We start from the raw sequence: 54,724 nt of genomic DNA on the forward strand, positions 1-54,724 counted from the left end.
CGCGCGCCTCGGTGCTGCGCACGCTGCACACGCTCAAGGGCAGTGCGCGCCTGGCCGGCGCCATGCGCCTGGGCGAACGCGCGCACCGCATGGAGTCCGAGATCGAAGTCCTGGGCTCCCAGGGCGCGGAGCGGGCCGACATCGAAAAGCTGCTGGCCCGCCTGGACGCCCTGCAAGCCACCTTCGACGCGCTGCGCGCGGCCGACGACGCCACGCAGGTCGAAATGGCCCAGTTGGTGGCCGCGGCCACCGCGCCGGTGCCGGCGGTTTCCGTCGCCCAGGTCGCGGCAGCCGATGTCGGCGTGCCCGCGAACGACGAAGAAGCCTTGCCCGTCGAACCGGGCGAAGCTGGTGCGGCCGCCGAATCGGCCGTCACGATGCTGCAGCCGCGCCCGGCGCCCGCCTTGCTCGCGCCACTGCGCGCCGCATCGGGCCAGGCCGTTCGCATCCGCACCCAGCTGCTCGACCGCCTGGTCGCGCAGACCGGCGAGGTCATCATCACGCGCTCGCGCCTGGAAGCCGAGCTCGGCCAGCTGCGCGGCTCGCTCTCCGACCTCACGGGCAACCTGGACCGCCTGCGGCAGCAGCTGCGCGACATCGAGGTGCAGGCCGAAAGCCAGATGCAGTCGCGCCTGGCGCAAGCCAAGGACTCGCAGCAGAGCTTCGACCCGCTCGAATTCGACCGCTTCACCCGCGTGCAGGAACTCACGCGCATGATGGCCGAGTCGGTGAACGACGTGGCCACCGTGCAGCGCACGCTGCAAAAGACGGTGCAGGCGACGGAAGACGATTTGAGCGTGCAGGCACGCCAGACCCGCGAACTGCAGCGCGGCCTGCTGCGCACGCGCATGGTGGAGTTCGAAGGCATCTCCGACCGCCTCTACCGCGTGGTGCGCCAGGCATCGAAGGACACCGGCAAGCAGGTGCGCCTGGACATCGTCGGCGGCTCCATCGAAATGGACCGAGGCGTGCTCGACCGGATGACGCCCGCCTTCGAGCATCTGCTGCGCAATTGCGTGGCGCACGGCATCGAGGATTCGGCGGCGCGCGAGAAGGCCGGCAAGGAAGCCAGCGGCCTCATCGTCATCGACCTGCACCATGAAGGCAACGACGTCTCGGTGAGCTTCCGCGACGACGGCGCCGGCCTCGACCAGAAACGCATCGCCGAGCGCGCCCGCGCACTCGGGCTGCTGGCGGGCGACCAGGAACTCACGCCGGAAGAAGCCACCGAGCTGATCTTCAAGCCCGGCTTCTCGACGGCCGGACAGGTCTCCGAACTGGCAGGCCGCGGCATCGGCATGGACGTGGTGCGCGCGCAGATATCGGCGCTCGGCGGCCGCATCGAAACGCACAGCACGGCCGGCCAGGGCACTACCTTCAAGCTGGTGTTGCCGCTGACCACCGCCGTGACGCACGTGGTGATGCTGCGCGCCGGCGAGGTGTCGATCGGCGTGCCGTCGAACCTGGTGGAACTGGTGCAACGCGTGGCCGGCACCGACCTGGAGGCGGCCTACCTGCACAACAGCCATCCGTTCGGCAGCGAACAGGTGCCGTTCTACTGGGCCGGCGCGTTGCTGCAGGCCTCGACCCGCAGCGAGCATGCCGGTGCCAAGAACAACACCCTTGTGATCGTGCGAAGCGCGGCACAGCGCGTTGCGCTGCACGTGGACGAAGTGCTGGGCAACCAGGAAGTCGTGGTCAAGAACCTCGGCCCTCAACTCGCGCGGCTGCCCGGCCTGGCCGGCATCTCGGTGCTGGCCTCGGGCGCGGTGGCGCTGATCTACAACCCGGTGGCGCTCGCGGCAGTGCACGGCGAACAGGCGCGCCAGCGCCAGGCCGCCGCGCTTGTGGCGTCGGCGCACGCAGCTTCGGCCACGGCCGACCAGGGCGCGCCGCAGGAGCCGATGCCGGTGCTGGCCCCGGTGGCGCCGCAGGTGCCGCTGGTGCTTGTGGTGGACGACTCGATCACTGTGCGCCGCGTCACGCAGCGCTTGCTGCAGCGCGAAGGCTATCGCGTGTCGCTCGCGGCCGATGGCCTGCAGGCACTCGAACGCCTCCAGCAGGAGCGTCCGTCGGTGGTGCTGTCGGACATCGAGATGCCGCGCATGGACGGCTTCGACCTGGCCCGCAACATCCGCGCCGATGCCGCACTGGCCGAGCTGCCGATCATCATGATCACCTCGCGCATCGCCGAGAAGCACCGCGACTACGCGCGCACGCTGGGCGTGAACCACTACCTGGGCAAGCCGTACTCGGAAGAGGAACTGCTGCGCCTGGTGCGTGCGTACACCACCGAGCCGACGCTCGCGGCTGCCGCCTGACGCGCTCCGGCGCGCTCCAAAAAAAGGCCCCTCGGGGCCTTTTTTATTTCTGCAGCGCCTTGGCCCGTGCCACCCCGTAGCGTTGCAGCGTCTTCTCGCGTGCCTCGGCATGGTCCACCACGGGCATCGGATAGGTCTCGCCGAGCTGGATGCCCGCGGCCTCCAGCTCCACCGGCGACGCCATCCACGGCGCATGGATCGCCGCGTTCGACAGCCCCGCCAGCTGCGGCAGGTAGCGGCGGATGAACTTGCCCTCGGGGTCGAAGCGCTCGCTCTGCGTCACCGGGTTGAAGATGCGGAAGTAGGGCTGCGCATCGCAGCCGCTCGAACTCGCCCACTGCCAGCCGCCGTTGTTGGAGGCCAGTTCGAAGTCGTTCAGGTGCAGCGCGAAGTAGCGCTCGCCCCGGCGCCAGTCGAGCCCCAGGTCCTTGCACAGAAAGCTCGCCACCACCATGCGCAGGCGGTTGTGCATGTAGCCGCTCTGGTTGATCTGCAGCATGGCCGCATCGACCAGCGGGTAGCCGGTGCGGCCTTCGCACCAGGCGTCGAAGAGCTGGTCGGCGTGCTTGCCGTGGTGCCACTGGATCTTGTCGTACTCAGGGCGAAAGCTCTTCGATTCGCCGCCTTTGTGCACATGCGGGAAGTGCGTGAGGATCTGGAAGTAGAAGTCGCGCCAGATCAGCTCGCTCAGCCACGTCGCCGCGCCGGCGTTGCCCTGCAGCGAGAGCTGGTGCGCCACGTTCGCCACCTGGCGAATCGACACCGTGCCAAAGCGCAGGTGCACGCCCATGTAGCTGGGGCCGCGCACGGCCGGGAAATTGCGCGCTTCGTCGTAGCGGTCGATGCGCTCGAAGAAATCCTCGAACAGCACGCCGGCGCCGAGCGCGCCGGTCGGTATCTCCAGCGTCCCGAGGTTGGTCTTTTCGAAGCCCAGCTCGCCCAGCGACGGCATCGGCTCCCGGTAGGCCTGCGGCGGCGGCACCAGCGCATCGGCGTGGCCGCGCACCGGGTAGGGCTTCAGGAAGAACGAATCCACCTTCGCGAGCCAGGCGCGCTTGTAGGGCGTGAACACCGTGTAGGGCTGGCCGGTCTTGGTCATCACCTCGTCGCGGTCGAAGACGGTCGAGTCCTTGTAGGTATGGAAGGCGATGCCGGCGTTGGCCAGCGCGCCGAGCACCTTGGCGTCGCGCTCCAGCGCATCGGGCTCGTCGTCGCGGTTGGCGAACACGGCCTGCACGCCGAGGTCGCTCGCGAGCGCGGGGATTTCCTGCACCGCGTGGGAGTGCCGCACGATCAGCCCGCCGCTCAGGGCGCCCAGCTCCGCCTGGAGTTCCAGCAGCGATTCGCGGATGAATTCCAGCCGCCTGTCAGCGGTGGGCAGCCCCTCCAGGATCGCCTTGTCGAACACGAAAACGCAGACCACCTGGCGGCACGCCCGAAGGGCCCGGTAGAGCGCCGCGTTGTCGTCCACCCGGAGGTCGCGGCGGAACCACATGAGCCCCTTGGGGTAGGTCTTGTCGACGGCCAGTAAAATGGGTGGCATATGGCCGCCGATTCTGCCCCGATGAACCTCACGCATCACTTTTTGATAGCGATGCCCGGGATGGAAGACAAAACTTTCAACCGCAGCGTCGTGTACCTCTGCGAACACAGCGAGCGCGGTGCGCTCGGCCTGGTGATCAACAAACCCAGCGACATCAACCTGAAGGTGCTGTTCGAGAAGATCGAACTCCACCTGACCCGCCCCGAACTGGGCGAAGCCCCCGTTTTCCAGGGCGGCCCGGTGCAGACCGAGCGCGGCTTCGTGCTGCACGAACCCGTCTTCGCCCATGCCGAGAAGCCCGAGGAATCGGTCTATGCCTCGACCATGACCATCCCCGGCGGGCTGGAGATGACCACCTCCAAGGACGTGCTGGAGGCCCTGGCCACCGGCGCGGGCCCCCGCAAGGTGCTGGTCTCGCTGGGCTATTCGGCCTGGGGCGAGGGCCAGCTGGAGTCCGAACTGGCCGAGAACAGCTGGCTTACCGTGAGCGCCGACCCGGCCGTGATCTTCGATACGCCGATCGAGCAGCGCTACGACAAGGCGCTGATGCTGCTGGGCCTGGAGGCCTGGAAACTGTCGCCGGAAGCGGGCCACGCGTGAGCGCCGTCATGCCAGACGCTCCAGCCCCAGCTCCCGCCAATTCTTCCGTTCCCGTTCCGGTCCCTTCCCATTTCCAGACCTTCCTGGCCTTCGACTTCGGCCTGAAGCGCACTGGCGTGGCCAGCGGCAACCGGCTGCTTCAAACCGCCACCCCGCAGGCCACCATCAAGGCCGAGGGCGATGCCCGCTTCGCGCAGGTCGAGGCCCGCATCAAGGAATGGCAGCCCGACGCGCTGGTGATCGGCGTGCCGTATCACCCCGATGGGGCACCCCACGAGAACACCCGCCGCGCGCAGAAGTTCGCGCGCCAGCTGCGGGGCCGGTTCAATCTGCAGGTGTTCGAGGTCGACGAGCGCTACAGCACCACCGAGGCGCTGTCGTCCGGCGCAAGAGACGCCGATGCCGCCTCCGCCTGCATCATCCTGGAGCAATTTTTGAGGAGTCTCCCGTGAGTTCAATACCCGATGCCGAAGCGCTCTACACAGGGCTGCTGGCCGGCGTGAAGGCGCTGCTGCGCCCTGAAACGAAACTGGTCGGCATCACCTCCGGCGGCGCCTGGCTGGTCGAGCGGCTGCAGAAAGACCTGGGCCTGGCCGGCGCGCCCGGCGTCATCTCCTCGGCGATGCATCGCGACGACTTCGCGCGCCGCGGCCTTTCGGCCAGCGCGCAGACCGCGCTGCCTTTCGACGTGAACGGCACCGATGTGCTGCTGCTCGACGACGTGCTCTACACCGGCCGCACCATCCGCGCGGTGCTCAACGAGCTGTTCGACTTCGGCCGCCCGGCCTGTGTGCGGCTCGCCGTGCTGGTCGACCGTGGTGGCCGCGAACTGCCGGTAGCGGCCGATTTCGCGGCCGCCAAGCTCACGTTGCCCAACACCCAGCTCCTAGCGCTCGCCCGCGCCGACGACGGCGCCTTCAGCCTCAAGGTGGAGGAAAGCAAGTAATGCTCTACAAGCGAAATCCGCAGCTCAACAAGAACGGCGAGCTCATCCACCTGCTGTCGATCGAGGGCCTGCCCAAGGACATCGTCACGCACATCCTCGACACCGCCGCCAACTTCACGAGCGTGAGCGACCGCGAGGTGAAGAAGGTGCCGCTTCTGCGCGGCAAGAGCGTGTTCAACCTGTTCTTCGAGAACAGCACGCGCACCCGCACCACCTTCGAGATCGCGGCCAAGCGCCTGAGTGCCGACGTCATCAACCTGGACATTGCGCGCTCCTCGGCCACCAAGGGCGAGTCGCTGCTGGACACCATCGCCAACCTGAGCGCCATGGCGGCCGACCTGTTCGTGGTGCGCCACAGCGAGTCGGGTGCGCCCTACCTGATCGCGCAGCACGTGGCACCGCACGTGCATGTGGTGAACGCCGGCGACGGCCGCCATGCGCACCCGACGCAGGGGCTGCTCGACATGTACACGATCCGCCACTACAAGAAAGACTTCTCGAACCTCACGGTCGCGATCGTCGGCGACGTGCTGCACTCGCGCGTGGCGCGCTCCGACATCCATGCGCTCACCACGCTCGGCTGCGCCGAAGTGCGCGTGGTCGGCCCCAAGACCCTGGTGCCCGGCGACATGGCCGGCATGGGCGTGCGTGTGTGCCACACGCTCGAGGAAGGCATCAAGGACTGCGACGTGATCATCATGTTGCGCCTGCAGAACGAGCGCATGAGCGGCGCGCTGCTGCCTTCGTCGCAGGAGTTCTTCAAGACCTACGGCCTCACGCCAGAGAAGCTGCAATTGGCGAAGTCGGATGCCATCGTGATGCACCCGGGGCCGATCAACCGCGGCGTGGAGATCGACTCCGCCGTGGTCGACGGCAAACAGAGCGTGATCCTCCCGCAGGTCACCTTCGGCATCGCAGTACGCATGGCCGTCATGAGCATCGTGGCAGGGAACGAAGCATGAGCAGAACACTGATCACCAACGGACGCGTCATCGACCCCGCCTCGGGCACGGACAAGAAGACCGACATCGCCATCGCCGACGGCAAGATCGCCGGCATCGGCAACACGCCGGCCGGCTTCAAGGCCGACCGCACCATCGACGCCGCGGGCTGCGTCGTCGCACCGGGTCTCGTCGACCTCGCCGCGCGCCTGCGCGAGCCGGGCTACGAGCACGAAGGCATGCTGGAGAGCGAAATGGCCGCGGCCATCGCGGGCGGCGTGACCAGTCTCGTGTGCCCGCCCGACACCGACCCCGTGCTCGACGAGCCCGGCTTGGTCGAGATGCTCAAGTTCCGCGCCGAAAAGCTGCAATGCGCGCGTCTCTTTCCGCTCGGCGCGCTCACGCGCAACCTGGCCGGCGGCGTGCTCACCGAGATGGCCGAGCTCACCGAGGCCGGCTGCATCGGCTTCAGCCAGGCCGACGTGCCGCTCGCCGACACCCAGGTGCTGCAGCGCGCGCTGCTCTACGCGAGCACCTTCGGCTACACCGTGTGGCTGCGCCCGCAGGACCGCGACCTCGGCAAGGGCGTGGCCGCCAGCGGCCCGCTCGCCACGCGCCTGGGCCTCTCGGGCGTGCCCGTGTCGGCCGAGACGATTGCCATCTTCACCATCGTCGAACTCATGAAGAGCACCGGCGCGCGCGTGCACCTGTGCCGCATCTCCAGCGCCGCGGGCGTGGCGCTGGTGCGCGCGGCCAAGGCGCAGGGGCTGCCGCTGACCTGCGACGTCAGCATCAACTCGCTGCACCTGGCGGACACCGACATCGGCTACTTCGACAGCCGCGCGCGCCTGAACCCGCCGCTGCGCCAGCAGGGCGACCGCGATGCGCTCTCGGCCGGCCTGGCCGACGGCACCATCGACGCGCTGGTGTCCGACCACACGCCGGTCGAGGCCGATGCCAAGACGCTGCCCTTCGCCGAAGCCGAGCCCGGCGCCACCGGCCTCGAACTGCTGCTGCCGCTTGCGCTGCAGTGGGGCGAGCGCAGCGGTGCGGGCATCGCGCGGGCCATTGAGGTCATCACTTCCGCGCCGGCGCGACTGCTGGCCACGGCCGACGCGGGCACCGGCATCGGGCGCCTCGTCGAAGGCGGCGTGGCCGATCTGTGCGTGATCGATCCGACGCTCGAATGGCAGGTCGAGCCCGATGCGCTCAAGAGCCAGGGCAAGCACACGCCGTTCGCCGGCTACCCGGTGCAGGGCCGCGCGCGCCACACGCTGGTCGCCGGCCGCGTCGTCCACGGTTAAGAAGAAGGAAACCCGCCCTCCATGGTTCATTCGCTGAAGGCCTGCTGGCGCCTGCTGCACGCGGTGGGGCATGCGCTGGCCGGGTGGTGGACGATCCGCTTCACCTTTCCCGGCCTGTCGCAGGCCGAGCGCAATGCGCGCGTGCAGGAATGGTCGCGCCGCATGCTCGAGATCATGGGCATCACGCTCAAGGTGCAGGGCACGCCGCCGCCCGCAGGGCCGGTGCTGCTCATCAGCAACCACCTCTCGTGGCTCGACATCACCGCCATCCATGCGGCGCGCCACGTGCGCTTCGTGTCGAAGGCGGGCGTCAAGCACTGGCCGCTGATCGGCACGCTCTCCACCGGCGCGGGCTCGCTCTACATCGAGCGCGAACGCCGCCGCGACGCGCTGCGCGTGGTGCACCACATGACCGAGGCGCTGCGTGAGGGCGACCTGATCGGCGTGTTCCCCGAAGGCACCACCAGCGACGGCCGCGGGCTGCTGCCGTTCCACGCCAACCTGCTGCAGGCCGCGATCTCTTCAGGCGCGCCGGTGCTGCCAGCCGCGCTGCGCTTCGCCGATGCCGCCACCGGCGAGACCAGCCAGGCCCCGCGCTACATCGACGACGACAACCTGATCACCTCGCTGTGGAACACGCTGCGCGCGCCACCGCTGCTGGCCATCGTGCGCTTCGGTGAGCCGCAGGATTCGCACGGCCGCGAGCGCCGCGCCTGGGCGCAATCGCTGCATGAAGACGTGCAGCAACTGCGCCGCGAGACGCACTGAGCTGCCTCCCAAAAAAAGCGCCCTTGAAAGGGCGCTTGAACGGCGCACGGATGCGCCGCGAGGAGGAATCGGAAATCCCTGGTGGTCAAAGAATGCCGAAGACCTTCAGTCCGATGATCACGATCAGCGGTACACCGCAGAGCCAAAGAATGATGCTTTTCATGATCGAGGTCTCCGTGAGGTAAGTAGGCCTCTACATTCGCCGTGCATTCGGCCGGCGCTTGCGGGAGAAGGCAAACCGTGCGCGTGGGCGCCTGCCTACAAGCCCTGGACGACGAAGAAGCCGATCGCCACCAGCCAGGAGAGCGCCAGCGCCACGCAGAGCCACAGGCCCCATTCGGTGAGCCTCTGGCGCAGTGGCGAGGCGTCCTCGTGAAGGTCGCGCTTCAACAGGGCGAGAAGCGCCTGCCCGCCGTTCATCGCGGGCAGCGGCAGCAGGTTAAACGCGGCGAGCTTGGCGGCGACCATGCCCACGAGCGGCACGAAGCCCTGCTGCGCAGCGAAGGCACGGGCGCCGTCGATCAGCCCCTGCGCGGTGCCGAGCGGCGAGAGCCCGCCGGCCACGATCTGCACGAAGCCATGGCCGACGCTGGCCAGCGCCGAATCAGGGTGAAGGAGCAGCGCGACCAGCGCGAGCGATGCGGCGCCTGCCAGCGGCAGGAGCACCTGCACCGCGCGCGGCTTGTGGTTGAAGGCGTCATCGACATGGCCGTGCTCGACGGGTGCCTCGTCGGTCGTGTCTTCGGACCGCGTGTCCTTGAAGGTGACAGCGCCGCCGAAGGGCAACACGCGGAGCTGGAAGATGCCGAGAGAAAACAGCACCGGCCCGAAACCCAGCGAAACCCGCCGGACCGCAATGCCCAGCCAGTGGCCGAGGGCCGCCATGACAGAGACATGGAGTGCCGCCAGCAGGGCGATGGCAGCAATGAACTTCAGCGCGACGAGCATGGCCCACGGATGGTAGCGGGCCCTCGCGGCGAAAGATCAATCAGTCGCGATCTTCGTAGTAGCGCCGATGCTGCTCGCGCTCCCACTGCCGGCGGCGCCATTCACGGCGCTCTGCACGGCGTTCTTCCCAGCGTTCGGCGCGACGCTCTTCCCAGCGGGAGCCCGGCTCGTAATAGACAGGCGCGGGCGTGGAATAAACCGGTGCCGGAGGCTGGTAGTAGGTCGGTGCCGGCCGTGAGTAAACGGGTGCGGGCTCGTAGTAGACCGGTGCCGGTTGGCCGACGACCAGGCCGGGCAGGTTGACGCCGACGGACCAGTGGGTCTCCGCGTTGGCTGCTGCACCGGCGAACAAGGCGCCTGCGGCCACGATGCCGGCGGCGGCCAGCTTGAGAACGGTTCGGGGAATGGACATTTCATCTCCTGAAGCGGGCGGAAAACAGCCCGGATGAGACCTCCAACGCCCGTCCGCACGAGCTCGCTCACATCGCCAACGTGAAGTACCGTTCCCAAATGTCACGGGGCTTGGCGAATGAATGAAATCTTCTACCCCCAAAACGCATCCTCCGCCGCCTGGTCTTCGGAAAACAGCCACACCTCGCAGATGCGCCCATCTTCGATGCGCAGCACGTCCACCCCCGACATCGCCATCGACGCCCCCGGCTTCTCCGCGCGAAAGTGCAGCGGCGTTGCAACCTTGTCGCCCTGCGCCATCAGCGGCCCGACGCTGTCGATGCGAAAGCTCCCGCCGCTGCGCTCCATGAAGCGCCCCAGCAGCGCGTAGACGGCCTCCTTGCCCCGGTGCGTGCCCGAGAGGCTGCCGTTGCCCGGCTGGTGCCAGACGATGCCGTCCGCGAAAATCTTGCCGACCGCATCGAAGTCGCCCTTGGCGACGGCGTCGAAGTAGCTGCGGACGAGTTCGATATTTTTCTGTGAAGTGGTGTTCGTGTTCATGGCGCGGACAATAGCCATCGGCATCCCCTCCCGCAAGAACGCACCCCAACGTGCCCAAGGCACTCAAAAGTGACCATGGACGAACAACAAGACCTGCAACGACCCAAGGCGCCTGCGTGGAACCCATACCTCGCCACCTGCCCGACGCGGCAGGTGCTCGACTGCATCGCCGACAAATGGGCCGTGCTGGTGCTCGGGCTGCTGCTGGGCGGAACACACCGCTTCGGCGAACTGCGCCGCGATATCCAGGGCGTGTCGCAGAAGATGCTCACGCAAACGCTGCGCTCGCTGGAACGCGACGGCATCGTGCGCCGCGAGGTCTACGCGACCGTGCCGCCGAAGGTGGAGTACTCGCTGACGACGCTGGGCGAATCGCTCGCGACCACGCTGGACGAGCTGCGCCTCTGGGCGGAGCGGAACATCGAGGACGTGCTCCGGCATCGGGAGACGTTCGATGCGGCAGCGGGGGAAGGTCTCCCGGCGCCAATGAAAAGTCGTTGAGTGGCCGCGGCTTCGTTCATTCATTCATTCATGCCACACCATCTCTGGACCTGCTTCACATGACCATGACTCCTGTCGTCATCTACCCCAGCCGCCTGCGCGTCAGCCTGCTCCTCGTGGCCGCCGCCCTGTTTGTTGCGGGAGGCATCTGGCTGCTGATGTACCCCATCCGAGGTGACGAGGTCATGGGCTGGGTGATCGGCTGGGCAAGCATCGTCTTCTTCGGCGCGGTCGCGCTGTTCGCGTTGAGCCGGCTCGTCTCGAGAAAGCCGGCGCTCACCATCGATCACACGGGCATCACCGACAACGCGTCGGGGCTGTCGGCCGGTTTCATCCCCTGGTCCGACATCGTCGATGCGCAGATCGTGAATTTCCAGCAGCAGAAGTTTCTCGGGGTGTCGTTGCGCAACCCGCAGGACTATCTGGCCAAGGCGTCTCCCTTCAAGCGCATGTTGATGAAGGCCAATTCGTCGCTGGTGGGCTATGTCATCAACATCCCCCGGATCGCGTTGCCCGTGACCCTGGAAGAAGTACTGGGGCACATCGAGGGCTTCAGGCGGGCAGATGCGGATGCACCTCGCGTGTGATGGAGGCCGCGCATCGGGCACAGGCAAGCCTGTGCGCTCTTCTTTTCATCGGCCTGCTTTCGCTGCCGTTGCCGGCTCGGGCAGACCCGCAGGCTTGCCTGGTGGTTGCCGTCAGCGAGGGCGACGTGTTCACCGCGCGCTGTGGCGCGGCAGGAAATCATGAACAGATCAAGGTGCGCATCGCGGCCATCGATGCACCGGAGATGGACCAGCCCTTCGGGCTGCGCGCGCGCAATGCGCTGCGCGATCTTTGTCACGGCGAGACGGCGAAGATCGATCCGATCACCATGGATCGACATGGCCGCACGGTGGCCTATGTCGAATGCCGCGAGCAGGATGCTGCGCGGTACATGATCACCCGAGGCCTCGCCTGGGTGGACCCCCACAGCGACGGGATCGAGGCTGTGCCGCTCTACAAAGCCGAGGCCGTGATGCAAGACGCAAGAGTGGGGCTGTGGCGCGATCCCCATGCGGTAGCGCCGTGGCAATGGCGCAGCCGCAAGGCGCAGCGCGCAGGTAAACCTTAGTTCGGGTATCCCGCGCAGGGACATTCCCGAATTTGCCCCGCGGTGCGCATTGCTGAATGATGGCCGCCATGAAAGAGATCCGCCTGGGCTGGTCGCTCGACGTCAGCCACCTCAAGCATCAGATTCAGGCGGCCGCGAGCTGGAAGCGCGAAACGGCCGCGCTGCGCCGCGATCTGGAGATCATGGTCGAGGTGGGCAACGAGGTCTTCGGCGAAGGCACGCACTGGATCGAGGAGCGGACGGTGCCCGATCCCCGATGAATGGCGATATCAAGCTCGGGTTCAGGCTTGCAGCTCCGAGAGGCTTCCATGCGCCCGCGCTCCCCTGCGCGCGATGATCGCATGCGTCGCCTCCGCCAGCACCAGCGCCGCCAGGATCATGGCCGCGCCGATCAGGCTGAGGTAGTGCCTGTCGATGAACAGCAGCACGAGCCCGCCCAGCATGCTCGAGCAGGCGAGGCCGCCGTAGGTGGCCGTGTTGTTCAAGGCCAGCAGCAGCGGGGCCACCTTGGGTGCGATCTTCACCAGCCGATGCTGCTGCGGCACGATGACGGCCCAGCCGCAGAAGCCCCACAGCACCAGCGAGACGACGGTGCCCGCCATGGACGCCGAAGCCCACGGCAGTGCGCAGAACACGGCGATGGCGATCGCGAGAGACGCATTCATCACGCTGCGGCTCCCGAAGCGGTCCACGAGCCGGCCGGCGAACAGGTTCCCCACGGTGGCCGACACGCCCCAGACCAGCAACACGGTCGCGAGGGTTCGCTCGCTGCCGCCCGTCGCGCGATCCAGCACGAGGCCCGCATAGGTGTAGACCATCAGCAACCCGCCATTCGCGGACACGTTGAGCGCGACGACCAGCATCGGCTTGCGCGGCCATCCGCCGCCCACCGCCGCCGTCACTGGCGCGAGGATGGCGAACGACAGCGCATATACCGCCACCATCTGGCCGGCCAGGCTGACGGAGGTTCCAAGCGAAGAGGCCACGCTGGGCAGGATGCCGGCAACGACGAAGTTGTCGGTGCCCATGGCAAACATGCCGAGGGCGAGAACGATCAATCGAGGATCCGTGATCTTGTTGGGTCAAATTGCGATGTTCGGCGCACGGCGCATGGAAGGGAACTGATGGTTCTTCAAGAGGACAGTGCAGGCCGTGCACTTTCATCGCGTCCAGCTTGATGTCCGTTGCGCATCGAGTGGCCGCTGAACGCCGTGCAATATGGAACTGCAGAACCATCAGTTCCGTTCATTGCACGCCTCGCCCATGATCGCGCCCTGTCATTCAGCAGCAGGAGACGAAACCATGGCGGCCGATACCCTCATCGAAGAACCAGAAGCGGTCCAGGCGACCGCCGAATGGTCCCAGGAGGCGATCGCGCAATGCGTGGCCACCGTCGTGCGCTCGCGCCGCGCGACGCGCGCCTTCAAGGCGCAGCCGCTGCGCCGCGAACTCGTGGAAGAGATCCTGGCGGATGCGGCGCACGCACCGAGCGGCGCCAACATCCAGCCCTGGCGTGTGTACGTGGTCAGCGGCGCGGCCAAAACCGAATTGACCGACGTGCTGGTCGCCGCGTCCCGCGCCGGAACCGCACCGGCGCCCGAGCACTTCCCCGAGCCGCTGCCCGACACGTACCGCGCAAGGCTGATGGACTTCGGCGCGCGCTACTACGCATCGCTCGGCATCGAGCGCCACGACACGCCCGCGCGCACGCGCCAGACCGAGCGCAACTACGCCTTCTTCGGCGCGCCGGTGGGCCTCATCTTCAGCATCGACCGCCGGTTGAAGGCCCACAGCTGGATCGACCTGGGCCTCTTCGCGCAGAGCGTGATGATCGCTGCGAAGGCGCGCGGCATCGACACCTGCCCGCAGGTCGCGTTCGCGCAGTTCCATGAGTCGATTGCGGCGCACCTGCACATGTCGCCCGAAGAGGTGACGGCCTTCGGCATGTCGATGGGCTACGGCGACCCGGAGGCCGAGGTCAACCAGACAAGGATGCCGCGCGAGCGTGTGCAGGACTTCGCGCGGCTCCTGGGCTTTGCAGCCTGAGCGCTTCGACTGTTTCACCAAGGAGATCACCCATGAAGAACACCTCATGGCTTGCCGCCGCTATTGCGGCCGGCGCCATCGGAGTTATCGGCGCCTTCACGCCCACTGCAGCCACCGCGCATGCGGCGGCGGAACGCGTCACGCCCGCCCTCCAGCAGGCGATTCCCAACATCCCCGGCAAGTCGCTGGTCGCCGTGGTGGTCGACTACCCGCCGGGCGGCGCGTCGCCGGCCCACGAGCACGCGAAGTCTGCGTTCATCTATGGCTACGTCGTCTCGGGTGCCATCGAATCCCAGGTGAACGATGGCCCGAGGCAAGTCCTTCGCGCAGGGGAGAGCTTCTACGAGCCGCCCGGCGCGAAGCACCCCGTCAGCCGCAACGCGAGCAAGACCCGGCCCGCGAAGCTGCTCGCCGTGTTCGTGGTGGACACCGACGACACCGCGCTCACGACACCCACGCAATGACCCCTCCCGATCTTCAGTAACACCACCATGAGCCAACGCCTCGACTACAACCAGATCGCCCCGGCCGGCATCAAGGCCATCGGCACCGTGTACGGGTACGTCACGCAGAGCGGCCTCGCGCCCGTGCTGGTCGACCTGGTGTATTTGCGTGTCTCGCAGATCAACAACTGCGCGTACTGCCTGGATATGCATACGCGCGACCTGTTGAAGAAAGGGCAGGCCGTTGAAAAGCTGGCGCTGCTGCAGGCGTGGAGAGAGGCGGGTGCGCTCTTCGACGAGCGGGAGCGTGCTGCGCTGGCGTGGGCGGAATCGGTGTCGCGGGTGGCGGAGACGGGTGTTCCCGATGAGGCGTACGAAACGGCGCGGGCCGTCTTTGACGAGCGTGAGCTGGTGGACCTCACCATCGCGATCGGGTTGATGAATGTGTACAACCGGATGGCGATCAGTTTCCGCAGCACGCCTCAGGCGGTCGTGGCCGGGTAAAGCCGCGTCGTCTGGCCCGGCGTTGGCGCGGGGTCCGATGAAACCTGACTGCTCAATCCGTTGGCTGGTGGTGCCTTCGACAGGAATCGAACCTGTATCTGAGTCTTAGGAGGACCCCGTTCTATCCATTGAACTACGAAGACGACTGGCGCGAAGGGCTTGATACCCGGCCGGCGAGGGGTTGCCGGTGCGCGCCGCGATTTTATAGGGTTCCTGCGGCGGCTTCGCTGCACTGCAAAAAACCGGCCAGCACGGGCTAACCCCCATACGAAATCTCCAAGAAGTTGACCACGGTCAAGTCGGCTTGCCAGCGCCTGCGCGCAACATCCGCCCTGTTCGTATCTCCGCTCAGATCCAAGAATAAAAAAGGGCGAACCCTACACAGATTGGAGACAGACATGACGATGAAGAACATCGCTTCACACGCCCGCAGCTGGCGTGCGAAAGCCATTGGCGCGGCCGTCCTGGCGCTGGCCGCCGCCACCCCCGCCTTCGCCTGGGAACCCACCAAACCCGTGGAGTTCGTGATCCCCGCCGGCACCGGCGGAGGCGCCGACCAGATGGGGCGGCTGCTGCAGGGCATCGTCATCAAGTACAAGCTCATGAAAGAGCCGCTCATCGTGGTCAACAAGTCGGGCGGCGCGGGCGCCGAAGGCTTTCTGGCGGTGAAGGAAGCCAAGGGCGATCCGCACAAGATCATCATCTCGCTGTCGAACCTGTTCACCACGCCCATGGCCACCGGCGTGCCCTTCAACTGGAAGGACATGACGCCCGTCGCGATGCTCGCACTCGACCAGTTCGTGCTGTGGACCAACGTCGACGCGCCCTACAAGACCGCCGGCGAATACATCGCCGCCACCAAGGCTGCGGGCCCGAACAAGTTCAAGATGGCCGGCACCGGCTCCAAGCAGGAAGACCAGATCATCACCGTGGCGCTTGAAAAAGCCACGGGCACCAAGTTCATCTACGTGCCCTTCAAGGGCGGCGGCGAAGTCGCGGTGCAGCTGGTGGGCGGCCACGTGCACTCCACGGTCAACAACCCGATCGAGGCGGTGGCGCAATGGCGTGCCGGCAAGCTGCGCGCGCTGTGCGTGTTCGACGACGAGCGCATGCCGTTCAAGGCGAAGGTGACCGACACGCAATCGTGGAACGACGTGCCCACCTGCAAGGAAGCGGGCGTGCCCACCAAGTACACGATGCTGCGCGGCATCTTCATGCCCGCGGGCGTCACGCCCGAGCAGCTCAAGTTCTACACGGACCTGCTGACCAAGGTGGCCGCCACGCCGGAGTGGAAGGAATACATGGAGAAGGGTGCCTTCAACCCGACCTTCATGACCGGCAAGCCGTTCGCCGACTGGCTCACCACGGCCGAGACGACGCACCGCACGCTGATGTCCGACGCGGGCTTCCTGGCCAGCAACAAGTAAGCCGCCCCGGGCGCAGTGCCAGCCCCGGCCGCGAGACCGCGGCGGGGTGGCGCGCCGGACGGCAGGCGGGCGCACGCAACGAGCGCGCGCGCACCGCCTCATTTCACTCACACATTTGATCGATGGGGGCTCCATGGAGCACGAAGAAATTTCCGATGGGGCGCCGCGTTCGGGCGTCGCCACCTACGTGGTCGAGGCGGTGGTCGCGGCGCTGCTGCTCATCATCGGACTGGTGGTGGTGTTCGAGGCCCGCAAGCTGGGCGCGGGCTGGACGAGCGACGGGCCGGGGTCGGGCTACTTCCCGTTCTTCATCGGCGTGATCATCACCATCTCGGGCGCGGGCATCCTGTACCAGGCACTGCTCGGCAAGAACCGCAACACCGAAGTGTTCGTCGATTCTGTGCAGCTCAAGCGCGTGCTCTCGGTGCTGGTGCCGGCCACGGTGTACGTGTTGTGCATCACCTTCGTGGGGCTGTATGTCGCATCGGCGGTCTACATCGCGCTCTTCATGATCGTGCTGGGCAAGTACTCGTGGGTGAAGAGCGTGATCGCGGCCCTCGCGGTCAACACGGTCTTCTTCTGCATGTTCGAGGTGTGGTTCAAAGTGCCGCTTTTCAAAGGCGCACTCGACCCCCTCCGGTTCCTCGGCTACTGAACTCACGGAGCACAGCGAAATGGACGAAATCAGCGCCCTGATGCAGGGCTTTGCAGTGATCCTGACCCCGATGAACATCGCGCTGATGTTCGTGGGGATCATCCTTGGCGTGCTCATCGGCGTGCTGCCGGGGCTGGGCGGCGCCAACGGGGTGGCCATCTTGCTGCCCCTCACCTTCACGATGTCGCCGACCTCGGCCATCATCATGTTGTCGTGCATCTACTGGGGTGCGTTGTTCGGCGGGGCCATCACCTCGATCCTGTTCAACATCCCCGGCGAACCCTGGTCGGTGGCCACCACCTTCGACGGCTACCCGATGGCCCAGCAGGGCAATGCGGGCGCCGCGCTCACCACGGCCTTCACCTCGTCGTTCGTGGGGGCCTTCATCGCGGTGGTGATGATCACCTTCCTCGCGCCGCTGGTCGCCAAGTTCGCGCTCAAGTTCGGGTCACCCGAATTCTTTGCGGTGTACTTGCTGACCTTCTGCAGCTTCGTCGGCATGGGCAAGGGATCGCCCTTCAAGATCCTCGCGTCGATGGCGCTGGGCTTCGCGCTCGCCTCGGTCGGCATGGACACGGTCACCGGCCAACTGCGCCTGACCTTCGGCCAGCCCGAGCTGATGCGCGGCTTCGACTTCCTGATCGCGGTGATCGGTCTCTTCGGCATCGGCGAAATTTTGCTGTCGATGGAAGAGGGCCTGAAGTTCTCCGGCAAGAGCGCCAAGATCGACCCCAAGGTCGTGCTGCAAACCTGGAAGCAACTGCCGCAGTACTGGGTCACGTCGCTGCGCAGCTCGCTCATCGGCATCTGGATGGGCATCACGCCCGGCGGCGCCACACCGGCTTCGTTCATGGCCTACGGCCTTGCCAAGAAGATGTCGAAGAAGGGCTCCAAGTTCGGCACCGGCCAGATGGAAGGCGTCGTCGCCCCCGAGACCGCGGCGCACGCCGCGGGCACCAGCGCGCTGCTGCCGATGCTGGCGCTGGGCATCCCCGGTTCGCCGACTGCCGCGGTGCTGCTGGGCGGCCTGTTGATCTGGGGCCTGCAGCCCGGGCCGCTGCTCTTCACCGAGCAGAAGGACTTCGTCTGGGGCCTCATCGCCAGCATGTACCTGGGCAACATCGTGGGCCTGATCGTGGTGCTGAGCACGGTGCCGCTGTTCGCCTCGATCCTGCGCATTCCGTTCTCGATCATCGCGCCGGTGATCATCGTGATCTGTGCGATCGGTGCCTACACCGTGCACAACGCGATGCTCGACATCTGGTTCATGCTCGGCTTCGGCGTCATCGGCTACCTGTTCAAGAAACTCGACTTCCCGCTGGCGCCGCTGGTGCTTGCGCTGGTGCTCGGGGACAAGGCCGAAGACTCGTTCCGCCAGGCGATGCTGGTCTCGCAAGGCGACGTGATGATCATGTTCTCGAACCCGCTGGTGGGCGGCATCACGACGCTGGCCCTGGTGCTGCTGTTCTGGCCGCTGATCTCCAAGGGCATCGCCCTGATCAAGCCGCCGAAGAAGCCCGACGAGTTCGCCGTCGAGCGGCCCGTGGATTGAGCGAAGGAGCACACACATGCCAGTCATCGCACTGACCCAGGAGATGGGTTCCCTCGCCAAGGACGTTTCGGTGAAGCTTGCGGAAACGCTCTCGCTCGCCGTCATGCGCCATGAAGTCATCGACCACCTGGCCGAGAAGATGCAGGTTTCCAAGAGCCTCATCGGCCGGCTGCGCGGCGGCAAGGCCGGCCTGCTGGAGCGTCTGAAGACCGACCAGCGCAGCGTCGCGCTCTACACGGCCGACGAGTTGTTCGGGTTGGCCGACCGCGGCAACGTGGTGCTGCGCGGATGGGGCGCCACCTGCCTGCTGCGACCGGTGCCGCACGTGGTGTGCGTGCGCATCACGCGCTCGCTCGAGAAGCGCGTCGAGTGGCTGATGGGCGACCTCGAAACCGACGACGCCGCGTTCGCCGAAGCCGAGATCCGCCGCAGCGACCAGGCGCACGCGGCGCGCATGCATGCGCAGTTCGGCGTGACCTGGGGCGACCCGGTGCTCTATGACCTGGTGCTCAACACCGACCGCGTGACGGTCGACAGCTGCGTCGAGCAGATCAGCCAACTGGTGGCGCGGCCCGAGTTCGCGGAGACGCCCGAGTCGCGCGCGCTGCTCAAGAACATGGCGCTGCAGGCGCGCGTGAAGGCGGCGTTGAAAGAGCAGACGGAGACGAGCGACATCCGAGTGACGGTCGATGCGAACCAGGGGGAGGTGATCCTGCGCGGGATCGTTCTGAACTCCGAAGAGCGGGCGCAGACTGAAGCGGTGGCGGCTGCGGTGACCGGCGTGACAGGCGTGCACAACCAACTGCGTTTGATGGCGACTTCGCGCCGCTTCGCATCGGCCAAGCAGACCTGAGTTGGATGTTGCCTTGCTCCCTCTCCCGCTTGCGGGAGAGGGCTGGGGTGAGGGGGAGGGCGCCCGATGAGGCGCCGCGTTGTGATGAGGGCCATTGCACCCTCACCCCAACCCTCTCCCGCTTGCGGGAGAGGGAGCCAACCCCAACAGCCGCGCCTAGATTTTTCCGCGCTTGCGAAGCCGACTAAGGGTTTCTGCGGAGAGATTGAGATACGAAGCCAGCTCCTTGCTCGGAATCCTGTCTTCCAGCTCCGGGTGCTTGCGCGTGAACCGGTGCACCCGCCCCGGCGCATCCAGCAGATGCAGCGTGATCGTGTGCGCCATGATCTCGCTCATTCCCTTCATCACCAGGTACTCGAACAGCTCCTTGGTCTCGGGGTGCCTGTTGAGAAAGGTGATCCATTCCTTCAGCGGCAGGCTCGCCACGCGGGCCTTGGTGACGCACACGATGCCGTAGGGCGTCGGCGTGCCCAGGCGCAGTGCCGCGTAGCTTGTTTCCATGTCGTGCTCGTCGGCGAAGCGAAGGATCATTTCCTTGCCTTCCGGGTTGCTCACGACCCGCTTCAGGATGCCGTCGAGGATGAAGTACTGCTCCATCTCGCGCACCCCCTGGTGCAACAGGAAATCGCCCTTGTTGCCGTCCACGATCACGAGGTGGGCTTCCAGTTCGGCGCGGTCGCTCTCGCTCAGGTCCTTGAGCAGGACGTTCTGCCGGAGCTGCGCGCGAATGATGTTTTTTTCCGGGTGGTTTTCCAACAACGTCATGGGTCCCGTCTTGCTCGAATTCGCAACAACTTCTGGTTCATCTGGCCGGTGCCGTTTTCCGGAAAGTTGACCGAGGTCAACGTTCGAAAGCATGCCCCCGAATCATAGTCCCGGCTCGGGCCTCGGCCATTCACCAAAGCAGAAGGAGAGACATGTCTTCAGTAAGAACGGACAAAGAGGCATCCACGACCCTGGACGACGCCCTCAAGCCCACGAGCCGGGCCGTTGACGGCGATGCGGTCGTGCGAGCCCTCAAACCGGTGGCGGACGACGCACCGGAGGCCGAAACGACCGACGGCTTCCACCTGGTCATCGATGCGCTGAAGCTGAACGACATCGACACCATCTTCGGCCTTCCCGGCATCCCGATCACCGACCTGACGCGCATGGCGCAGGCCGAGGGCATGCGGGTCATTTCGTTCCGCCACGAACAGCACGCAGGCAACGCCGCCGCAGCTGCCGGCTTCCTCACGCAAAAGCCGGGCATCTGCCTCACGGTGTCGGCACCCGGCTTTCTGAACGGCCTCACGGCACTGGCCAACGCGACCACCAACTGCTTCCCGATGATCCTGATCAGCGGATCGAGCGAACGCGAAATCGTCGACCTGCAGCAGGGCGACTACGAAGAGATGGACCAGCTGGCCATCGCCAAGCCGCTGTGCAAGGCCGCCTTCCGCGTGCTGCATGCCGAAGACATCGGCGTGGGCATCGCCCGCGCCATCCGCTCGGCGCTCTCGGGCCGCCCCGGTGGCGTGTACCTGGACCTGCCGGCCAAGCTCTTCGCGCAGACCATGGATGCGGCCAAGGGCAAGGCATCGCTCGTCAAGGTCGTCGATCCGGCACCGCGCCAGATCCCCGCGCCCGATGCCGTCAAGCGCGCACTCGACCTGCTCAAGGGCGCGAAGAAGCCGCTCATCCTGCTGGGCAAGGGCGCAGCGTATGCACAGGCCGACGCCGACATCCGCGCACTGGTCGAGAAGACGGGTATTCCCTACCTCCCGATGTCGATGGCCAAGGGCCTGCTGCCCGACACGCATGTGCAATCGGCCGCGGCCGCGCGCTCCTACGTGCTGCAAGAGGCTGACGTCGTGCTCCTGATCGGCGCGCGCCTGAACTGGCTGCTCTCGCACGGCAAGGGCAAGACCTGGGCGCAGGACAAGGGCGCCAAGCAGTTCATCCAGATCGACATCGCACCGACCGAGATCGACAGCAACGTGGCCATCGCCGCGCCGGTGATCGGCGACATCGGCTCCTGCGTGGCGGCACTGCTCGGCGGCATCGATGCCAAGTGGGCCAAGCCGCCGACCGAATGGACCGGCGCCATCGCCGAGCGCAAGGACAAGAACCTCTCGAAGATGGCCGTCACGCTCGCCGCGCGTCCGTCGCCGATGAACTTCCACAGCGCGCTCAGCGTGATCCGCGACCAGGTGAAGGCCCGGCCCGACGCCATCGTGGTGAACGAAGGCGCCAACACGCTGGACTTCGCGCGCAGCATCGTGGACATGTACGAGCCGCGCAAGCGCCTCGACGTGGGCACCTGGGGGATCATGGGCATCGGCATGGGCTTTGCCGTCGCCGCCGCCGTGGTCACCGACAAGCCGGTGATCGCCATCGAGGGCGACAGCGCCTTCGGCTTCAGCGGCATGGAGGTGGAAACCATCTGCCGCTACAACCTGCCGATCTGCATCATCGTCTTCAACAACAACGGCGTGTACCGCGGCACCGACGTGAATGCGAGCGGCACCGCCGACGTGGCGCCCACCGTGTTCGTGAAGAACGCGCGCTACGACAAGCTGATGGAAGCCTTCGGCGGCGTGGGCGTCAACGCCACCACCGCCGACGAGCTGCAGAAGGCGCTGACCGAGGCCGTCGCCTCGCGCCGCCCGACGCTGATCAACGCCGTCATCGACGAGACCGCAGGCACGGAGAGCGGGCGCATCACGAGCCTGAACCCCGCCACGGCGAAGAAGAAGTAATCCCATCCCGTATTCAGCATCCAGGAGATATCACATGAGCGACAACAAACCCCTCAACGGCATCAAGATCATCGACTTCACGCACGTGCAAGCCGGCCCGGCCTGCACGCAGATGCTGGCCTGGTTCGGCGCCGACGTCATCAAGGTCGAGCGCCCCGGCGCCGGCGACGTCACGCGCTCGCAGCTGCGCGACATCCCCGATGTGGACGCGCTGTACTTCACCATGCTCAACAGCAACAAGCGCTCGCTCACGCTGGACACCAAGCAGGCCGAAGGCAAGCTGGTGCTCGAGAAGCTCATCAAGGAATCGGACGTGCTGGTCGAGAACTTCGGCCCCGGCGCGCTCGACCGCATGGGCTTCAGCTGGGAGCGCATCCAGGAACTGAACCCGAAGATGATCGTCGCCTCGGTCAAGGGCTTCAGCGACGGCCACCACTACGACGACCTGAAGGTGTACGAGAACGTCGCGCAATGCGCAGGCGGCGCGGCTTCCACCACCGGCTTCTGGGACGGCCCGCCCACCGTGAGCTCGGCCGCGCTCGGCGACAGCAACACCGGCATGCACCTGGCCATCGGCATCCTCACGGCCATCATCGGCCGCGAGCAGACCGGCAAGGGCCAGCGCGTGGCCTGCTCGATGCAGGACGCGGTGCTCAACCTGTGCCGCGTGAAGATGCGCGACCAGCAGCGCCTCGATCGCCTCGGCTACCTCGAGGAATACCCGCAGTACCCGCACGGCACGTTCAGCGACGTGGTGCCGCGCGGCGGCAATGCCGGCGGCGGCGGCCAGCCGGGCTGGGTGCTCAAGTGCAAGGGCTGGGAGACCGACCCGAACGCCTACATCTACTTCACCATCCAGGGTCACGCCTGGGCGCCGATCTGCGACGCCATCGGCAAGCCCGAGTGGAAGACCGACCCCGACTACGCGACCGCCAAGGCACGCCAGCCGCACATCACCGACATCTTCGCGACCATCGAAGGCTGGCTGGCCGACAAGACCAAGTTCGAGGCGGTCGACATCCTGCGCAAGTTCGACATCCCGTGCGCGCCGGTGCTGACGATGAAGGAACTGCTGAACGACGAATCGCTGCGCGCCAGCGGCTCGATCGTGGAAGTGCCGCACAAGGAGCGCGGCAGCTACTTCACCGTGGGCAGCCCGATCAAGTTCTCGGACCTCAAGCCCGAGATCACCGGTTCGCCGCTGCTGGGTGAGCACACCGAAGAAGTGCTGGCCGAGCTGGGCTATTCGAAGGCCCAGATCGACAGCCTGCGCGAAGCCAAGGCCGTTTGAGGCCGTCGCGAAAAGACTGAAAGAAAGAAGCGGGAGCACACCTTGTCGTCATCGACCGTCGATCTGAACCAACTCGTTGCCGGAGCCGGCGACGCGATCATGGTCTGCGATGCCAAGGGTGCGATCACGCTGTGGAACAAGGCTGCCGAGCGCATCTTCGGCTTTACCGAAGCCGAAGCGCTCGGGCAGTCGCTGGACATCATCATCCCCATGCGACAACGCCAGCGGCATTGGGATGGCTATCACAAGACGATGGAAACGGCGGTCACCAAATACGGTGCCGACGTGCTGCGCGTGCCCGCGCTCCACAAGGACGGGCATACCCTTTCCATCGCCTTCACGGTCTCCATGCTGTTCGCCCCCGATCAAACGGTTTCAGGCATCGTCGCCATCGTGCGCGACGAGACGGCCCGCTTCGCCGAGGAGCGCAAGTTGCGCGCCCGTCTGGTAGAAGTCGAAACCGCGACGAACAAATAAGACAGGAGACACACGATGAGCAAGGCACTCGAAGGCGTTCGCATCCTGGACTTCACGCATGTGCAGTCCGGCCCCACCTGCACCCAACTGCTGGCCTGGTTCGGCGCCGACGTGATCAAGGTCGAGCGTGCCGGTGAAGGCGACGCCACGCGCGGCCAGCTGCGCGACATTCCCGGTGTGGACAGCCTCTACTTCACGATGCTGAACCACAACAAGCGCTCGATCACGCTGGACACCAAGAACCCGAAGGGCAAGCAGGTCCTGGACACGCTGATCAAGACTTGCGACGTGCTGGTGGAGAACTTCGCGCCCGGCGCGCTCGACCGCATGGGCATCACCTGGGCGCACATCCAGAAGCTCAACCCGCGGATGATCGTCGCCTCGGTCAAGGGCTTCGGCCCCGGCAAGTACGAGCACTGCAAGGTCTACGAGAACGTCGCGCAGTGCGCCGGCGGCGCCGCATCGACCACCGGCTTCGAGGACGGACCACCCGTCGTCACCGGCGCGCAGATCGGCGACAGCGGCACCGGGCTGCACCTGGCGCTGGGCATCGTCGCCGCGCTCTACCAGCGCAACAACACCGGGCGCGGCCAGCAGGTGCTCGCGCCGATGCAGGACGCCGTGCTCAACCTGTGCCGCGTGAAGATGCGCGACCAGCAGCGCCTGGAGCGCACCGGCACCATGCACGAATACCCGCAGTACCCCGACGGCAAGTTCGGCGACGCGGTGCCGCGCGCGGGCAACGCATCGGGCGGCGGGCAGCCGGGCTCCATCCTCAAGTGCAAGGGCTGGGAGACCGACCCGAACGCCTACATCTACTTCATCACGCAGGGCGCGGTGTGGCCGGCAGTGTGCAAGGTGATCGGCGAAGAGGGCTGGATCACCGACGAGGCCTACGCTACGCCGGCCGCGCGCTTGCTGCACCTGAAGCCGATCTTTGCGCGCATCGAGCAATGGACCATGACCAAGACGAAGTTCGAGGCCATGGACATCCTCAACGAATACGACATTCCGTGCGGCCCGATTCTTTCGATGAAAGAAATCGCCGCGGATGAATCGCTGCGCGAGACCGGGACCATCGTCGAGGTGGACCATCCGACGCGTGGCAAGTACCTGACCGTGGGCAACCCGATCAAGATGTCCGACAGCCGGACCGAGGTGACACGGGCGCCGTTGCTGGGCGAGCACACCGAAGAAGTGCTCCGGCAATTGGGCTATGGCGTGGACGAAATTGCCATGCTGCGCACCGAGCGCGTGATCTGAATTAACAGCACGCCGGCCGATCGATAAATAAGGTGTTTTTTGCAAATGGCGAAAGCCATTTGCAATGGACAGCCACGCTCTTTTTTGCCAATTCACATATAACGCATGGCAAATGCACTAAATAAAATAGTTTAACTATTATTTATCGATCATCGAATCTACATTTTGATCATGCCGACCCGCCATCCATTTGTCGCTCGGCATTCAATTTCCAGGAGAAATTTCATGATGATCGATGATGCGCCCATTCAATACTGGAGCTCCGAGACGGAGCGCAACGCCTACAACGCCGCCTTCCACGAGCTGGGCCTGCGCTGGCATTGGGACCGCGAAACCTATTGCCAATTGCTGCGCCAGAGCCAGGACGGCCCCGAGCGGGTGTGCCATTACCTGAGCACGCACCAGCCGCATCTGCTGCGTGCCTATGACGCCAAGTCGCTGGCCGAGGTGATCGAGCAGAAGAAGGAAATTCACCAGCAGCGTGAATTGAGCGAAGGCCTCGGCAGCCGGCGTTATTTCAATTGGGCCGAAAGCCACGGCGCAGAGATCGGCGCCTGAATTGCCATGAATATCCACGAATACCAGGGCAAGGACGTATTGCGCAAATACGGCGTCACCACGCCCCGTGGATTCGCCTGCGCATCGGCCGATGAAGCCGCCGACGCCGCCACCCGCCTGGGCGGCAGGGCCTGGGTGGTGAAGGCGCAGATCCACGCGGGCGGCCGCGGCAAGGGCGGCGGCGTGAAGCTCGCGTGGTCGATCGACGAAGTGCGCCGGCACGCGAGCCAGATGCTCGGCATGACCCTGAAGACCCACCAGACCGGCCCCGAAGGCCGCGTGGTGAAGCGCCTCCTGGTCGAAGAGGGCATCGAGGTCGACAAGGAGCTCTACCTCGCCATGGTGGTCGACCGCGAAGCGGGCCGCGTGGCGCTGATGGCTTCCAGCGAAGGTGGCATGGACATCGAAGAGGTGGCGGCCCGCACGCCCGGCAAGATCCACAAGGTGCTCATCGATCCGGCAACGGGCCTCAAGGGCAGCGAGGCCGACATCGTGGCGCGCAACATCGGCCTCTCGGGCAAGTCGGTGATGCAGGCGCGCACGCTGATGCAGAACCTCTACCAGGCGTTCGATGCGAGCGATGCATCGCTGGCCGAGATCAACCCGCTGGTCGTGACGCGCGACGGCCGCGTGATCGCGCTCGATGCCAAGTTCAACTTCGATCCGAACGCGCTCTTCCGCCAGCCCGAGATCGTGGCGATGCGCGACTTCGACGAGGAAGATCCGGCCGAGGTCGAGGCCTCGCGTTTCGATCTCTCGTACATCGCGCTCGACGGCGACATCGGCTGCTTGGTCAACGGCGCGGGCCTCGCGATGGCGACGATGGACGTCATCAAGCTCTACGGCGGCTCGCCCGCCAATTTTCTCGACGTGGGCGGCGGCGCGACGGCCGAGAAAGTGACGCAGGCCTTCAAGCTGATGCTGCGCAACCCGAACCTGCGCGCGATCCTGGTCAACATCTTCGGCGGGATCATGAAGTGCGACGTGATCGCGCGGGGCATCGTCGCCGCCGCGCGCGAGGTCGAGCTGTCGGTGCCGCTGGTCGTGCGCATGAAGGGCACGAACGAGAGCCTGGGCCGCACGATCCTCGCGCAATCGGGCCTGCCGATCATCACGGCCGACGACATGGCGGATGCCGCCCAACAGGCCGTCGCCGCGGCGCGGAGGAACCACTGAGATGTCGATCCTCGTCAACAAGCACACCCGCGTCATCACGCAGGGCATCACCGGCAAGACCGGCCAGTTCCACACGGCGATGTGCCGCGACTACGGCAACGGCCAGAAGTGTTTTGTCGCGGGCGTGAACCCGAACAAGGCGGGCAAGTCGTTCGACGGCATTCCGGTCTTCGGCACGGTGAAGGATGCGAAGGCCGAGACCGGCGCCACCGTGTCGGTGATCTACGTGCCGCCGCCGTTCGCGGCCGCTGCGATCGACGAAGCGGTCGATGCGGGCATGGAGCTGGTCATCTGCATCACCGAAGGCATTCCGGTGCGCGACATGATCCGCACGCGCCACCGCATGGAGGGCAGCAAGACGCTCTTGCTCGGGCCGAACTGCCCGGGGCTCATCACGCCCGACGAAATCAAGATCGGGATCATGCCGGGGCACATCCACCAGCGCGGGCGCATCGGCGTGGTGTCGCGCTCGGGCACGCTGACCTACGAAGCGGCGAGTCAATTGGCGCGCTTCGGTATCGGGCAATCGACGGTGGTGGGCATCGGCGGCGATCCGGTGGGCGGGCTCAAGCACATCGACGTGCTCAAGATGTTCAACGACGACCCGCGCACCGACGCCGTGATCATGGTCGGCGAGATCGGCGGCAACGAAGAAGAGATCTGCGCGCACTGGATCAAGGACCACATGCGCAAGCCCGTGGTCGGCTTCATCGCCGGCGCCACCGCGCCGCCCGGCAAGCGCATGGGCCACGCGGGCGCCATCGTCTCCGGCGGGCGCGGCACCGCGCAGGAAAAGCTCGCGGTGATGAAGGCGTGCGGCATCCATGTGACCAGCAATCCGGCGGAGATGGGAAAGCTGCTCGCGTCGCTCGTCATTCCCGACTACCTCCCGTTCGACTGATCGAGCCATCGATCCATCGAACGGCCTCGCAGATTTCAAGAAAGCACACAACAATGAAACAGCAGAAGCAGCAGTGGGTCCGCTTTGAAGATGCCGGCAAGGCCACGTTCGGCACCGTCGAGGGCGATGCGGTGCACGAGCACCAAGGCGACATGTACGGCCGCTCCGAGCCCACGGGCCGCGTGTTCGTGCTCGCGGGCCTGAAGCTGCTCACGCCCAGCGAGCCCACGAAGGTGATCGCGCTGTGGAACAACTTCCACGCGCTCGGCGCCAAGCTGAGCCTGCCGGTGCCCGCGGAACCGCTGTATCTGTTGAAGGCGCCCAACTCCTTCGCGGCCCACGGCGATGCGATCCGAAAGCCCCTGTGCGAGGGCAAGGTGGTGTTCGAGGGCGAGCTGGGCATCGTCATCGGCAAGACCGCCACGGCGGTGGCCGAAGCCGATGCGCTCGACCATGTGTTCGGCTACACCTGTGCCAACGACGTGACCGTGGCCGACATTCTCAACCGCGATGCATCTTTCGCCCAGTGGGTGCGCGCCAAGGGCTTCGACACCTTCTGCCCGATGGGCCCCGTGGTGGCCACGGGCCTCGATCCCGCAACGCTCGTCGTGACCACCGTGCTCAACGGCGAGGAGCGCCAGAACTACCCGATCAGCGACATGCGCTTCTCCGTGCAGCAGCTGGTCAGCCTGATCTCGCAGGACATGACGCTGAACCCCGGCGACGTGATCCTGTGCGGCACCTCGGTGGGCGTCGGCTCGATGAAGCCGGGCAGCCAGGTCGAGATCGGCATCGAAGGCATCGGCAAGCTCTCCAACCGCTTCGGTTGACGGCATCGCCCGGCCTCGCGCAACGCATTCAAACTACTGGGGATCGACATGAAGATAGCAGTCATCGGCGCAGGCGCCATCGGCGGCCTGGTCGGCGCGAAACTCGCGCTGGCAGGCGAGGACGTGACGTTCATCGTGCGGGGTGCGAACCTCGCAGCGATCAAGGCGAATGGCTTCAAGCTGGTCTCGGCCGAAGGCGAGGAGCAGGTCGCGCGCAACGTGAAGGCCACCGACAGCTACGACGAGGCCGGCCCGCAGGACATCGTCATCCTCGCGATGAAGGCGCACCAGGTCGAGGCCGTGGCCAACGACGTGCCCAAGCTCTTCGGCCCCGAGACGATGGTGGTGACGATGCAGAACGGCATTCCGTACTGGTACTTCCACAACCACGGCGGCGCGCTCGCGGGCACGCCGGTGCGCAGCGTCGATCCCACGGGGCTGGTGAGTGCGAAGGTGCCGGCGGAGCGTGTGATCGGATGCGTGGTGTATCCCGCGTCCGAGCTCATCGCGCCGGGCGTGGTGAAGCACATCGAAGGCGATCGCTTTCCGGTCGGCGAGCTCGACGGTTCGTCGAGCGAGCGCGTGAACCGCGTCTCGGCATGCTTCACCGGTGCGGGCTTCAAGGCACCGGTGCTCGACAACATCCGTTCGGAGATCTGGCTCAAGCTGTGGGGCAACCTCACCTTCAACCCGATCAGCAGCCTCTCGCATTCGACGCTGGTCGACATCTGCCAGTACCCGCCGTCGCGCGACCTCGCCGCCGCGATGATGCGCGAGGCCCAGGCCGTCGCGCACAAGCTGGGCATCGAGTTCCGCGTGACGCTGGAGAAGCGCATCGCCGGTGCAGAGAAGGTCGGCAAGCACAAGACCTCGATGCTGCAGGACGTCGAGGCCGGCCGCGCGCCGGAGATCGATGCGCTGGTGGGCGCGGTGGTCGAGCTGGCCCGGCTCACCGACACCTCGACACCGCACATCGACACCGTGTACACGCTGGTGAAACTCTTGGCGCGGACCATGGAAGAGCAACGCGGGCGCGTCAAGCTTCACGAGGTCGCGGCATGAATGCGATGTCTTTCTCCCTCTCCCCTTGGGGAGAGGGTAGGGGTGAGGGCGGTGGCCTTCACACGCACGCGGCCATTGCCATCGCCGTCGGCCCTCACCCCAGCCCTCTCCCCAAGGGGAGAGGGAGCAACAGCCGCGCCGCGAGCGGCTATCCGAAAACAAAGGCCATCCCATGAGACGCACACGCAGCGCAAAGATCGTCGCCACGCTCGGCCCGGCTACGCCCGACGAGCAAGCCATTCGCGCGCTGTTCGAGCGTGGCGTGGATGTGTTCCGGCTGAACTTCAGCCACGGCTCGCAGCACGACCATGCACGCCGTCTCGAGGCCATCCGCCGACTGGAGAAGGAATTCGGCCGACCCATCGGCGTGCTGCTCGACCTGCAGGGGCCGAAGCTGCGGCTGGGCACCTTCGAGGGCGGACGCGCGCAACTGGAAGCGGGCCGGCGCTTTCGCCTCGACATGGACACGAAGACGAACGGCGACTACCGCCGCGCGCCGCTGCCGCATCCCGAGATCTTCGCGGCGCTGCAGGCCGGCACCGACCTGCTGCTGGACGACGGAAAGCTCCGCCTGCGCGTGGAGAGCCACGGCGCCGATTTCGCGGAGACCACCGTCGTCGTCGGCGGGCCGATCTCGGACCGGAAGGGCGTCAATGTGCCGAGCGTGCTGCTGCCGATCTCGCCGCTCACCCCGAAGGACCGCGACGACCTGGACTTCGGGCTCTCGATGGGCGTGGACTGGGTGGCGCTCTCGTTCGTGCAGCGGCCCGAGGACATCACCGAGGCGCGCGAGATCATCGGCAAGCGCGCCTGGATCATGGCCAAGCTGGAGAAGCCCGCGGCCATCGAGCACCTGGACGGCATCGTCGCGCTGGCCGACGGCATCATGGTCGCGCGCGGCGACCTCGGCGTGGAGCTGCCGCCCGAGCAGGTGCCCGAGCTGCAGCGCCGCATCGTGCGCGCCTGTCGCCAGCACGGCAAGCCCGTGGTGGTGGCCACGCAGATGCTCGAATCGATGATCGCGGCGCCCGTGCCCACGCGCGCCGAAGTGTCCGACGTAGCGACAGCCATCTACGACGGCGTCGATGCGGTGATGCTCTCGGCCGAATCGGCCTCGGGCAAGTACCCGCTCGAGGCGGTCGGCATGATGGACCGCATCGTCGCGCGCGTGGAGGCCGACCCGACGTACCGCACCGGCATCGATGCGACGCACGACGCCGCGCTGTCGACCACGGCCGACGCGGTGTGCGCCTCGATGCGCCAGGTGGCCGCGCTGCTCGCGCCGGCCGCCACCGTCACCTACACCTCCTCGGGATTCACGAGCCTGCGCGCTGCGCGCGAGCGGCCGGCGGTGCCGATCCTGAGCCTCACGCCCGACGTGGCGGCGGCGCGCCGCATGGCGATGGTCTGGGGTGTGCACGCGGCGCTGGTCGACGACGTGCACGACGTGGCCGAGATGATCGACTGCGCCTGCCGCACCGCGCAGGCCGAAGGCTTCGCGAAAGCGGGCGACGACGTGGTGGTGGTGGCGGGGTTGCCGTTCGGCTTGTCGGGCACGACGAACCTGTTGCACGTCGCACGAATTCCGGGTTGATGTTCGGTGGCTGAGAAGGGCTTGCGCGCTACGATGGCCCTTCGACAGCAGCCCCACTTTCCCTCCCGATGAAGCATGCGACCCTGCGCCAGTTGAAGGTCTTCGAGGCCGTCGCGCGGCTGCTGAGTTTTTCGAGAGCGGCAGAGGAGCTTCACCTCACGCAGCCGGCTGTTTCCACACAGGTCGCCAAGCTCGAGGAGCATGCGGGCAACGTGCTGTTCGAGCAGTTCGGCAAGAAGATCTTTCTCACGCCCGCGGGCGCCGAGTTGCTGCAGATCAGCCGCGCGATCATCCAGCAGTTCGAGGCGGCTGAGAACGCGATGATGCAGTTCAAGGGCGTCTCGGGCGGCAAGCTCAATGTGGGTGTCATCAGCGCGGGCGACTACTTCTTTCCGCGCCTGCTGGTGGAGTTCGCGAGCCGCCACCGCGGCGTGACGCTGAACTTCACCGTGCACAACCGCGAGGGGCTGTTGACCCACATCGCGGACAACCTCACCGACCTCGCGATCATGGTGCGGCCGCCCACCGATCTGGACACCGCGAACCAGGCCTTTGCGCCGCACCCCTACGTGATCGTCGCGCCTCCGACGCATCCGCTCGTGGGCGTGCCGGGCATTCCACTGAAGCGTTTGATGCGCGAGCCGTTCGTGGTGCGCGAGAGGGCATCGGACACCTGGCATTCGATGGAGGACGGCTTCGGGCGCGAGCTGGAGAACATCAACATCGCGATGGAGATCCGCAGCACCGAGACCATCAAGCAGGCGGTGATCGCGGGCATGGGCGTGAGCTTCGTCTCGGCCCACACCATCAGCCAGGAGCTGAAGGCCGGCAGCCTCAGCGTGCTCGACGTGGAAGGTTTTCCGCTGATGCTCAACTGGTACGTGGTGCATCGCCGCACCAAGCGCCTGCCGCCGGTGGCGCAGGCCTTCAAGGACTTTCTGCTGAGCGATGGCGCATCGCTGATCTCGCAGATCGTGCCGTTCAAACCGCTGGAATCACAACAGCAACAGGCCTGAAAAAACAAAAGAGCGCATGAAGCGCTCTTTGTCTTTGGGGCGGGGCACGATCAGTTGGTCAGTGCGCTGCGGATGCTCTTGCGGTGTTGCACGAGTGCGGCGCGGGCGGCCTTGTACATGATGACGATCGGCATGGCGGCGACCAGGTCGCGCAGCGCATCTTCGTTGTTGGTGGTGGCAGGCGATGCGTTGCGGATCGCGCGGGAGTCGAGGGTCGTGTTGCTCATGGAAATGCTCCTGAAAGTTGAATCAAAAAGACTGAAGGGATTACCCGCAATTTTAGGGTTTACCCTAGACGATCGCAAACGCTGATTTCGCGTTTCTTGACCTAGGTCAATTTTTCTCTCGATGGATGGGGGCAAGTGCGTATTCGGAGCCTTGCTCGGCCCTTTGTCCGGGGCGGGTGCACAGGCCACCGGGTACTCCCCTCCGCGAATGTCCCCTGGCCTTCGGCCTCCTCCTTGATTTCGCTGCGGGGAGCACCCGATGCCCTGCGCACTTGCACACGCTGCTGGCATATCGCCGATCAACCACTGCTCTGAAAGCGCTCGCTCTGGCGGTGGGTCCTGTTTCGCGAAATCAAGGGGGAGGCCGCAGGCCGGAGGACATTCGCGAAACAGGGCCCACCGTCGGCGCGAGTGCAGCCCTGAACAACGGCGAAAAAACCAGCAACACAAGCGCATGCAGATGTTCGATTGCTAGGGATATCACGGGGGTCCCAACAACTCGCGATTCGTGTGAACTTGACGGCGGTCAAGAGTTTTTGAGTCGTGCAGTCCGACAGTCATCCACGCGCAAAAACAAGTGATTCATTTCCCGTTTTTCACTCTGATTGCGTCGTCTTTCCCGAGACCGTCGGACTCATCAAAACATTAAGGACAACTCCATGACTCGGCCAACCACCACGATCGCGGGTTCCAACCCCGCGATGTATCCACCATCGGATTCCACCCACGGTGTCACCGCCAAACGATCCGAGGCGTACCGATGGGGACAGTTGCTGATCGGCATCGTCTGCATGGCGATGATCGCGAACCTGCAGTACGGCTGGACCCTCTTCGTCAACCCCATCGCTGAAAAGCACGGCTGGAGCCGCGCCGCCATCCAGGTGGCCTTCACCATCTTCGTGCTCACCGAAACCTGGCTCGTGCCCATCGAGGGCTACCTCGTCGACCGCTTCGGCCCGCGCCCCGTGGTGCTCGTGGGCGGCGTGCTCTGCGGCCTGGGCTGGGTGATGAATTCGTTCGCCGCATCGCTCCCGATGCTCTACTTCGCAGCCGCCGTCGGCGGTATCGGCGCGGGCGCGGTGTACGGCACCTGCGTGGGCAATGCGCTCAAGTGGTTCCCCGATCGCCGCGGGCTCGCAGCGGGCATGACCGCCGCGGGCTTCGGTGCCGGCTCGGCGCTCACGATCATCCCGATCTCCGTGATGATCAAGACCAGCGGCTACGAGTCTGCGTTTCTCTATTTTGGGATCGGCCAGGGCGTCATCGTCTTTGCCCTGGCCTGGTTGCTCACCCGCGCGCCCGATCATGTGAAGGCGGCATCGAGCAGCGGCAACGTGCAGCAGTCGCAGCGCGACTACGCACCGTCGGAGGTGCTGCGATCGCCCATTTTCTGGGTGATGTACGCGATGTTCGTGATGGTGGCGGCCGGCGGCCTCATGGCCACCGCGCAGCTCGCGCCCATCGCGCAGGATTTCAAGATCATGGACGTGCCGGTCAACATCATGGGCCTGGTGCTGCCCGCGTTGACCTTCGCGCTGGCCATCGACCGTGTGCTCAACGGTTTGACGCGCCCCTTCTTCGGCTGGGTGTCCGACAAGATCGGCCGCGAGCAGACAATGTTCGTCGCCTTCGCGCTCGAAGCGGTCGGCATCCTGGCGCTGTACCACTACGGCCAGAACCCCATCCTCTTCGTGCTGCTGACCGGCATGGTGTTCTTCGCCTGGGGCGAGATCTACAGCCTGTTCCCATCGACCTGCGCCGACACCTTCGGCTCCAAGTACGCCGCATCGAACGCCGGCATGCTCTACACCGCGAAGGGCACGGCCTCGCTGCTGGTACCGCTCTCGAGCGTACTCGCCGCGTCCACCGGCAGCTGGCATGCGGTGTTCATCGTTGCGAGCGCGGTCAATGCGGCCGCGGCGCTGATGGCGTGGTTCGTCTTGCGCCCGATGCGCCGCAAGCACATCGAGGCCAGCCGCCAGGCGTCGTAACGCCATCGTCGTTTTTCAGCGAAGGCCGATGCGCGAGGCGCGCGAGCGCAGCACATCGGCCCGCCACGGGTCCCTCGCCTCGATGGTGTCCGCGGCGACCTGCAAGGCGCGCATCTGCTCCACGTCCTCGATGAGCTTGCGAGGACTGAGCAAGGCCCCTGCCAGCATGAAGGCTTCGTCGGCGAGGCCCTTGAGCGCATCGGCGAGGCGCTCGGCCCCTTTCGCTTGTACGGAATGACCAAGGGTCGGCATGGATTGCTCCCGGGTTGCGTTGGAATGGACCTCATCTTCTGTCTGGCCACTGCATAAGTAAAACGAGATTAATTGCCAGTTGAGTGCAAAAATATTGCATTCAAAGAGTCGCCTCGATGGACATCAACCTGGCCCGCACCTTTCTCGAGATCGTCGAGACGCGCAGCTTCCAGCGCGCCGCGGAACGCCTGCATGTGACGCAGACCTCGGTGAGCGCACGCGTGCGAACGCTGGAGGAACTGCTGCGCCGCAAGCTCTTCGTGCGCAACAAGTCCGGTGCCGCCCTCACGCGCGCGGGCGAACAATTTCTGCCGCATGCGACCACGCTCGTGCAGGTGTGGGAGCGGGCGCGCCACCAGGTGGCAGTGCCCGACGGCAGCCAGGCCGTGCTCGCGGCCGGTTGCGAGATCAGCCTCTGGGACCCGCTGCTGCTGCGCTGGCTGTTGTGGCTGCGCCAGACCGCGCCGCAGCTGGCCATCCGCACCGAGGTCGGCTTTCCGCAGGACCTGCTCGACAAGGTGGCGGGCGGCGTGCTCGATGTCGCCATCGTCTATGCGCCGCAGCAGCGGCCGGGGTTGCGCGTGGAATTGCTCATCGAGGAAAAGCTCGTGATGGTCACCACCGCCAAGCGCCCGCGCGTGCCGCGGCCGGCGGACTACGTGTATGTCGACTGGGGCCCGGAGTTCGCGGCGCAACACGGCCTCGCGTTCCCCGAGCTTTCCAACGCAGCGGTGAAGGCTGGCCTCGGCCCGCTGGGCCGCGAGTACCTGCTGGCCGCGGGCGGCACCGGCTACTTCCGGCTCGACGTGGTGCGCGGCCACCTCGAATCGGGGCACCTGCGCCGCGTGCCCAACACGCCGGAGTTCCTGTACCCCGCGTATGCCGTCTACGCGGTAGGCGCCGATCCGGCCATCGTCGAGCCGGCGCTTGCGGGTTTGCGCGAGGTCTCGGCCGGCGGCGCCCGACCCCTTGTTTCCGGGAAATTGACCTGAGTCAAGGTCTTTGCCTTCGTATTCCCCGACAGTGCCTCCAGAGCGGGAAACCGCAACGTTTTCCTAGGGCAATCGGCAGTGTCTGCGAGCGTGTTTCGGTCGTAGGATGAAAAAGCCGGGAGAGCAAAAACCCACGATGAATGACAACCCGGTAAGGAGCGCCGCATGAACGAAGTGGGCCGACACGCCACGATGAGCGAATCCGATGAACTGGCAGCGGTGCGCCAGGTGCTGCAGGAGCGCGCGGAAGAGCCGGGGGCTTTGCTCCCGATCCTTCACGACGTCCAGGACGCGCTGGGCTACATCCCGCCGCACACCGTGACGACGATCGCCGAGGGCGTGAACCTCTCGCGCGCCGAAGTGCACGGCGTCATCACCTACTACCACCACTTCCGCTCCGCACCCGCGGCGCGCCACGTGATCCAGATCTGCCGGGCCGAGGCCTGCCAGTCGATGGGTGCCGATGCGCTGCTGGCCCACGCGGAACTGCGGCTGGGCTGCAGCGCGCACGGCCATTCGAAGGACGGCAACTTCACGCTGGAGCCCGCCTTCTGCCTGGGCCTGTGCGCCTCGTCGCCCGCGATGACGATCAACGAAGAACCGCACGCGCGCATGACGCCGCGTTCGTTCGATGCGCTGGTGGCGCAATACGGAGATTGCGCATGAGCGGCCTCACGATCTATGTGCCGCGCGATTCGGCCGCACTGGCTGTCGGCGCGGAACGCGTGGCCGAGCGCATCGCGCAGGAGGCGGCCGTTCGCGGCATCTCGTTCGGCATGGTGCGCAATGGTTCGCGCGGCCTGTTCTGGCTGGAGCCGATGGTCGAGGTGAGCACACCAGCCGGTCGCGTGGCCTATGGGCCCGTGACCATCGACGACGTGGCCGACCTGTTCGATGCCGGTTTCGCCGAAGGCGCGCAGACACACCCGCTGTCGCTCGGCCTGACCGACGAGATCCCGTACCTGAAGAAGCAGGAGCGCCTGACCTTCGCGCGTATGGGCATCACCGACCCTGTGTCGGTTGCCGACTACGAAGCGCACGAAGGCTATGCAGGCCTGCGCCGCGCGCTCGGCCTGAAGCCCGAGGAAGTGGTGCAGCAGGTGCTCGACTCGGGCCTGCGCGGCCGCGGCGGCGCAGCGTTTCCGGCCGGCATCAAGTGGAAGACGGTGATGGCCACGCCGGCCGCGCAGAAGTACATCGTCTGCAACGCCGACGAAGGCGACTCGGGCACCTTCTCCGACCGCATGACGATGGAGGGCGACCCGCTCATGCTCATCGAGGGCATGACCATCGCGGGCATCGCCACCGGCGCGACCAAGGGCTACGTCTACATCCGCTCCGAATACCCGCACGCGATCGCGACGATGAACGAGGCGATCCGCGCGGCAGAAGCCGCGGGCTTCCTCGGCGACAACATCCTCGGCTCGGGCCAGACCTTCTGGCTAGAAGTGCGCAAGGGCGCGGGCTCGTATGTGTGCGGCGAAGAAACTGCGCTGCTCGAAAGCCTGGAAGGCAAGCGCGGCATCGTGCGCGCCAAGCCGCCGCTGCCGGCCATCACCGGCCTCTTCGGGCAGCCGACGCTCATCAACAACGTGATCACGCTCGCGAGCGTGCCGCTGATCCTGGCGCGCGGTGCCGAGTACTACCGCGACTTCGGCGTGGGCCGTTCGCGCGGCACGCTGCCGATGCAGCTGGCCGGCAACATCAAGCACGGCGGCCTGGTGGAGAAGGCCTTCGGTGTCACGCTGCGCGAACTGCTGTACGACTATGGCGGCGGCTCCGCCTCGGGCCGGCCGATCAAGGCGGTGCAGGTCGGCGGACCGCTCGGCGCCTACCTGCCCGAATCGCAATGGGACCTGCCGCTGGACTACGAGGCCTACGCGGCCGTGGGCGGCACGGTGGGCCACGGCGGCATCGTGGTGCACGACGACACGGCCGACCTCTCGAAGCTCGCGCGCTATGCGATGGAGTTCTGCGCCATCGAGTCGTGCGGCAAATGCACGCCGTGCCGCATCGGATCGACCCGCGGCGTGGAGGTGATCGACAAGATCCGCGCGGACAACAAGCGCGTGGAGCACGTCATCCTGCTGCGCGACCTGTGCAACACCATGGTCCACGGTTCGCTGTGCGCCATGGGGGGCATGACGCCGTTCCCGGTGCTTTCCGCACTCGACCATTTCCCACAGGACTTCGGTCTCGTGGTCCCCGATCGCAAGGCTGCTTGAGCGCGCGCCGCATCGCACCGCACAAGCAGCAGGAGACAAGAACACATGCTCGACCATCTGAAAGAAATCGACTACGGCACCCCCAAGCGCGAATCGACGCGCGAAGTGACGCTGGAAATCGACGGCAACGAAGTCACCGTGCCCGCGGGCACGTCGCTCATGCGCGCGGCCGTGGATGCCGGCATCAACGTGCCCAAGCTCTGCGCCACCGACAGCCTGGAGCCCTTCGGCTCGTGCCGCCTGTGCCTGGTGGAGATCGAGGGCCGCAAGGGCTTTCCGGCCTCGTGCACCACGCCGGCCGAAGCCGGCATGAAGGTGCGCACGCAGACGCCCAAGCTGCAGGACCTGCGCAAGGGCGTGATGGAGCTCTACATCTCCGACCATCCGCTCGACTGCCTCACCTGCTCGGCCAACGGCAACTGCGAGCTGCAGGACATGGCGGGCGTCACGGGCCTGCGCAACGTGCGCTACGGCTTCGATGGCGCCAACCACCTGAAGGACCAGAAGGACGAGTCGAACCCGTACTTCAGCTACGACCCCTCGAAGTGCATCGTCTGCAACCGATGCGTGCGCGCCTGCGAGGAAACGCAGGGCACCTTCGCGCTGACCATCAGCGGCCGCGGCTTCGAGTCGCGCGTGTCGCCGGGGCAGGACGAAGCCTTCATGGACTCCGAATGCGTGAGCTGCGGCGCCTGCGTCGAGGCCTGCCCGACAGCCACCTTGCAGGAGAAGTCGGTCATCTGGCTCGGCCAGCCCGAGCACAGCATCATCACCACCTGCGCCTACTGCGGCGTGGGTTGCGCCTTCAAGGCCGAGATGAAGGGCAACGAGGTTGTGCGCATGACGCCGTGGAAAGACGGCAAGGCCAACGAAGGCCACTCCTGCGTGAAGGGCCGCTTCGCCTGGGGCTACGCCACGCACCAGGACCGCATGCTCAAGCCGATGATCCGCAAGAACATCAGCGACCCGTGGCAGGAAGTGAGCTGGGACACCGCGCTCAACTACGCGGCCGGCGAATTCAAGCGCCTGCAGGCCAAGTACGGCAAGGATTCCATCGGCGGCATCACCTCCTCGCGCTGCACCAACGAGGAAACCTACCTCGTGCAGAAGCTCGTGCGCGCCGCCTTCGGAAACAACAACGTCGACACCTGCGCCCGCGTGTGCCATTCGCCCACGGGCTACGGCCTGAAGCAGACGCTGGGCGAATCGGCCGGCACGCAGACCTTCAAGTCGGTGGAGAAGGCCGATGTGATCATGGTGATCGGCGCCAACCCGACCGACGGCCACCCGGTGTTCGCCTCGCGCATGAAGAAGCGCCTGCGTGAAGGGGCGAAGCTGATCGTGGTCGATCCGCGTCGCATCGACATCGTGAAGTCGCCGCACGTGAAAGCCTCGCACCACCTGCAGTTGAAGCCCGGCACCAACGTGGCCGTGGTCACCGCGCTCGCGCACGTGATCGTGACCGAAGGGCTCACGGCCGATGCCTTCATCGCCGAGCGCTGCGACACCGCCTCGTTCGCCGCCTGGAGAGATTTCGTCGCGCAGCCCGAGCAATCGCCAGAAGCCACCGAGAAGGCCACCGGCGTGCCGGCCGCCGAGATGCGCGCCGCCGCGCGCCTGTTCGCCAGCGCCGCCAACGGCGCGATCTTCTACGGCCTGGGCGTGACCGAGCACAGCCAGGGCTCGACCACCGTGATGGGCATCGCCAACCTCGCAATGGCCACCGGCAACGTCGGGCGCGAAGGCGTGGGCGTGAACCCGCTGCGCGGTCAGAACAATGTGCAGGGCGCCTGCGACATGGGTTCGTTCCCGCACGAGCTGCCGGGCTACCGCCATGTGTCGGACAGCACCACGCGCGCTTCGTTCGAAGCGGCCTGGGGCGTGACCATCGATCCGGAGCCGGGCCTGCGCATTCCCAACATGTTCGAGTCCGCGATCGGCGGCGGCTTCAAGGGCCTGTACTGCGAGGGCGAGGACATCGTGCAGTCGGACCCCAACACCCAGCACGTGGCCGCGGCCATGATGGCGATGGAGTGCGTGGTGGTGCAGGACATGTTCCTCAACGAAACCGCCAAGTACGCCCACGTGTTCCTGCCGGGCTCGTCGTTCCTCGAGAAGGACGGCACCTTCACCAACGCCGAGCGCCGCATCTCGCGCGTTCGCAAGGTCATGCCGCCGAAGGCGGGCCTGGCCGACTGGGAGATCACGGTGAAGCTCGCGCAGGCGCTGGGCTACCCGATGGACTACAAGAGCCCCGAGGACATCATGGCCGAGATCGCCGCGCTGACGCCGACGTTCCACGGCGTGAGCTACAAGCGCCTCGATGAACTCGGCAGCATCCAGTGGCCCTGCAACGACGACGCGCCCGATGGCACGCCGACGATGCACATCGACACCTTCGTGCGCGGCAAGGGCCGCTTCATCGTCACGCAGTACGTGGCGACGGACGAGAAGGTCACGCGCAAGTTCCCGCTGCTGCTGACCACCGGGCGCATCCTGTCGCAGTACAACGTGGGCGCCCAGACGCGCCGCACCGACAACAACCTGTGGCACGGCGAAGACCGGTTGGAGATCCATCCGCACGACGCGGAAGAACGCGGCGTGAAGGACGACGACTGGGTCGGCATCCAGAGCCGCGCGGGCGAGACGGTGCTGCGCGCCACGGTGTCCGAGCGCATGCAGCCGGGCGTGGTCTACACCACCTTCCACTTCCCCGAGTCGGGCGCCAACGTGATCACCACCGACAACTCCGACTGGGCCACCAACTGCCCCGAGTACAAGGTGACGGCCGTGCAGGTGATGCCGGTGATGCAGCCCTCGACCTGGCAGCAGGAGTACAGCCGCTTCAACAAGACGCAGATCGATCTGGCGACCGCCGGCGCGCTGCCGGAGAAGCGCAACGAGACGGTTCCGGCCAAGTAGACACAGGCAACGCATGAACATCGCCACCCTGCCGGCCGCCGAAGGCGCCGACACCTTCTGCGAAGGCGCATTGCTGCTGCCCGTGCACGGCGTGCGCGGCGGCGAGGCCTACGCGGTGCAGGACTGGGTGGCCGAGGAAGTGCCCGTGGCGCTGGAGTTCAACGGCATCTCGCATGCGGTGATGCTCGCGACGCCGCTGGACCTGGAGGACTTCGCGCTCGGTTTTTCGCTGAGCGAGGGCATCCTCGATGCGCCGCACGAACTCTATTCGGTGGAGATCGCCCCTTCGGACCTCGGCATCACGGTGCGGCTGCAGGTATCGAGCGCCGCGTTCACACGCCTGAAGCAGCGGCGCCGCACGATCGCCGGGCGCACGGGTTGCGGCCTCTGCGGCACCGAGAGCCTGGCGCACGTGTCGCGCGAACTGCCGGTGCTCGGCGATGCCGTGGCGCTGGATCGCCAGGCCATCGCGCGCGCAATGTCGCAGTTCCAGTCGCTGCAGACGCTGCAGCAGGCCACCGGCGCGGTGCATGCGGCGGCATGGTGTTCGGCCGCGGGCGAGGTGATGTGGCTGCGCGAAGACGTGGGCCGCCACAACGCGCTCGACAAGCTGATCGGTGCGCTCGCGAGCAACGACGTCGATGCATCGGCCGGCTTCATCGCCGTCACCAGCCGCGCCAGTTTCGAGATGGTGCAGAAGACCGCGATGGCGGGGGTGCCGCTGCTCGCTGCGGTGTCGGCGCCAACCTCGTTCGCAGTGGCCACCGCGGAACGCGCGCGGCTCACGCTGGTCGGCTTCGCGCGCAAGGACGACCTGGCGGTTTACAGCCACCCGGAGCGCGTGACGACGGCCGGTCGGGATTTCACATCGACCGGAAGCCGCGCGCACTGACGCGAGCTGCCGGCAAATTCATCTCTTCAAAGGCAGTGCATGCACGACCACGATCCGACGGCGCAACTGGTCAAGATGGCCAACCAGATCGGCAGCTTCTTCCAGGCCCAGTCGCCCGACAACGCGACCCTGTCGACGGGCGCGATCGCGGCGCACCTGAAATCGTTCTGGGCGCCGAGCATGCGCATGCAGCTGATCCGCGCGCTCGAAGCGGGCGGCGCGACGCACCTGATGCCGATCGTGGCATCGGCGGTGCGCAGCCACCGTGCGAACCTGCTGCCGGGCGGGGCGGTCGAGCTGGCTGGAAGGAAAGAGCAGTTTCCGCCGGGTGGCGGCGACGCGGGCTAGATGGGGTCAGGTGGGGCTGGGGTGCCTCATCTGCTGCTGCTCTGCGTATGACTTGAGCAGCGCCTCATAGCAAAGGCACAGCGGCATCGCGATGAACACCATGCCTGCGACGTAGATCACCAGGCTCAGTACGGGGAAGTTGTCGCCGCCCCAGTGCGGGATCGACGTGGCGATCGCCAGCAGCGCGACGACCGCGATCACCACATGCAGCGCGCTGCGCACGAGCGCGATCCGCGAGGACGTCGGCGCGTCGTGCGTCCGACGGTCGTGCACTGGGCTGTAGCCGCCCTTGTCTCCATCGTTTTTCATCGTCGCTCCTCAGTGAAGGCGTCAATGAATTGTTAACTCCGGGTTCGGCCCGGTCAAGATCGAAGTCCCTAGGATTTCGATCAGTCGTACTTCACCGTGTAGATCAGGTCGAGCCCGCTGGTCTGGCCCGCCTGTCCGCGCAGTGTGAGGCGCTGCGTGAGGTCGTAGAAGATGAAGATCGTGCCGAAGGTGCCACCCAGGCTGCGTTCGTAGGTCACGTAGAAATCCTTCGACAGCCGCTTGCCCAGCGTCACTGCCGACTCGCGCAGGTCGCCGCCGCTGCCCGGGCCCTTGAAGCCGAGTTCGTCCAGTCCGAAGCGGCTCGCGAGGCTGCCGCCGCTGCCGGCCTTGCCGATCTTGCCCAGCACCGCGAGCGCGGCCTGCTGCAGCAGCGCCGATTCGCCGCCGCTGGTGGCCGAGGCGCGCCCGAGGATCACCCACGAGAGCGTTTCCGCATCGGACAGCGCGGGCTCCGAGTAGAGCTTCACGCGCGGCGACTGCGCGCTGCCGGAGATCTGCACGCCCGCGCGCTGCGAGATGTTCGGGCGGATCGCGAGGATGTCCAGCTGCGGGTTGTCGAAGGGGCCGTTGAAGCGTGCCACACCGGTTTCCACGTCCAGCTGCTGGCCGTAGGCGCGGTACTGGCCCTTCACGGTCTTCACTTCGCCGGTGATGCGCGGCGGCGCATTGAGCTTGGTGCTGCGAATCTCGAGGTCGCCTTCGAGCCGCGTCGTGATGCCGCGGCCCTGCACCGCGAAGTCATCGCCCAGGTCGAAGTTCACGACGATGTCGGGCGGCTTCGCGGTCTGCGGCTTGGCGGCTTGCGCATCGGCGCGGGCCGATTCGCGCTGCGCGGCTTCGGCGGCCTCGCGGTCCTTGGCGGCGGAGCGCACGACCACGTCGCTGCCGAGGCTGGGCGCGGTCTCGTCGGGCAGGATGATGACGGCGCGGTCGGTCTTGAGCTTGCCGCGCACGGTGAACTGGCCGTTGTCCAGGCGCGCCTGCAGGTCGCCCGAGAGCGTGACCTGCCGGTCGGTGCGCACCAGCACGCGCAGTGCGCGCAGTTCGCCTTGCAGGGCCATGCGGATGCTCGGTGTGGCGGTGCCCGGTGCGCTGCCCCAGCTCATGTCGCCGCGCGCCGAGAGCGATCCACCATCGGTGTTCGCCTCGCTCGCCGCGGTGCTGCGGTTGCCGCTCTGGCCGCCGATGCGGGCCGAGCTGCCGGCGCCGCCCTTGAGCGTGAACTCGGTGATCTCGATGCGCTCGCCGGTCAGGCTGGCGCGCAGGCGTCCGTCGCGCAGGTCGAGCCCTTCGACCGGTGCGCGCAGCGCGAGCTTGTCGGCGCCGAGCGTGCCGTTCCAGCGCGGCGCCGCGCGGTTGCCCGAGAGCGCTGCGTTCGCATCGAGCGTGCCGGCGATGCGCCAGCCCGGCGGCGCGAGCATCGACCACACGCCCAGGTTCGGCAGCGTGGCCTTGATGCTGCCGCCGAGCGGCGCATCGGGCGCCCATTGCCAGCCGCCCGCGCGTTGCGTCACACGGGTGTTGACGTCGGCGTTGATCTTGCCGGCGCGTTCGCTGTCCCAGGCGAGCGTGGCGCGGACGGCGTCGCCTTCGGCGTCGAGCCGCAGTTCGGCCTGGCGCAGGCCCGCCGGGGTGCTCGGCGAATCCGCACCGCCCGCGGACGCGGAGTTCATCGTGCGTTCGCTCGCGGTGCCGGTTCCGGTGCTCGTGATGCGGGTGACCAGCGCGGCCTCGCCCGCCTGCACGCGGATGTCGCCGCTCTGGCGCGCGATGCGGGCCTTGGCGCGCAGCGTGTCGCCGGCATCGATGTCCCAGTCACCGTCGAACATCAGGTCGCCGCTGATGCCGAGTTCGCTCAGTGTCGAGCTCGCACCGAAGGCGCCGGCCCAGGCCATCGGCAGGCCCTGCATCTGGCCCTTCGACTGCACGCGGAACACCTTGTTCGGCGCCGCGCCGCTCTGGCTGAAGCGCAGCGGTTGCCAGTCGATGCGCACCGTGCCGGGCACGGGGCCGCGCAGCGTGGCCGAAGCGGCGGAGGCTTCGATGTCGAGGCGGGCCGGGTTGCCGCCGGCGCGGATGGTGGCGGTGACTTCGCGGCTCAGTTCCACGATCCACGGGTTGCCCGGGCGCGCGCTGTCCTGCGCCTGCAGGCGCAGGCTGGCAAGGGCCGCGCGCCACTGGTTGGCACCGGCGATGCCGCCGCTGGCGCGGGTGTCGAGCGTGATCTTCTGGGTACCAGTGGTGGCTTCGCCCTTGAGCGTGAGCGCGGCCTGCGCGAGGCTGCCCGAGAGGTCGGCTTGCAGCTCGCGCAGTTGCACCGCGGTGGCTGCTGCGCCGGCTTGGGCGGCCGGCAAGGTCAGGTCGAGGCGGGGCACGGTGAGCGCGGCCTTGAGCGTGGGCTCCGCGATGCCGCGCTGCGCGGGGGCGTTCGCGTTCTCGATGCGGCGCTGGATGGTCCGCCAGCCGCCTTGCCAGCTCGCATCGAGCCGCGCCGAGCCCTTGGCCGTCGTGCCCGCGAACACGCCCGAGAGACCGGGCAGGCCTTCGACCCAGCGCTGCAGGGTGTCGGCATCGTCGACGCGCGCCTTGATGTCGCCTGCACCCGCGTCCGGCGCGATGCGGCCTTCGACTTGCGCGCCGCCGCCGGGCAGCACGAGGTTGAGCTTGCCGCTCGCCGCCTGCTCGGCCACGCGCACCTGCAGCTTGCCATCGACGCTCGCGCGCTGGGCGTCGATGCGCAGCGTTCGCAGGTCGAGCACCTGGTCTTTCCACTGGCCTTGGGCCAGCGCGCGGTCGAGCGCAAAGCCCGGCAGCGTCTTGCTGCCCGCGCCGCCTTCGGCCTTGAGCGCGGCGTCGAAAGTGATGGTGTCTTCGCGCTGCTGCGCGGTGACCTGGCCGCTGACGGGTGCACCGGCGAGTTCGCTGTGCAATGCGCCGGGCCGGACGCTGCGCACTGTGGCGCGAATCTGCCAGGGCGCGGGCGCCGGGCTCCAGCGGCCTTCTGCATCGATGCGGCCGCCGCCGGCGCGCACGGTGGCTTCGGGAATGGTCCAGTTCGTGCCGTCGAAGCCGACGCGGCCCTGCACCTGCTCGACCGGCAGCTTCGATTGGTCCCACGGGCCGGGCACGGCGTTGCGGATGTCGGCCGAGGCCTTCCATGCCGACGCGCCCGCGTCGGCATCGGGTTCGACGGAGACGGTGCCGGTGAGCTGGGTTTCGGGCGCGCCGGGCCACAGGCTCGACGCATCGACGTTGCTGAGATCGGCCTTGGCATCGATCACCGGTTGCGGCAACCACGGCGCGATCTGCGCCTGCAGCTTCGCCTCCATCGGTGCATCGGCGTTCTCTTCGGCGGGCTTGAGTTCGGCGGCGACCTGCAGGCGCGCGGCCGTGCCGGCGAGCGTGCCCTTCACGGTGGCCTGCGCGATCACGTCGATGTTGTGGTCCGCAGCCAGCGGCGCCTTCACGCGGCCGTCGAGCGACGCATCGATCGCCATCGGCGCGGGGCCCTGCAGCTTGACGCGCGCGCTGTAGTGGCCGTCGGCGATGTCCACGCCCTTCACTTCGAGCGCGTGCTCCGCGTTCTTGTAGACGTAGCTGCCGGTGAGGTTCGTCGCCTGCAGCACAGGCGGCCTGGCCCAGCGCACCTCGTCGACGCGGAAGGGGACGTCCACGTCTACCGGCAGCACGAGTTGCTCCAGCGGTTGCGTCGGCTCTTCGCTCGGCGGCCCGCGTTTCTCGATCAGCACCTGCTTCGCATGCACCTCCCCGAGCTGCACCTTGCGCTGGAAGAGGGGCGCGAGCTGCCAGCCGATGGTGGCGTCGTTCACCTCGACCGCGATGCTTTCACTCTGGTACTTGAGCCAGCCGATGTGCCCGCCGGTGCGCAGCGACCCGCTCACGTCGCGGCTTTCGAGCGTCTGGCCCGCGGGGAGGCGCTGCGCCGCCTGCGCGAGCGCGAAGGCGAGCGAAGTGTTCGAGCCCAGCCACCACCACGCGCCAGCGCCGAGCAGCAGCACGGCAAGGACGAGGCCCGCGAAGGTCCAAGCCAGCGCGCGCATGACCCGGCGCGCGCGCGAGCGCTTGACGGCGGTTGGCACGGGCGGGGAGACGGCTTCTTCGTTCGACATCGAAAGCTGCGGGATCAGAAGGTGAAGCCGAGGCGGAAGTGCAGGCGGAATTTCTTCGTGTCCACGCCGTAGGCCAGATCAGCCTGCACCGGCCCGACCGGGCTGCGCCAGCGCGCGCCGACGCCCACGCCCACCTTGGGCTTGAGCTCGCCGGGCTTGTCGGCCACGGCGCCGGCATCGACGAACACCACGCTCTCCCATTCGGTGAGCTTGTTGTTGTAGACGAAGGGCCGCTGCCACTCGACGCTCGCCACGCCCAGGTAGCGGCCCGAGACGATCTGGCCGTCGGCGCGCACGGTGCCGATCTGCTTGTAGCTGTAGCCGCGCACCGTGGTGTCGCCGCCCGTGAGGAACATCAGCGTCGACGGGATCTGCGCGGAGTCCTTCGCCGACACCGCACCGGCCTCGACGCGCACTTGCAGGCGGCTGCGGCGGGCGCGCGCCTCCGTGTCCTCGGCCGAGCCGATCGGCAGGATGCCCAGCCCGCGCACATAGGTGCGGGTGAAGGGCGTCTGCTCTCCCGTGAGCGTGTAGCCGGCCGCGAGTTCGAGCGCGAGCGCGTAGCCGCGCGTCGGTGCCGAGTTGTTGTCGAAGTAGCGCCCGGTCCAGCCCCAGTTGGCGGTGACCGCCGAGGCCGAGGGCGGCGCGTTGGTACCGCGGTTCTGCGCGTAGTCGTACTGCAGGAAGTAGCTGCGGTCGATGTGGTCGCTGGACTTGTTGCGCCCGCCGCGCAGCCGCCCGCTGTCGACGATGTAGCTGCCCGATTCCTCGCGCTTGAGCTCGGCGCCGGAGAACCAGCGCCAGCCCTTGTCGTCGGGGATCGCATTCCACTCGGTGCCGAGCGACTTGATGTCGTTGTCCACCGAGAGCCGCGAGACCGCGCGCCAGCCGAGCAGCGGGATCTGGTTGTGGATGTGGTCGATCGACAGGCGCGGGCCGTTGTCGGTGGTGAATCCTGCCCCCAGCACCACCTTCTGCAGCGGCGCCTCGCGCAGCTGCGCGATGACGGGCGCGGCCAGCGGGTTGCCGCTCTCGGTGTCGAGCGTGAGGAACACCGAGTCGTAGTAGCCGCTGCTGGCCAGGCGCTGCTGGGCGTCGAGCAGCTTCTGCTGGTCGTAGTCGGTGCCGGTGGGCAGGCGCGCGATGCGGCGTGCGCCGTCGGGGTCGTAGCGCTGCAGGCCCCGCAGCATGAGCGGACCGAACTTGTAGGCCGGCCCCGATTGGTAGGTGACGCTCAGGCGCGCCTCGCTGCGGTCGGCATCGACTTCGGCGCGGCTCACCTCGATGTTGCCGGTCGGGAAACGCTTGGCCGTGAGGCTGCGCAGCGCGGTGGTCTTGGCGTCGTCCCAGGCCTGCTGTGTGAAGGGCAGGCCCGCGCGGAGGGCCCAGCCGGTGCGGATCGAATCGCGCTGCGCCTCGGCCGTGGTGTCGTCGGCGATGGCGCCGGCATAGCTGATCTGCACGTTGCTCACCTTGGTGGGCTCGCCGGGCGCGACGGTGATGACGATCTCGCGCGGGGCCTTGGTGCTCTCGGGCGTCTCGTTGAGTTCGAGCGTCAGCGTGGGGGTGAAGTAGCCGAGGGTGCCGAGCAGTTCGCGCGCATTGGCTTCGGCGGCGACCATGAGGCGGGAGATTTCCGTCGCGCCGAGGTCGTCGAGTTCGCGGTAGCGCTGGATTTCGAGGTGAAGGGCGAGGTAGTCGCGCACCGCTTCAGGCCCGCGCACGTCGACGGTGAAGGCGTCGCGCTTGTCGGCTTTCTTCTCGTCCTTGGCGGGCGTGCTTTCGGCATCGCCGCTGCGCACGAGGCCCGCGACGGGCTTGCCTTCGGTGCTTTCTTTTTTCGGCAGCAAGCTGCAGCCTTGCAAAAGAAGGACGCCACAAAAAAGCAAAGCCGGCCACCACGCCGGCGAAGAAACGGAAACCACCCTGACCATGGGCAGATTCTGACAGCAAGATTTTCCGGTTCCTGAAGCTTCCGGATACAGGTGGCGCTGTCCTGCCGATGCGCTGCTGGTGTCCTACTTGTGCATTACTTGGAGAGCATGCGCATCGCGTCTTCCAGGCCGCGCAGCGTGAGCGGGTACATGCGGTTGGACATCAGCTGCTGCATCACCGCGATGCTCTGCCGGTATTGCCACACGCCCTGGGGCTCGGGGTTGATCCACGCGAACTTCGGGAAAGTGTGCGTGAGGCGCTGGATCCACTCGGCGCCGGCCTCCTCGTTGTTGTATTCGACGCTGCCGCCGGGCTGCAGGATCTCGTACGGGCTCATGGTCGCGTCGCCGACGAAGATGAGTTTGTAGTCCTTGTTGTACTTGCGCAGGATGTCCCAGGTCGCGAACTTCTCGGAGAAGCGGCGCTTGTTGTTCTTCCACATGAAGTCGTAGACGCAGTTGTGGAAGTAATAGAACTCCAGGTGCTTGAACTCGGTCTTCACGGCCGAGAACAACTCCTCGACGCGCTGGATGTGCTCGTCCATCGTGCCGCCCACGTCCATGAGCAGCAGCACCTTGACGTTGTTGTGGCGCTCGGGCCGCATCTTGATGTCGAGGTAGCCGGCATTGGCCGCGGTCGAGTGGATGGTGTTGTCCAGGTCCAGCTCTTCCTCGTGGCCCTCGCGCGCGAACTTGCGCAGGCGCCGCAGCGCCACCTTGATGTTGCGCGTGCCCAGCTCCTGGCTGTCGTCGTAGTCCTTGTAGGCGCGCTGGTCCCACACCTTCACGGCGCTCTTGTTCTTGCCGGCGCCGCCGATACGGATGCCCTGCGGGTTGTAGCCGCCGTTGCCGAAGGGCGAGGTGCCACCGGTGCCGATCCACTTGCTGCCGCCCTCGTGGCGCTCCTTCTGCTCCTCGAAGCGCTTCTTGAGCGTTTCCATGAGCTCGTCCCAGCCCATCTTCTCGATCTTGGCTTTTTCTTCGGCGGTGAACTCGCGCTCCAGCGTCTTCTTGAGCCAGTCGAGCGGCACTTCCTTGGTGAAGTCGGTGAGCATCTCCACGCCCTTGAAGTAGGCGGCGAAGGCGCGGTCGAACTTGTCGTAGTGCTTCTCGTCCTTCACGAGCGCGGTGCGCGAGAGGTAGTAGAAGTCGTCGATGCCGTAGGCGCCGTCGGAGTTGGGACCCACCACGTCGGCCTGAAGCGCTTCGAGCAGCGTGAGGTATTCCTTGACGGACACCGGCAGCTTGGCCGAGCGCAGGGTGTAGAAGAAATCGATGAGCATGGAGATCGCTCCTTGTGGTTCAGTCGCGCGGCTTGTCGAGCAGGTAGAGCAACTGGGCCTTCACCTCGGGCCACTCGCCCGCGCGCAGGCTGTACATGACGGTGTCGCGGATGGTGCCGTCGCGGCGCATCACGTGGCCGCGGATCACGCCGTCTTTCTTGGCGCCCAGCCGCTCGATGGCGCGCTGCGAGGCGAAGTTGAAGTTGTCGGTGCGCCAGCCCACCACGTTGCAGCCGAGCGTGTCGAACGCATGCGTGAGCATCAGGAGCTTGCAGGTGGTGTTGACATGGGTGCGCTGGCAGCGTTCGGCGTACCAGGTGTAGCCGATCTCGATGCGCTTCACGGCCGGCAGGATGTCGTGGTAGCTGGTGCTGCCTAACACCGTGCCGGTCGCGGCCTCGGTGACCGCGAAGGCGAAGCGGTCGGCGGTCTTCAGCGCGGTCTCGATGTAGGCGCGGGTGTTCTCGGGCTCGGGCACGGAGGTCACGCGCAGCTTCCAGAGCTCGCCGTCGGCGGCCGCGGCGCGCAGGCCCTCTTCGTGGTCCAGCGAGAGCGGCACCAGGGCGATGCCGCGGGCCTTCAACGTGACAGGTTCGACGAACGCCATCTCAACACCCCTGAATTTCAGCTTCTCGGATTGCCGTACTTGCGCACATACCAGGCGCGTGCGATCTGCACCCCGCCACCGCCGCCCAGGCCGATCAACAGGATGCCGAAGATTTCCTTGTTGCCGTAGCCGCCGGCGCCGAAGGCATCGAGGCCCAGCAGCAGCCCGACCCAGCGGCCGAGCAGCGCACCCAGCACGAACAGCACCGCCTGGGCCACGCCCAGCTTGAGCAGTTGGCCCGTGGGATGCGGCCGTGGCGATTCGCTCATCGGTTGTTGCGCTGCATGAAGACGAGCTTCTCGAAGAGCGTCACGTCCTGCTCGTTCTTGAGCAGCGCGCCCACCAGCGGCGGCACGGCGACCTTGTCGTCCTTGCTCTGCAGGGCTTCGAGGGGAATGTCTTCGGCCACCAGGAGCTTGAGCCAGTCGAGCAATTCGGAGGTGGAGGGCTTCTTCTTCAGGCCCGGCAGGTTGCGCACGTCGTAGAAGGTCTTCATCGCGGCGGTGAGCAGCTCTTGCTTCAGGCCGGGGAAGTGCACGGCGACGATGTGCTTCATCGTCTCGGCATCGGGGAACTTGATGTAGTGGAAGAAGCAGCGGCGAAGGAACGCGTCGGGCAGTTCCTTCTCGTTGTTGGAGGTGATGAACACCACTGGCCGGTGCTTGGCGCGGATGAGTTCGCGCGTCTCGTAGCAATAGAACTCCATGCGGTCGATTTCGCGCAGCAGGTCGTTCGGGAATTCGATGTCGGCCTTGTCGATCTCGTCGATGAGGAGGGCCACCGGCTCGTCGGCCGTGAAGGCCTGCCAGAGCACGCCCTTGACGATGTAGTTCTGGATGTCCTTGACGCGCTCGCCGCCATCGACGTCGGACAGCTGCGAATCGCGCAGGCGGCTCACCGCGTCGTATTCATACAGGCCCTGCTGCGCCTTGGTGGTCGACTTGATGTGCCACTGCAGGAGCGGCAGTCCCAGCGATTGCGCCACTTCCTCGGCCAGCATGGTCTTGCCCGTGCCGGGCTCGCCCTTGACGAGCAGCGGGCGCTTGAGCGTGATGGCGGCATTGACCGCCAGCATCAGGTCCTGAGTGGCGACGTAGTTGTCTGAGCCCTTGAATTTCATGAGTGAACGCAAGCGAAGTGGAAAGGCAGGGTGGAGAAAAGAACACACTCGATGCGCGTCGTGCAGCCTCAGGGTTGGCCTGCACGGGGTTCCGGAAGACCCCTGCATATAATCGAATGCTGATTCGAAAAACTGTATCTCCACGAGATTGTGCGCGCAAAATGAACAAGCTGTTGACCACGATGTTTGCCCTTGCTGTCGCTTGCGTGACGCTCTCGGCACAAGCCCAACAAGTCACTGGCAAGGCCCAGGACGGAGCAAAGAAGGTTCAGATGTGCGTGGGCTGCCACGGCATCATCGGCTACCAGGCCAGCTTCCCCGAGATCCACAAGGTGCCGATGATCGCTGGCCAGAGCGCCACCTACATCGCCGCCGCGCTCACCCAGTACAAGGGCGGCGACCGCAAGCATCCCACCATGCGCGCCATTGCCGATTCGCTCTCCGAGCAGGACATCGCCGACGTGGCCGCCTACTACAGCCAGCTGGGCGTGAAGGAAGGCGATGCACCGCCGGCCGCCCTTGCCAAGGCCATGCCCGAGAACATCACCGCGCTGGTCGGCCGCAACGGTCCCGACAACAGCTGCACCAAGTGCCACGGCGCCAACTTCAACACCCCGAACGACGGCACCGTGCCCAAGCTGGCCGGCCAACATGCCGACTACCTCTTCGTGGCGCTCAAGTCGTACCGCGTCAAGAACAACAGCCACCTCGGCCGCTCGAACGCGGTGATGGCCGGCCAGGTCGAACCCAAGAAGTTCACCAATGCCGAACTCAAGACGCTGGCCAGCTACATCGCCTCGGTGCCCGGTGAGCTGAAGACGGTGCCCGAGTCGCGCATCCACCACGCCGCGCAATAAGCGCGTCGCTCCCCCCAACAAAAAAGCCCGCGCGATGCGGGCTTTTTTGTTGGGGATTTCCCTGAGATCAGACGTCGAAGAACGCCGTCTCGTCCGCGCCCTGCATGCGGATGTCGAGGCGGTAGCTCACCGCGCCGCCTTGCTCCACGCGCTCGGCAACGAGCGTGTGGCGGCGCTCGGCCGGCACGCTCTGCAGCACCGCGTCCTTCGCGTTGGCCTCGGCCTCGTCGCTGAAATACACGCGCGTGAACGCATGCAGCAGCAGCCCGCGCATCAGCACGATCACGTTGATGTGCGGTGCCTCGCCGGGTGATTCGGCGCCGGGCTTGACGGTGTGGAACACAAAGCGGTTCTGCGCATCGGTGCCGGTGCCGACGCGGCCGAAGGCGCGAAAGCCCAGCGCGCGCGCTTCTTCGGGCTTCTGCGGATAGCGGCCTTCGCCATCGGGCTGGCTGATCTCGACCATCGCGTCGTTGATCGGGTTGCCGTCGCCGTCGATCACCCGGCCTTCGAGGCGGATGCGTTGGCCGGCGGCACCGTCGAGCGCCACGACGGCGTCGAAGGGCTGGTCGAAGTCGTAGCCGTACTGCGTGGCGGTGAGGCCGTAGGCGAAGTAGGGGCCCACGGTCTGGGAGGGGGTCTGGCCGAAGTCGGCTTCCTGGGCGGTCATCAATGACATGGGGAATTCCTTTCAGCGGTTCTCGAACGGCGTCTCGTCCGCGCCGCGCAGCACGATGTCGAACTGGTAGCCCAGCGCGTAGCCCTCTTCGGTGATGTCGAGGCTGAAATCGGCAATCAGCCGATTGCGGTAGCGCTCGGGGGTGCCAGTGATCATCGGGTCGTACTGCATCAACGGATCGCCGGGGAAGTACATCTGCGTGACCAGGCGGCTCGCGAAGCTCTGGCCGAACAGCGACAGGTGGATGTGCTGCGGGCGCCATGCGTTCGGATGGTTGCCCCACGGGTAAGCGCCGGGCTTGATGGTCAGGAAGCGGTAGCGGCCTTCGCTGTCGGTCATGCACCGGCCCGCACCGAGGAAGTTGGGGTCCAGCGGCGCATCGTGCTGGTCGACCTTGTGCACGTAGCGCCCGGACGCATTGGCCTGCCAGAGCTCGACCAGCGTGTTGGCGACCGGGCGGCGGCGCTCGTCGAGCACCTGACCGGTGAGGATCATGCGTTCGCCCAGCGGCTCGCCGTTCTTGCGCGCATTGCGGGTGAGGTCGTGGTCGAACTCGCCGATGCTGTCGTGGCCGTACACGGGCTGCTGCAGTTCGCCGAGCGAAGCCTTCAGCGGGATCAGCGGCTTCTGGGGGCCGCGCTTGCCCGTGGACTTGTAGCCCGGGTAGATGTAGGCGGGGTGGGCCTCCCAGTCGCGCGGGGTGAGCGTGGCGATCGGGCCGCCGGCGCCCTTGGTCTTGGTCAACATGTGCGTTGTCTCCTGTCGTGGGACGAATTCTCGAGCCGCCACTTTAGAAGCGTGGTTCGATGATGTAAATTGAAGATTGCATCAGTTTTCATAACCAACAGTCATTGAACAAGCCCGCCGACCTTCGCCAGGATTTCGTGCGCAACGTGCAACTGCGGCACCTGCGTGCCTTCGTCGCCGTGGCGCAGGAGCGCCACCTGGCGCGCGCGGCGTCGCGGCTCGCGCTGAGCCAGCCGGCGGTGTCGAAGACGCTCTCGGAACTCGAAGCCATCGTGGGCACGCGCCTGGTCGACCGCAGCCAGGCCGGCCGCCGCGGTGTGCAGGGGCTCACGCCGGCCGGGGAACAGTTGCTGGCGCACGCGCTGCGCGTGCTCGAAGCACTCGACGCCAGCGCCGAGGCGGTGGCACCGACGGCGGGCGGCCGCATCGAGCGCCTGCGCATCGGCGCGCTGCCGAGCGTGGCACCTGCGCTGTTGCCGTCGGCGCTGGCGAGGCTGCGGGCGCACTGGCCCGCCGCGCAGATCGCGGTGAAGAGCGCTGCCAACGCGGTGCTGCTCGACGAATTGCGCGCCGGCGAGCTCGACCTGGTGGTCGGCCGCATGAGCGATCCGCGCCTGATGGGGGGCCTGAGCTTCGAGCTGCTGTACACCGAGCCGCTGGTGTTTGCCGTGCGCGCCGGCCATCCACTCGCGCTCAAGCCGGCGCCCGTGCAGGCGGTGCTCGACTACCCGCTGGTGGTGTACGGCGAAGGCACGATCCCGCGCCACAACACCGAGAGCTTTCTCTCGGCGCGCGGCCTGGTGCTGCCGACGAATGCGCTGCAGACGCTCGACGTGGGCGTGGCGTGCGCGCTGGTCGCGGT

The 54,724-nt window shown here is 66.6% G+C and carries 55 protein-coding genes and 1 tRNA gene (2 of these 56 cut by a window edge); 38 read left to right on the forward strand and 18 right to left on the reverse strand.

Translation table 11 applies throughout. The features are described from left to right. A protein-coding gene (locus tag ACSFA7_RS28955) for a hybrid sensor histidine kinase/response regulator (protein WP_435502540.1) crosses the window boundary here: on the forward strand, positions 1-2,321 show its 3' portion. The gene continues 3,673 nt to the left of window position 1, outside the view; only the last 2,321 of its 5,994 coding nucleotides appear in the window; the start codon falls outside the window, past its left edge; it ends in the stop codon at positions 2,319-2,321. A gap of 43 nt (positions 2,322-2,364) precedes the next feature. Here ACSFA7_RS28955 and ACSFA7_RS28960 read toward each other — a convergent pair whose 3' ends face one another. After that, on the reverse strand, positions 2,365-3,864 hold the full coding sequence (locus ACSFA7_RS28960) for a cryptochrome/photolyase family protein (protein WP_435502541.1): 1,500 nt from the start codon (positions 3,862-3,864) through the stop codon (positions 2,365-2,367). Between ACSFA7_RS28960 and ACSFA7_RS28965 the strand changes: the two genes are divergently transcribed. Genes ACSFA7_RS28965 through ACSFA7_RS28990 form a run of 6 tightly spaced genes read left to right on the forward strand, consistent with a single transcriptional unit; the run spans position 3,865 to position 8,423 of the window. Then, a complete protein-coding gene (locus ACSFA7_RS28965) occupies positions 3,865-4,464 on the forward strand; it encodes a YqgE/AlgH family protein (protein WP_435502542.1) in 600 nt (199 codons plus the stop codon). Between the two features lie 8 nt (positions 4,465-4,472). Beyond that, a complete protein-coding gene (gene ruvX, locus ACSFA7_RS28970; RefSeq protein ID WP_257863891.1) occupies positions 4,473-4,916 on the forward strand; it encodes a Holliday junction resolvase RuvX in 444 nt (147 codons plus the stop codon). Next, positions 4,913-5,410, forward strand: coding sequence for a bifunctional pyr operon transcriptional regulator/uracil phosphoribosyltransferase PyrR (gene pyrR, locus ACSFA7_RS28975; protein WP_435502543.1), 498 nt, complete (start codon positions 4,913-4,915; stop codon positions 5,408-5,410). The genes ruvX and pyrR overlap by 4 nt, the downstream gene beginning before the upstream one ends. Then, on the forward strand, positions 5,410-6,372 hold the full coding sequence (locus ACSFA7_RS28980) for an aspartate carbamoyltransferase catalytic subunit (RefSeq protein WP_176659080.1): 963 nt from the start codon (positions 5,410-5,412) through the stop codon (positions 6,370-6,372). Before pyrR ends, ACSFA7_RS28980 begins: the two co-directional genes overlap by 1 nt. After that, positions 6,369-7,655 (forward strand): dihydroorotase, encoded by a 1,287-nt coding sequence (locus ACSFA7_RS28985; RefSeq protein ID WP_435502544.1) that lies wholly within the window; start codon positions 6,369-6,371, stop codon positions 7,653-7,655. The genes ACSFA7_RS28980 and ACSFA7_RS28985 overlap by 4 nt, the downstream gene beginning before the upstream one ends. Before the next feature lie 21 nt (positions 7,656-7,676). Then, complete coding sequence (locus tag ACSFA7_RS28990) at positions 7,677-8,423, forward strand: lysophospholipid acyltransferase family protein (RefSeq protein ID WP_435502545.1); 747 nt, start codon at positions 7,677-7,679, stop codon at positions 8,421-8,423. A 258-nt stretch (positions 8,424-8,681) separates the two neighbouring features. Here ACSFA7_RS28990 and ACSFA7_RS28995 read toward each other — a convergent pair whose 3' ends face one another. From ACSFA7_RS28995 to ACSFA7_RS29005, 3 genes are all read right to left on the reverse strand, one after another. Beyond that, positions 8,682-9,371, reverse strand: coding sequence for a site-2 protease family protein (locus ACSFA7_RS28995; RefSeq protein ID WP_435502546.1), 690 nt, complete (start codon positions 9,369-9,371; stop codon positions 8,682-8,684). Between the two features lie 40 nt (positions 9,372-9,411). After that, positions 9,412-9,783 carry a hypothetical protein gene (locus ACSFA7_RS29000; RefSeq protein ID WP_206175586.1) on the reverse strand — a complete coding sequence of 124 codons (372 nt, stop codon included), beginning with the start codon at positions 9,781-9,783 and terminating at the stop codon, positions 9,412-9,414. Positions 9,784-9,914: 131 nt separating this feature from the next. Next, the gene (locus ACSFA7_RS29005; RefSeq protein ID WP_435502547.1) at positions 9,915-10,322 is read right to left on the reverse strand and encodes a nuclear transport factor 2 family protein; all 408 of its coding nucleotides are present in this window, start codon (positions 10,320-10,322) and stop codon (positions 9,915-9,917) included. A gap of 75 nt (positions 10,323-10,397) precedes the next feature. Here ACSFA7_RS29005 and ACSFA7_RS29010 point away from each other — a divergent pair, with 75 nt between their 5' ends. The 4 genes from ACSFA7_RS29010 (at position 10,398) to ACSFA7_RS29025 (ending at position 12,197) form a co-directional block, all read left to right on the forward strand. Beyond that, positions 10,398-10,823, forward strand: a complete 426-nt coding sequence (locus ACSFA7_RS29010; protein ID WP_435502548.1) for a winged helix-turn-helix transcriptional regulator — start codon at positions 10,398-10,400, stop codon at positions 10,821-10,823. A 59-nt stretch (positions 10,824-10,882) separates the two neighbouring features. Then, a complete protein-coding gene (locus ACSFA7_RS29015; protein ID WP_435502549.1) occupies positions 10,883-11,410 on the forward strand; it encodes an STM3941 family protein in 528 nt (175 codons plus the stop codon). Then, positions 11,410-11,937: a thermonuclease family protein gene (locus ACSFA7_RS29020; RefSeq protein WP_435502550.1), complete on the forward strand. Its 528-nt coding sequence runs from the start codon at positions 11,410-11,412 to the stop codon at positions 11,935-11,937. Before ACSFA7_RS29015 ends, ACSFA7_RS29020 begins: the two co-directional genes overlap by 1 nt. Before the next feature lie 68 nt (positions 11,938-12,005). Beyond that, positions 12,006-12,197 (forward strand): hypothetical protein, encoded by a 192-nt coding sequence (locus ACSFA7_RS29025; protein WP_435502551.1) that lies wholly within the window; start codon positions 12,006-12,008, stop codon positions 12,195-12,197. Between the two features lie 21 nt (positions 12,198-12,218). On the opposite strand, the gene ACSFA7_RS29030 is transcribed toward ACSFA7_RS29025, so the two are convergent. Then, entirely contained in the window at positions 12,219-12,974 is a 756-nt protein-coding gene (locus tag ACSFA7_RS29030) for an MFS transporter (protein WP_435502587.1), read from the reverse strand. 265 nt (positions 12,975-13,239) lie between these two features. Between ACSFA7_RS29030 and ACSFA7_RS29035 the strand changes: the two genes are divergently transcribed. From ACSFA7_RS29035 to ACSFA7_RS29045, 3 genes are read left to right on the forward strand one after another with little or no spacing between them, the layout of a single operon-like run. Continuing rightward, positions 13,240-13,983, forward strand: coding sequence for a nitroreductase (locus ACSFA7_RS29035; protein ID WP_435502552.1), 744 nt, complete (start codon positions 13,240-13,242; stop codon positions 13,981-13,983). Positions 13,984-14,015: 32 nt separating this feature from the next. Continuing rightward, entirely contained in the window at positions 14,016-14,447 is a 432-nt protein-coding gene (locus ACSFA7_RS29040) for a cupin domain-containing protein (protein ID WP_435502553.1), read from the forward strand. Positions 14,448-14,474: 27 nt separating this feature from the next. Continuing rightward, positions 14,475-14,930 (forward strand): carboxymuconolactone decarboxylase family protein, encoded by a 456-nt coding sequence (locus ACSFA7_RS29045; protein ID WP_435502554.1) that lies wholly within the window; start codon positions 14,475-14,477, stop codon positions 14,928-14,930. Positions 14,931-14,998: 68 nt separating this feature from the next. Here the strand turns inward: ACSFA7_RS29045 and ACSFA7_RS29050 are convergent. Next, a tRNA-Arg gene (locus tag ACSFA7_RS29050) sits at positions 14,999-15,073 on the reverse strand. Between the two features lie 261 nt (positions 15,074-15,334). Between ACSFA7_RS29050 and ACSFA7_RS29055 the strand changes: the two genes are divergently transcribed. The 4 genes from ACSFA7_RS29055 to ACSFA7_RS29070 all read left to right on the forward strand — a co-directional run bounded on the left by ACSFA7_RS29055 (position 15,335) and on the right by ACSFA7_RS29070 (position 19,417). Next, positions 15,335-16,357 carry a Bug family tripartite tricarboxylate transporter substrate binding protein gene (locus ACSFA7_RS29055; RefSeq protein WP_435502588.1) on the forward strand — a complete coding sequence of 341 codons (1,023 nt, stop codon included), beginning with the start codon at positions 15,335-15,337 and terminating at the stop codon, positions 16,355-16,357. A gap of 133 nt (positions 16,358-16,490) precedes the next feature. Further along, positions 16,491-17,012, forward strand: coding sequence for a tripartite tricarboxylate transporter TctB family protein (locus ACSFA7_RS29060; protein ID WP_435502555.1), 522 nt, complete (start codon positions 16,491-16,493; stop codon positions 17,010-17,012). A gap of 19 nt (positions 17,013-17,031) precedes the next feature. After that, positions 17,032-18,564, forward strand: a complete 1,533-nt coding sequence (locus ACSFA7_RS29065) for a tripartite tricarboxylate transporter permease (protein WP_198786544.1) — start codon at positions 17,032-17,034, stop codon at positions 18,562-18,564. A gap of 16 nt (positions 18,565-18,580) precedes the next feature. After that, on the forward strand, positions 18,581-19,417 hold the full coding sequence (locus tag ACSFA7_RS29070) for a cytidylate kinase family protein (protein ID WP_435502556.1): 837 nt from the start codon (positions 18,581-18,583) through the stop codon (positions 19,415-19,417). Positions 19,418-19,573: 156 nt separating this feature from the next. On the opposite strand, the gene ACSFA7_RS29075 is transcribed toward ACSFA7_RS29070, so the two are convergent. Beyond that, the gene (locus ACSFA7_RS29075; RefSeq protein WP_206179738.1) at positions 19,574-20,182 is read right to left on the reverse strand and encodes a Crp/Fnr family transcriptional regulator; all 609 of its coding nucleotides are present in this window, start codon (positions 20,180-20,182) and stop codon (positions 19,574-19,576) included. A 152-nt stretch (positions 20,183-20,334) separates the two neighbouring features. Here ACSFA7_RS29075 and oxc point away from each other — a divergent pair, with 152 nt between their 5' ends. From oxc to ACSFA7_RS29130, 11 genes are all read left to right on the forward strand, one after another. Next, on the forward strand, positions 20,335-22,158 hold the full coding sequence (oxc, locus tag ACSFA7_RS29080) for an oxalyl-CoA decarboxylase (protein WP_435502557.1): 1,824 nt from the start codon (positions 20,335-20,337) through the stop codon (positions 22,156-22,158). Positions 22,159-22,192: 34 nt separating this feature from the next. Further along, complete coding sequence (frc, locus tag ACSFA7_RS29085; protein WP_435502558.1) at positions 22,193-23,449, forward strand: formyl-CoA transferase; 1,257 nt, start codon at positions 22,193-22,195, stop codon at positions 23,447-23,449. 42 nt (positions 23,450-23,491) lie between these two features. Then, positions 23,492-23,926 (forward strand): PAS domain-containing protein, encoded by a 435-nt coding sequence (locus ACSFA7_RS29090; protein WP_435502559.1) that lies wholly within the window; start codon positions 23,492-23,494, stop codon positions 23,924-23,926. A gap of 15 nt (positions 23,927-23,941) precedes the next feature. After that, the gene (gene frc / locus ACSFA7_RS29095) at positions 23,942-25,189 is read left to right on the forward strand and encodes a formyl-CoA transferase (RefSeq protein ID WP_435502560.1); all 1,248 of its coding nucleotides are present in this window, start codon (positions 23,942-23,944) and stop codon (positions 25,187-25,189) included. A gap of 225 nt (positions 25,190-25,414) precedes the next feature. Further along, positions 25,415-25,747, forward strand: a complete 333-nt coding sequence (locus ACSFA7_RS29100) for an HAD family hydrolase (RefSeq protein WP_435502561.1) — start codon at positions 25,415-25,417, stop codon at positions 25,745-25,747. A 6-nt stretch (positions 25,748-25,753) separates the two neighbouring features. After that, a complete protein-coding gene (gene sucC / locus ACSFA7_RS29105) occupies positions 25,754-26,923 on the forward strand; it encodes an ADP-forming succinate--CoA ligase subunit beta (protein ID WP_435502562.1) in 1,170 nt (389 codons plus the stop codon). 1 nt (position 26,924) lies between these two features. Further along, entirely contained in the window at positions 26,925-27,824 is a 900-nt protein-coding gene (gene sucD / locus ACSFA7_RS29110; RefSeq protein WP_206175483.1) for a succinate--CoA ligase subunit alpha, read from the forward strand. Positions 27,825-27,877: 53 nt separating this feature from the next. After that, a complete protein-coding gene (locus tag ACSFA7_RS29115) occupies positions 27,878-28,654 on the forward strand; it encodes a fumarylacetoacetate hydrolase family protein (RefSeq protein WP_435502563.1) in 777 nt (258 codons plus the stop codon). A 48-nt stretch (positions 28,655-28,702) separates the two neighbouring features. Continuing rightward, positions 28,703-29,716, forward strand: coding sequence for a 2-dehydropantoate 2-reductase (locus ACSFA7_RS29120; protein WP_429612478.1), 1,014 nt, complete (start codon positions 28,703-28,705; stop codon positions 29,714-29,716). Between the two features lie 172 nt (positions 29,717-29,888). Then, positions 29,889-31,310, forward strand: a complete 1,422-nt coding sequence (gene pyk, locus ACSFA7_RS29125) for a pyruvate kinase (protein ID WP_435502564.1) — start codon at positions 29,889-29,891, stop codon at positions 31,308-31,310. Positions 31,311-31,378: 68 nt separating this feature from the next. Next, positions 31,379-32,326 carry a LysR family transcriptional regulator gene (locus tag ACSFA7_RS29130; protein WP_435502565.1) on the forward strand — a complete coding sequence of 316 codons (948 nt, stop codon included), beginning with the start codon at positions 31,379-31,381 and terminating at the stop codon, positions 32,324-32,326. A 50-nt stretch (positions 32,327-32,376) separates the two neighbouring features. Here ACSFA7_RS29130 and ACSFA7_RS29135 read toward each other — a convergent pair whose 3' ends face one another. After that, positions 32,377-32,553, reverse strand: coding sequence for a hypothetical protein (locus tag ACSFA7_RS29135; protein WP_435502566.1), 177 nt, complete (start codon positions 32,551-32,553; stop codon positions 32,377-32,379). Positions 32,554-33,212: 659 nt separating this feature from the next. Between ACSFA7_RS29135 and oxlT the strand changes: the two genes are divergently transcribed. Next, on the forward strand, positions 33,213-34,544 hold the full coding sequence (gene oxlT, locus ACSFA7_RS29140; RefSeq protein WP_435502567.1) for an oxalate/formate MFS antiporter: 1,332 nt from the start codon (positions 33,213-33,215) through the stop codon (positions 34,542-34,544). 15 nt (positions 34,545-34,559) lie between these two features. Here the strand turns inward: oxlT and ACSFA7_RS29145 are convergent, their stop codons facing one another. Beyond that, a complete protein-coding gene (locus ACSFA7_RS29145; protein WP_435502568.1) occupies positions 34,560-34,796 on the reverse strand; it encodes a hypothetical protein in 237 nt (78 codons plus the stop codon). A 116-nt stretch (positions 34,797-34,912) separates the two neighbouring features. On the opposite strand from ACSFA7_RS29145, the gene ACSFA7_RS29150 reads away from it, so the two are divergent. From ACSFA7_RS29150 to ACSFA7_RS29175, 6 genes are all read left to right on the forward strand, one after another. Beyond that, the gene (locus ACSFA7_RS29150) at positions 34,913-35,788 is read left to right on the forward strand and encodes a LysR family transcriptional regulator (RefSeq protein WP_435502569.1); all 876 of its coding nucleotides are present in this window, start codon (positions 34,913-34,915) and stop codon (positions 35,786-35,788) included. A gap of 165 nt (positions 35,789-35,953) precedes the next feature. Beyond that, positions 35,954-36,454, forward strand: coding sequence for a formate dehydrogenase subunit gamma (locus tag ACSFA7_RS29155; RefSeq protein ID WP_435502570.1), 501 nt, complete (start codon positions 35,954-35,956; stop codon positions 36,452-36,454). Continuing rightward, positions 36,451-38,013 carry a formate dehydrogenase beta subunit gene (locus tag ACSFA7_RS29160; RefSeq protein WP_435502571.1) on the forward strand — a complete coding sequence of 521 codons (1,563 nt, stop codon included), beginning with the start codon at positions 36,451-36,453 and terminating at the stop codon, positions 38,011-38,013. Before ACSFA7_RS29155 ends, ACSFA7_RS29160 begins: the two co-directional genes overlap by 4 nt. A gap of 45 nt (positions 38,014-38,058) precedes the next feature. Continuing rightward, positions 38,059-40,935: a formate dehydrogenase subunit alpha gene (fdhF, locus tag ACSFA7_RS29165; RefSeq protein WP_435502572.1), complete on the forward strand. Its 2,877-nt coding sequence runs from the start codon at positions 38,059-38,061 to the stop codon at positions 40,933-40,935. Positions 40,936-40,948: 13 nt separating this feature from the next. Next, positions 40,949-41,827, forward strand: a complete 879-nt coding sequence (gene fdhD / locus ACSFA7_RS29170) for a formate dehydrogenase accessory sulfurtransferase FdhD (RefSeq protein WP_435502573.1) — start codon at positions 40,949-40,951, stop codon at positions 41,825-41,827. Between the two features lie 39 nt (positions 41,828-41,866). Next, positions 41,867-42,175 carry a formate dehydrogenase subunit delta gene (locus ACSFA7_RS29175; RefSeq protein WP_435502574.1) on the forward strand — a complete coding sequence of 103 codons (309 nt, stop codon included), beginning with the start codon at positions 41,867-41,869 and terminating at the stop codon, positions 42,173-42,175. Between the two features lie 6 nt (positions 42,176-42,181). Here ACSFA7_RS29175 and ACSFA7_RS29180 read toward each other — a convergent pair whose 3' ends face one another. The 7 genes from ACSFA7_RS29180 to ACSFA7_RS29210 form a co-directional block, all read right to left on the reverse strand. Beyond that, positions 42,182-42,484 carry a hypothetical protein gene (locus tag ACSFA7_RS29180; RefSeq protein WP_435502575.1) on the reverse strand — a complete coding sequence of 101 codons (303 nt, stop codon included), beginning with the start codon at positions 42,482-42,484 and terminating at the stop codon, positions 42,182-42,184. 80 nt (positions 42,485-42,564) lie between these two features. Continuing rightward, positions 42,565-46,635: a translocation/assembly module TamB domain-containing protein gene (locus tag ACSFA7_RS29185; RefSeq protein ID WP_435502576.1), complete on the reverse strand. Its 4,071-nt coding sequence runs from the start codon at positions 46,633-46,635 to the stop codon at positions 42,565-42,567. Positions 46,636-46,649: 14 nt separating this feature from the next. After that, entirely contained in the window at positions 46,650-48,569 is a 1,920-nt protein-coding gene (locus tag ACSFA7_RS29190; protein ID WP_435502577.1) for an autotransporter assembly complex protein TamA, read from the reverse strand. A 95-nt stretch (positions 48,570-48,664) separates the two neighbouring features. Next, positions 48,665-49,852, reverse strand: a complete 1,188-nt coding sequence (locus ACSFA7_RS29195) for a vWA domain-containing protein (RefSeq protein WP_435502578.1) — start codon at positions 49,850-49,852, stop codon at positions 48,665-48,667. A gap of 19 nt (positions 49,853-49,871) precedes the next feature. Next, positions 49,872-50,459, reverse strand: a complete 588-nt coding sequence (locus ACSFA7_RS29200) for a GNAT family N-acetyltransferase (protein ID WP_435502579.1) — start codon at positions 50,457-50,459, stop codon at positions 49,872-49,874. A gap of 17 nt (positions 50,460-50,476) precedes the next feature. Continuing rightward, the gene (locus tag ACSFA7_RS29205) at positions 50,477-50,728 is read right to left on the reverse strand and encodes a hypothetical protein (protein ID WP_176659112.1); all 252 of its coding nucleotides are present in this window, start codon (positions 50,726-50,728) and stop codon (positions 50,477-50,479) included. Next, positions 50,725-51,579 carry an AAA family ATPase gene (locus ACSFA7_RS29210; RefSeq protein WP_042581872.1) on the reverse strand — a complete coding sequence of 285 codons (855 nt, stop codon included), beginning with the start codon at positions 51,577-51,579 and terminating at the stop codon, positions 50,725-50,727. Before ACSFA7_RS29210 ends, ACSFA7_RS29205 begins: the two co-directional genes overlap by 4 nt. A gap of 161 nt (positions 51,580-51,740) precedes the next feature. On the opposite strand from ACSFA7_RS29210, the gene ACSFA7_RS29215 reads away from it, so the two are divergent. Further along, positions 51,741-52,436: a c-type cytochrome gene (locus ACSFA7_RS29215; RefSeq protein WP_435502580.1), complete on the forward strand. Its 696-nt coding sequence runs from the start codon at positions 51,741-51,743 to the stop codon at positions 52,434-52,436. A 67-nt stretch (positions 52,437-52,503) separates the two neighbouring features. Here the strand turns inward: ACSFA7_RS29215 and pcaG are convergent, their stop codons facing one another. Together pcaG and pcaH are read right to left on the reverse strand one after the other, a co-directional pair. Further along, the gene (pcaG, locus tag ACSFA7_RS29220) at positions 52,504-53,115 is read right to left on the reverse strand and encodes a protocatechuate 3,4-dioxygenase subunit alpha (protein ID WP_435502581.1); all 612 of its coding nucleotides are present in this window, start codon (positions 53,113-53,115) and stop codon (positions 52,504-52,506) included. 12 nt (positions 53,116-53,127) lie between these two features. Further along, entirely contained in the window at positions 53,128-53,862 is a 735-nt protein-coding gene (gene pcaH, locus ACSFA7_RS29225) for a protocatechuate 3,4-dioxygenase subunit beta (protein WP_435502582.1), read from the reverse strand. A 104-nt stretch (positions 53,863-53,966) separates the two neighbouring features. On the opposite strand from pcaH, the gene ACSFA7_RS29230 reads away from it, so the two are divergent. Next, a protein-coding gene (locus ACSFA7_RS29230) for a LysR substrate-binding domain-containing protein (protein ID WP_435502583.1) crosses the window boundary here: on the forward strand, positions 53,967-54,724 show its 5' portion. Its footprint extends 226 nt past the window's final position; 758 of the gene's 984 nt are visible here — the first part of the coding sequence; the start codon lies at positions 53,967-53,969; the stop codon falls past the right edge of the window.

Source organism: Variovorax trehalosi (assembly GCF_051216415.1).
Taxonomy (GTDB): domain Bacteria; phylum Pseudomonadota; class Gammaproteobacteria; order Burkholderiales; family Burkholderiaceae_C; genus Variovorax.

What these genes read in the sequence shown, in the direction of transcription:
- ACSFA7_RS28960 (WP_435502541.1), bottom strand. Translation starts at nt 3,864, where the DNA reads ATGCCACCCATTTTACTGGCCGTCGACAAGACCTACCCCAAGGGGCTC.
- ACSFA7_RS28965 (WP_435502542.1), top strand. Translation starts at nt 3,865, where the DNA reads ATGGCCGCCGATTCTGCCCCGATGAACCTCACGCATCACTTTTTGATA.
- ruvX (WP_257863891.1), top strand. Translation starts at nt 4,473, where the DNA reads ATGCCAGACGCTCCAGCCCCAGCTCCCGCCAATTCTTCCGTTCCCGTT.
- ACSFA7_RS28980 (WP_176659080.1), top strand. Translation starts at nt 5,410, where the DNA reads ATGCTCTACAAGCGAAATCCGCAGCTCAACAAGAACGGCGAGCTCATC.
- ACSFA7_RS28985 (WP_435502544.1), top strand. Translation starts at nt 6,369, where the DNA reads ATGAGCAGAACACTGATCACCAACGGACGCGTCATCGACCCCGCCTCG.
- ACSFA7_RS28990 (WP_435502545.1), top strand. Translation starts at nt 7,677, where the DNA reads ATGGTTCATTCGCTGAAGGCCTGCTGGCGCCTGCTGCACGCGGTGGGG.
- ACSFA7_RS28995 (WP_435502546.1), bottom strand. Translation starts at nt 9,371, where the DNA reads ATGCTCGTCGCGCTGAAGTTCATTGCTGCCATCGCCCTGCTGGCGGCA.
- ACSFA7_RS29000 (WP_206175586.1), bottom strand. Translation starts at nt 9,783, where the DNA reads ATGTCCATTCCCCGAACCGTTCTCAAGCTGGCCGCCGCCGGCATCGTG.
- ACSFA7_RS29005 (WP_435502547.1), bottom strand. Translation starts at nt 10,322, where the DNA reads ATGAACACGAACACCACTTCACAGAAAAATATCGAACTCGTCCGCAGC.
- ACSFA7_RS29010 (WP_435502548.1), top strand. Translation starts at nt 10,398, where the DNA reads ATGGACGAACAACAAGACCTGCAACGACCCAAGGCGCCTGCGTGGAAC.
- ACSFA7_RS29015 (WP_435502549.1), top strand. Translation starts at nt 10,883, where the DNA reads ATGACCATGACTCCTGTCGTCATCTACCCCAGCCGCCTGCGCGTCAGC.
- ACSFA7_RS29020 (WP_435502550.1), top strand. Translation starts at nt 11,410, where the DNA reads ATGGAGGCCGCGCATCGGGCACAGGCAAGCCTGTGCGCTCTTCTTTTC.
- ACSFA7_RS29025 (WP_435502551.1), top strand. Translation starts at nt 12,006, where the DNA reads ATGAAAGAGATCCGCCTGGGCTGGTCGCTCGACGTCAGCCACCTCAAG.
- ACSFA7_RS29030 (WP_435502587.1), bottom strand. Translation starts at nt 12,974, where the DNA reads ATGTTTGCCATGGGCACCGACAACTTCGTCGTTGCCGGCATCCTGCCC.
- ACSFA7_RS29035 (WP_435502552.1), top strand. Translation starts at nt 13,240, where the DNA reads ATGGCGGCCGATACCCTCATCGAAGAACCAGAAGCGGTCCAGGCGACC.
- ACSFA7_RS29040 (WP_435502553.1), top strand. Translation starts at nt 14,016, where the DNA reads ATGAAGAACACCTCATGGCTTGCCGCCGCTATTGCGGCCGGCGCCATC.
- ACSFA7_RS29045 (WP_435502554.1), top strand. Translation starts at nt 14,475, where the DNA reads ATGAGCCAACGCCTCGACTACAACCAGATCGCCCCGGCCGGCATCAAG.
- ACSFA7_RS29055 (WP_435502588.1), top strand. Translation starts at nt 15,335, where the DNA reads ATGAAGAACATCGCTTCACACGCCCGCAGCTGGCGTGCGAAAGCCATT.
- ACSFA7_RS29060 (WP_435502555.1), top strand. Translation starts at nt 16,491, where the DNA reads ATGGAGCACGAAGAAATTTCCGATGGGGCGCCGCGTTCGGGCGTCGCC.
- ACSFA7_RS29065 (WP_198786544.1), top strand. Translation starts at nt 17,032, where the DNA reads ATGGACGAAATCAGCGCCCTGATGCAGGGCTTTGCAGTGATCCTGACC.
- ACSFA7_RS29070 (WP_435502556.1), top strand. Translation starts at nt 18,581, where the DNA reads ATGCCAGTCATCGCACTGACCCAGGAGATGGGTTCCCTCGCCAAGGAC.
- ACSFA7_RS29075 (WP_206179738.1), bottom strand. Translation starts at nt 20,182, where the DNA reads ATGACGTTGTTGGAAAACCACCCGGAAAAAAACATCATTCGCGCGCAG.
- oxc (WP_435502557.1), top strand. Translation starts at nt 20,335, where the DNA reads ATGTCTTCAGTAAGAACGGACAAAGAGGCATCCACGACCCTGGACGAC.
- frc (WP_435502558.1), top strand. Translation starts at nt 22,193, where the DNA reads ATGAGCGACAACAAACCCCTCAACGGCATCAAGATCATCGACTTCACG.
- frc (WP_435502560.1), top strand. Translation starts at nt 23,942, where the DNA reads ATGAGCAAGGCACTCGAAGGCGTTCGCATCCTGGACTTCACGCATGTG.
- ACSFA7_RS29100 (WP_435502561.1), top strand. Translation starts at nt 25,415, where the DNA reads ATGATGATCGATGATGCGCCCATTCAATACTGGAGCTCCGAGACGGAG.
- sucC (WP_435502562.1), top strand. Translation starts at nt 25,754, where the DNA reads ATGAATATCCACGAATACCAGGGCAAGGACGTATTGCGCAAATACGGC.
- sucD (WP_206175483.1), top strand. Translation starts at nt 26,925, where the DNA reads ATGTCGATCCTCGTCAACAAGCACACCCGCGTCATCACGCAGGGCATC.
- ACSFA7_RS29115 (WP_435502563.1), top strand. Translation starts at nt 27,878, where the DNA reads ATGAAACAGCAGAAGCAGCAGTGGGTCCGCTTTGAAGATGCCGGCAAG.
- ACSFA7_RS29120 (WP_429612478.1), top strand. Translation starts at nt 28,703, where the DNA reads ATGAAGATAGCAGTCATCGGCGCAGGCGCCATCGGCGGCCTGGTCGGC.
- pyk (WP_435502564.1), top strand. Translation starts at nt 29,889, where the DNA reads ATGAGACGCACACGCAGCGCAAAGATCGTCGCCACGCTCGGCCCGGCT.
- ACSFA7_RS29130 (WP_435502565.1), top strand. Translation starts at nt 31,379, where the DNA reads ATGAAGCATGCGACCCTGCGCCAGTTGAAGGTCTTCGAGGCCGTCGCG.
- ACSFA7_RS29135 (WP_435502566.1), bottom strand. Translation starts at nt 32,553, where the DNA reads ATGAGCAACACGACCCTCGACTCCCGCGCGATCCGCAACGCATCGCCT.
- oxlT (WP_435502567.1), top strand. Translation starts at nt 33,213, where the DNA reads ATGACTCGGCCAACCACCACGATCGCGGGTTCCAACCCCGCGATGTAT.
- ACSFA7_RS29145 (WP_435502568.1), bottom strand. Translation starts at nt 34,796, where the DNA reads ATGCCGACCCTTGGTCATTCCGTACAAGCGAAAGGGGCCGAGCGCCTC.
- ACSFA7_RS29150 (WP_435502569.1), top strand. Translation starts at nt 34,913, where the DNA reads ATGGACATCAACCTGGCCCGCACCTTTCTCGAGATCGTCGAGACGCGC.
- ACSFA7_RS29155 (WP_435502570.1), top strand. Translation starts at nt 35,954, where the DNA reads ATGAACGAAGTGGGCCGACACGCCACGATGAGCGAATCCGATGAACTG.
- ACSFA7_RS29160 (WP_435502571.1), top strand. Translation starts at nt 36,451, where the DNA reads ATGAGCGGCCTCACGATCTATGTGCCGCGCGATTCGGCCGCACTGGCT.
- fdhF (WP_435502572.1), top strand. Translation starts at nt 38,059, where the DNA reads ATGCTCGACCATCTGAAAGAAATCGACTACGGCACCCCCAAGCGCGAA.
- fdhD (WP_435502573.1), top strand. Translation starts at nt 40,949, where the DNA reads ATGAACATCGCCACCCTGCCGGCCGCCGAAGGCGCCGACACCTTCTGC.
- ACSFA7_RS29175 (WP_435502574.1), top strand. Translation starts at nt 41,867, where the DNA reads ATGCACGACCACGATCCGACGGCGCAACTGGTCAAGATGGCCAACCAG.
- ACSFA7_RS29180 (WP_435502575.1), bottom strand. Translation starts at nt 42,484, where the DNA reads ATGAAAAACGATGGAGACAAGGGCGGCTACAGCCCAGTGCACGACCGT.
- ACSFA7_RS29185 (WP_435502576.1), bottom strand. Translation starts at nt 46,635, where the DNA reads ATGTCGAACGAAGAAGCCGTCTCCCCGCCCGTGCCAACCGCCGTCAAG.
- ACSFA7_RS29190 (WP_435502577.1), bottom strand. Translation starts at nt 48,569, where the DNA reads ATGGTCAGGGTGGTTTCCGTTTCTTCGCCGGCGTGGTGGCCGGCTTTG.
- ACSFA7_RS29195 (WP_435502578.1), bottom strand. Translation starts at nt 49,852, where the DNA reads ATGCTCATCGATTTCTTCTACACCCTGCGCTCGGCCAAGCTGCCGGTG.
- ACSFA7_RS29200 (WP_435502579.1), bottom strand. Translation starts at nt 50,459, where the DNA reads ATGGCGTTCGTCGAACCTGTCACGTTGAAGGCCCGCGGCATCGCCCTG.
- ACSFA7_RS29205 (WP_176659112.1), bottom strand. Translation starts at nt 50,728, where the DNA reads ATGAGCGAATCGCCACGGCCGCATCCCACGGGCCAACTGCTCAAGCTG.
- ACSFA7_RS29210 (WP_042581872.1), bottom strand. Translation starts at nt 51,579, where the DNA reads ATGAAATTCAAGGGCTCAGACAACTACGTCGCCACTCAGGACCTGATG.
- ACSFA7_RS29215 (WP_435502580.1), top strand. Translation starts at nt 51,741, where the DNA reads ATGAACAAGCTGTTGACCACGATGTTTGCCCTTGCTGTCGCTTGCGTG.
- pcaG (WP_435502581.1), bottom strand. Translation starts at nt 53,115, where the DNA reads ATGTCATTGATGACCGCCCAGGAAGCCGACTTCGGCCAGACCCCCTCC.
- pcaH (WP_435502582.1), bottom strand. Translation starts at nt 53,862, where the DNA reads ATGTTGACCAAGACCAAGGGCGCCGGCGGCCCGATCGCCACGCTCACC.